This window comes from Acetobacter sp. P1H12_c (assembly GCF_018811975.1).
GTDB classification, from domain to species: Bacteria; Pseudomonadota; Alphaproteobacteria; order Acetobacterales; family Acetobacteraceae; genus Acetobacter; species Acetobacter persici.
In genome coordinates this window covers 1-57142 of the sequence record NZ_JACRVR010000006.1, presented here as the reverse complement: position 1 = coordinate 57142, position 57142 = coordinate 1, and the positions used below count along the sequence as shown (strand labels likewise).

Sequence of the window (57142 nt, the reverse complement as noted above, 5' to 3'; positions counted from 1 at the left end):
CAGGGTCTTAAGCGTGTTCTTGGTCCGGGTAGTCTTGTTGCTCTTGGTGTCGGGGCGACCATCGGCGCTGGTCTTTTTTCTCTGACAGGCATCGCCGCGTCTGAAAATGCCGGACCAGCCGTTATTCTCTCCTTCCTGATCGCCGCGATCGCCTGCGGATTCGCAGGGCTGTGCTATAGTGAACTCGCCAGCATGATCCCCATTGCCGGCAGTGCCTACACCTATGCGTATGTTACGCTGGGGGAACTGATGGCGTGGATTATCGGCTGGGATCTGGTGCTGGAATATGCCGTAGGGGCCGCCACGGTGGCGGTCAGCTGGTCACGCTATGTGGTCTCTCTGCTGGATTCGTGGGGGCTTGTTCTTCCACCACGCCTCACAGCCTCACCGTTTGAAACCGTGCAGATGCCTGATGGTAGCGTAACAGCCGGGCTGATGAACCTGCCCGCCGTCTTCATTATCGGGCTGGTGTCCTTCATTCTCATCCGGGGTATTTCCCAGTCTGCCAAAGTCAACGCCATCATCGTTGTGATCAAACTGCTGGTGATTGCAGCCTTCATCGGCTTCGGGCTTTCCTATATCAACCCGTCTAACTACCACCCGTTCATTCCGCCCAATGATGGCACGTTCGGCCATTATGGCTGGTCGGGCATCATGCGGGCCGCGGGCACCATCTTCTTCGCCTATGTCGGGTTTGACGCCGTTTCCACCACGGCGCAGGAAACCAAAAATCCGGCGCGTGATATGCCCATCGGTATTCTCGGCAGCCTGCTGGTCTGCTCTCTGGCGTATATCGCCTTCTCCTTCGTCATGACCGGTCTGGTCAATTACAAGGATATGCTGGGCGATGCCGCACCCGTGGCCACCGCCATTAACCGCACGCCCTACCACTGGCTCCAGCTTGCCGTAAAAATCGGGATTATCTGCGGCTTTACCTCGGTGCTGATGGGCATGCTGCTTGGGCAGAGCCGGGTGTTCTTCGCCATGTCGCGCGATGGTCTGCTGCCGCCCATGTTCAGCCGCACGCATCCCAAATTTCAGACGCCCTGGCTGTCCAACATCTTCTTTATGGTGATCACCTGCCTGCTCAGCGCCTTCCTGCCTATTTCTGACCTTGGGCACATGACGTCCATCGGCACGCTTCTGGCGTTTGTGCTGGTCTGTGCGGGGGTGATGGTCCTGCGCCGCAAATCCCCCGATGCGCCGCGCGCCTTCCGCGTGCCGGGCGGGGATATTATCCCGGTGCTGGGGATCATCTCCTGCTCCGCCGTCATGGTCTCACTCGACAAGCTGACATGGATCCGGCTGATCGTCTGGCTGGCCATCGGCATGGCCATTTATCTTGGCTATGGCCGCTACCGGAGCGTTCTGGCGCGGTCCTGACCCCCGCGCGCATGGGGTTGCATAACGCGGGGAGCGGCGCATACTCCCTCCCCGCTGTTCACCCCCGTCGGGTTTCTGCCTGATCCGGCCGCGCATGCTCCTGTGCCCGGCCAGTTGATCCGACCCGCCCGACACGCAATGGAGATCCCGCCCATGCTGGCTGGTCGCTTCCCTCAGGCCCGCCCTCGCCGTAACCGGTTTGATGATTTCACGCGCAGACTGGTCGCTGAATCCTCTCTGGGCATCAACAATCTGATCTGGCCAATCTTCTTTATGGAAGGCACCAACTCCGTCACGGATGTTGCCTCCATGCCCGGCGTGCAGCGCGTCACGCTGGACCGGCTGGCCGCCCATGTGGAGCCTGCCGCCAAACTGGGCATTCCGGCTCTGGCCCTGTTCCCCATCACGCCGTCAGAAGCGCGGAATGAAACCGGGTCCGAAGCTCTGAACCCGGATAACCTGATGTGCCGGGCCGCCCGCCTGCTGAAAAAAGAATTCCCCAATGTCGGGCTGATCGGGGATGTAGCGCTCGACCCCTACACCAGCCACGGCCATGACGGCATTATCCGTGATGGGTATGTGGTGAATGATGAGTCCGTCACCATTCTCTCCCAGCAGGCTGTCAATCAGGCCGCCGCCGGGGTGGATATCCTCGCCCCGTCCGACATGATGGATGGCCGTATTGGCAGCTTCCGCACGGATCTGGATAAAAACGGGTTTGTTGATACCCGCATCATGTCCTATGCCGCCAAATACGCCAGCGCCTTCTACGGCCCGTTCCGGGACGCTCTGGGCTCCGGCAACCTGCTGAAAGGCGATAAAAAGACCTATCAGATGGACCCCGCCAACAGCGATGAAGCTCTGCGTGAAGTGGAGATGGATATTGCTGAAGGGGCCGACATGGTCATGGTCAAACCGGGCATGCCGTATCTGGATATTATCCGTCGGGTGCGGGACACGTTTGCCGTGCCGACCTTCGCGTATCAGGTGTCCGGAGAATATGCGATGCTGATGGCCGCCATCCAGAATGGCTGGCTGGACCATGAACGCGCCGTGATGGAAAGCCTGCTGGCCTTCCGCCGCGCCGGAGCACATGGCATGCTGACCTATTTTGCGGTTGAAGCCGCAGAACGCATCAAACAGACCTACGGCGTCTGAACAGAGCCGCCGGGGCTTTATGCTCCGGCTTCCGCCTGCATCGCCGTTCTGTGAAACATCCGTTTTGCTGAAAGGGCGTGCGATGCAGGCGGTGCTGCTGTTACAGTCAGGCAGGCCGTGTTTCCGCACCCGGCCCGCCACCCTTATCCCGGACAGGACGTATGGTTTCCACACTGCGACAGCCGCAGTTTTTCTACACAACACCGCCCCAGCCCTGCCCGTATCTGCCGGGCCAGATGGAGCGCAAGGTGATTGCGGATCTGGCTGTCCCCAACGCGGATGCCCTGCATAACCGCCTCTCCCGCGCGGGTTTCCGGCGCAGCCATACGCTGGCTTATACGCCGGTGTGCGAGACCTGTTCCGCCTGCACGCCTATCCGTGTACCTGTGCAGCGTTTTGAACCAGACCGTACGCAACGGCGTATCCTGCGCCATAATGCGGACCTGCATGCCTACGGCCTGCCGCCCGTGACCACGCCAGAACAATATGCCCTCTTCCGCCGCTATCAGGCGGCCCGCCATACAGAGGGTGACATGGCCACCATGACCGCGGACGACTACCGCAACATGGTGGAAGATACCCCCGTAGAAACAATGCTGTTTGAATTCCGCACGGATGATGGCGAGCTGATGATTGTCAGCCTGATTGACCGGCTGGAAGACGGACTTTCCGCAGTTTACAGCTTTTATAATCCGGACCTGCCCCGGCGCTCGCTCGGCAGTCTGGCAATCCTGTTCCTGATTGAGGAAACCGCCCGGCTGGGGCTGCCGCACCTGTATCTAGGCTACTGGATTCAGGAAAGCCGGAAGATGTCCTACAAATCCCGCTTTCGCCCTGCCGAAATCCTGAGGCATGGTGTCTGGCAAATATTGAAGACGCCGCCGCTGCCATGAGTATCAACCGCCTTTTTTGAAAGGCTGATCCTTTGCCTTATTGCCTGTCAGGCAGCGCAACGGCAAAGAAAATTCAGATTACAGCGCTGCTTTCTCAACTTCCCTATCATGAAGATTTTTTAAATATTCATAAATTTTACGAAAAGCATGATCAATGCTCCCATCATCAAAGACTAAACCAGAAATCTTGTGATCCTCTGATTTACAATAAACAATTTTTGTTTTCCCGTTATAGGAAACGGCAAAAATCTTAGTGCCCAGCATAGATTGTACATTTATGGATATTGAAAAATCGCCAGCAAAAACATTTTCGTCAATATATTGAAATAACTCCTCATTATCTCCATAAATCGCATCATCAATCAGCGCAAAAATACGCTCGTATGCCATATCATAAAGTGTTTTATTTATTCTCTTTTCTTTAGACTCAACAATATACTCAGATATATACAGTGCATCTCTTAAAGAAACACCGCCATACCGGCTCCCAAAATCCTGCCCATCAATTCTATAAAACAACTCTCCATTGAGCCATACGCCGCAATAGTGCTCATCAAGTTGCGTGACGATGCAAAATCTATCCCAGTCTCCAAATAGTCTTACCTCCCCTGCGCCCTCTAACATGTCTTACCCACTTTCAGAGCATGTCATCTGACGAGAGAAGAAAGCAAAGCGCGAACACAATCTCCCTGCCGCGGACGGAGCGCAGAGCGTCGCACGCATTCGCCGCGGTACGTCTGCCCTCACCATCGAACCCTTCAGGCCTTCTTCAACGCCCAGGACGGGGCTTCCTTCCCTACGGCCGCCCGTTTTCCAACCCATGTCTGCAAATCCGCAAAGGAACGCGTCCGGGCATTACCGGGCCAGAGCAGACCATCCTCCGCCTTGAAGACAACCGCATTTTTCAGAGATTCACTGGCTTTGCCGTATTTCTGCAGGCCAACGCCCAGACCACGACCCATAACCGGCAACTGCTCCAGCGGGAAAATCAGGAACCGGCGGTTACTGCCCAGCACAGCAACCTGATCCCCCTCCGCAGGCACGCAGAGCTGTGCGCTCTCATCGCCTTTCAGGTTCAGTACCTGACGCCCGGAGCGTTTTTCCGCCACCATGCTCTCTTCATCCACCAGCATGCCACGCCCGGCGCTGGACGCCACAAGGCGGCGCGCACCGGCCTGCACCGGGAAGACCGCAATTACATCTTCATCGTTCGAGAGGTCAAACAGCAGACGCACCGGCTGCCCATCGCCGCGCCCGCGCGGCAGATCCGCGCCTTTTACGGTAAAGGCCCGCCCGTCTGTACCAAAGAAGCAGAGCTTATCCGTGCTCTGGCAGGGAATTGCCAGACGCAGGCCATCCCCTTCCTTGAACTTCTGGTTTTCCAGATCAACCGCATGACCTTTTACAGCACGCACCCAGCCTTTTTCAGACAGGATCAGCGTCAGCGGCTCACGTTCCACCGTTTCCACAACGGAAATATCAACCGGAGCAGGCGCGGACTGGAGCGTGCTGCGCCGCTTGCCCAGATACCCGTCACCAAATTTTTTGACCATGCCATCCAGTTCCCGCCCGATGCGGGACCAGCGTTTTTTCTCATCCCCCAGAAGCGTTTCCAACTCGGCTTTCTCGGCTGAAAGTCCGTCATGCTCCTTCCGGATTTCCAGCTCTTCAAGGCGACGCAGGCTCCGCAGACGCATGTTTAGAACAGATTCGGCCTGCAAATCCGTCAGGGAGAACGTCGCAATCAGGCTGGCCTTGGCGTCGTCCTCTTCACGGATAATGCGGATCACTTCATCCAGATTGAGATAAACCGCGAGGAAACCATCCAGAACTTCCAGACGCCGCAGAACAGCCGCCAGACGGTGGCGACTGCGGCGCTCAAGCACCTGATGCCGGTGGTCCAGCCAGGCACGCAGCACCTCTTTCAGGCCCATAACACCCGGCGCGCGGTCCGCGCTCAGCACATTCATGTTCAGCGGGAAGCGGCTTTCCAGTGTGGTCGCCCGGAACAGGGTTTCCATCAGCACTTCCGGCTCAATGCCGCGCGTTTTGGGTTCCAGCACCAGCCGGATCTGGTCCGTGCTTTCATCCCGCACATCGCCCAGCAAGGGCAGCTTTTTCTGCTCCAGCAGATCAGCAATCTGCTCAATCAGGCGGGATTTCTGCACCTGATACGGAATTTCCGTCACAACAATCTGCCATGTGCCAAAACGCCCCTGCTCAACGTCCCAGCGCGCCCGCATACGGAAGCCGCCACGCCCAGTCTCATAGGCTTTCAGAATGGCATCAGAATCTTCAACTATAATTCCGCCCGTCGGGAAATCCGGCCCCGGCATAAGCGCCAGCAGGTCCGCCGTGGTGCTTTCCGGCTTACGAACGAGCAGAGCCGCAGCCGCACAGACTTCTGCCGCGTTATGGGGCGGAATGCTGGTCGCCATCCCCACGGCAATGCCGGCGGCGCCATTAGCCAGCAGATTCGGGAAGGCGGCGGGCATCACAACCGGTTCCTGCTCCTCACCATCATAGGTGGGGCGGAAATCCACGGCATCGTCTTCAATGCCATCCAGCAGGGCTTTGGCAACTTCTGTCAGGCGCGCTTCGGTATACCGCATGGCGGCAGCATTATCGCCGTCAATAGAGCCGAAATTGCCCTGCCCTTCCACCAGCGGATAACGCGCGGCAAATTCCTGCGCCAGACGCACCAGCGCCTCATAGACCGAGGCATCGCCATGCGGATGGAATTTACCAATAACGTCACCCACCACACGGGCGCATTTTTTAAACCCGGCAGAGGGGTCCAGCTTAAGCTGGTGCATGGCATAAACCAGCCTGCGATGCACCGGCTTGAGGCCGTCCCGCACATCCGGCAGGGAGCGTGACATGATGGTGGACAGCGCATAGGCCAGATACCGTTCACTGAGCGCATCCGCCAGCTTGGTATCCTCAACATGGCCTTCAAATGTCTCGCTCATTTCCTGCTCCCCAGACCTGATGCCGGTTCTTATACAGGCAGAGACATAACGCTGTGACGCGTTTTGTTCTAGCCTTCTTCTGTTTCTCCGGAGTCATTCGGCACTCCGGCAAGGCGCGCCACGCGGTCCATCAGCCGTTCCCGCGCGGCGGGCAGAGGGCGATGCCGCTGGCCGAACGCGTCCCGCGCCAGAAAATGGCCGGTCAGCCGCAAGCCCGCCAGCCAGTCTTCCGGCGTGCCCGTTTCCTCCTCAGACAGCAGGAAAGACGGCAGCGGCAAAAGCCGGTCTTTCCATTCCCCCGCACCGTCTTCAGACACGGCTTTGCCTGTTTTAGGAGACACATAGGCAAGGCCGGTTGTTGCTCCCGTTACCGCACAGGCTGACAGGTCAAGCCCGAAGCCGAGTTCTGTCAGCAACGCACATTCCCAGCGCACCACATCCGGCACCCCTTCCCGCTCTGACACAGCCGGATCAAACCCCAGAAAGCTGAGGAGCTTTACTGTGCGGGCAAACAGAACCGGACACGCCTCCCCCTCAGGCAAAGCCGCATCCGCCAGCACGCAGACGGACTGAACCATGCTCAGTGTGAGCGGGGCATCCAGCAACCGGAAGCCGCATCCATAAAGTAATTCACCTGAAAGCCGGACAATGCCTCCGGCGGAGCGCGTCTGAAAACGGGTTTTCACCAGATTTCCCGGCTGCCATAACGCGCTGCCCGCGCGGGATCTGGCCCCGTAGACCACACCGCGCACCAGCCCGTTTTCTTCTGTCAGCACATGCACACGGGCATTATTTTCGCCCAGCAAGGCCGCAGAAAGCACAAGGGCGGGAGCCTCCCTGTCGAGGGAAGTCCCGCCCTGCTGCATCATCGTGCAAAAACGCCTGACTTAGACGCCAGAGACCTTCGCCACTTCCGCAGCAAAGTCATCGACTTCTTTTTCAATGCCTTCGCCGAGCTGGAAGCGGTCAAAGCCAGCCAGCTTCACACCAGCCTGCTCCAGCACCTTCTTCACGCGGCTTTCACCGTCATGCACCCACACCTGCTCAAGAAGAACAACTTCTTCATAGAACTTGCGGATACGGCCTTCGATCATCTTTTCGATGATGGCTTCCGGCTTGCCGGAGTCTTTCGCCTGATCAATCAGCACAGCGCGTTCACGCTCGACTTCAGCCGGGTCAAGGCTGGTCACGTCCAGAGCGGACGGGCGGGTTGCTGCAACATGCATCCCGATCTGGCGGCCAAGCTGATTGATGGCGTCAGAAGCGGACGGTGCTTCCACCGCAGCCAGAACACCAATCTTGCCAACGCCCGGACGCAGGGCACCATGCACATACGTGGCCACAACGCCAGACGGCACCGTCAGCACGCGTGCGCGACGCAGGGACATGTTCTCACCAATGGTGGCAATCAGGTGCGTCAGTTCATCAGCAACCGTGCGGCCACTGGCCAGCGTTGCTGCCTTGATGGCTTCCAGATCTTCGCCAACTTTCAGGGCAACCTGAGCAACAGATTCCACAAAGCTCTGGAACGCTTCGTTACGGGCTACAAAGTCCGTCTCGGCGTTCACTTCAACCATGGCTGCTTTTTTGTCTTCGGATGCAACAGCAACCAGACCTTCAGCAGCGGTACGGCCGGACTTTTTGGCAGCAGCCGCAAGACCTTTGGTGCGCAGCCAGTCAATGGCACCTTCAATTTCGCCGTTAGACTCACTCAGAGCCTTTTTGCAATCCATCATGCCTGCGCCAGTTGTTTCGCGCAGTTCTTTAACCAGTGCAGCGGTAATGGCCGCCATAGTTCATCTCCTTAAAAACCGGAACGCGCCCATCGGGGCGCGCACAGGGCTGTCATGCCTGTGGGCAGACACCTACTCTATCTGAAAAACCGGCCTGGCAGGTCATGCCAGAGCCGGTCAGCAAAACTTTAATTTGCAGCAGGAGCAGCGGCAGCTTCAGGCGCTGCGGCCGGGACTTCTGCTTCCAGAGCCGGGTCAACCGGCAGTTCTTCAGCCGCACCGAAATCCTGACCAGATGCACCCAGTTCTGCGGAAATCCCGTCCAGAACGGAGGAGGAGACCAGATCGCAATACAGGGAGATAGCGCGGATGGCGTCATCGTTCCCCGGAACCGGGAAGGTCACGCCCTTCGGGTCGGAATTGCTGTCCAGAATCGCCACAACCGGGATGCCCAGCTTGTTGGCTTCTTCAACAGCAAGCTTTTCCTTGTTGGTGTCGATGATGAACAGGATATCGGGCAGACCGCCCATTTCCTTGATCCCGCCGAGAGAGCGTTCGAGTTTGTCGCGATCGCGGGTCAGCTCAAGAATTTCTTTCTTGGTCAGACCGGACGTGCCGCCGTCGAGCGTTTCTTCAATCTGGCGCAGACGCTTGATGGAACCCGTAATGGTCTTCCAGTTCGTCAGCATGCCGCCCAGCCAGCGGTGGTTGACGTAATACTGGCCGCAACGCTTTGCAGCTTCAGCAATCGGGTCTGCCGCAGCGCGCTTGGTGCCAACAAACAGAACACGGCCACCACCGGCTACCGTGTTACGGATGGCCTGAAGAGCGCGGTCAAGCAGGCCAACAGTCTGCTGAAGGTCGATGATGTGAACCTGGTTACGCACACCGAAGAGGTATGGCTCCATCCGCGGGTTCCAGCGGCGGGTGTGGTGACCGAAGTGAACACCAGCTTCAAGCAGCTGGCGGAGTGTGAAATCTGGCATCGCCATGGGGCGTATCCTACCTTATCTGGTTAATCCTCCGCGAAGCACGGCCCCTTTTGACTCAGGGCACCAGACGGTGTGTGGCTTCGCGTGCGTAGTCCCGGCCTGGGCCAAGCGATGCCGATATGGCGGTTTTCGCTGGCCCTTGCAAGGCAAAAATGCGGGTTATCAGCCCTTTTTCAGCGGTCGGGCGTTTGCGTTGGGCACACCGCTGCGGGCCAGCAGGGCGCGGAGCGCCTTCACAATGGGGAAGACCTCAATGTTATGGTCACCACCCAGCTCCCGCCAGGCTTTCTGTTCCAGCTCAACCACTTCTTTGTCTTCTTCAAAGATTCTGTTGGTGAAAATCCCCAGAACAGGCCACGCCAGATCCAGCAGAAAGCCCCATTTGGGTTTTTTGACGGAAAGCAGCCCGAAGGTCTGTGTGCCCTGCTGGTCAGCCCCGAGCGGCACGTAAGCCACCCATAGGTCCATCACCAGATCGCCGTCTTTGTCATGAATTTGCAGAGTCTGGTACGGGTAGGTCGTGCGGATGGAGACAATCTCCTCCACCGGCTGTTCCTGCCCTTCAATGTCACGATGCTTGCCAAAAATCAGGGCCTCAGCCAGCGGCTGATTCCCGCCTTTACGGGCAAAGCTGTAGCGGGCTTCCTGAAAATTCTCGCCTTTATCCTGCCCCATGAAGCGGGCCGTGATAGACCCCATCTGCCGCCGGTGCAGGAACTGATGGTTCATGTCCATCAGGTTCTCATGCATGAAGGTGTAATGGCACTTCAGACGCGGATAAAAGCGGCGTGTCTTGAATTCCGGATTTTCCACCTGCGCAATCTCAGGAAGAGGCACCGTCTCGGCCAGAGCAGGATCTCCGGGGAAGACGAAAATCAGACCGCTTTTTTCCCGGCACGGGTACGATTTGACGGGCCTGCCGACTCCTTCCTTATTCAGGTAAGGCACCGTGACGCACTTGCCCGCACGGTCAAACGCCCAGCCGTGATAGCAGCATTTGATACAGTCCCCCTCGACCATCCCTTTGCTCAGGGGCACCTGCCGATGCGCACAGCGGTCTTCCAGTGCATAGACAGGGCCATTTTCCGGGCGGATCAGCGCAATGGGGTGCCCTGCATATCGGGCTGCGAACGCCTTGCCGGCGCGCACTTTATGCGACCATGCAACCGGGTACCAGAAATTCGGATCACAATCGATCTGCCGCAGATCATACTCCGGGGCAGAGTCCTGTTCAGCCGGTCTTTCCTGAATGGCATGGTCCTGCATGGGGTCACCTCCTGATAGAGCCAGAGGCGTATGCATAAAAAACGGCATCACCTCACGGGGTCATGCCGTCTAGCATTGGTCTTTCCTAAAACATCAGACAAGCCCTGCCTCTGCATGCCAGATTAGCAAGGCAGAGCGGCGCACCGCAACAGCGCACTGCCTGTCTTCCATCCCCCGCTTCAGCAGAGCAGACTTTCAGGAGTGTTTCGGCGTATGCGGCGCGGCGTGATGCTTACCGCCTTTGGCGTGCTGGCTGGGCTTTTCCGTCTGGCTGCCAGAAAGCGTGCGGCTATCGGACCCGTTACCGCCATTTGAAGGGGGCTGTGTGCCCGGCTGTTCAGCCTCAGTGCGCGGGTTGTTCCACAGCTTCTGTGAGGGTTCCACCCGCTTGCCGTTTTCATCCTGCGCGGCAGGCGGGACCTTGCCAACCTGAGACGCCGCCGAATTTGCCGTCGGCGTGCCCTGCGTCGGTACGGTTTCTGTGGCCTGTGCCATTGCAATAGCCGGTGCAACCAGCAGAGAAACAGCCAGAGTCATGGAATGAAGTTTTGAAGGCATGGAGCCCTCCTTTTTAACTGATCTAACAACAATCTCAGTTTTCTAACGATACTCCATCGGGAAGGTTGCGCGCCGTTTTATATCGGGCTGCCTGTGCCGTCCGCTTATTCAGGCCCCCGTAATCTCGGGAAGCGGAACATCCAGCGCCGCACATAGCCGCCGTAAGCCCGCAAAAGACAGGCTGACAGACTGTCCATCAAAAACCTGAACACGCCGCACACTCAGGCTGTTAATCAGATAAATGGCGTCCGCAGTCCTCAGGCGTTCCTGAACAAGACGCTCCTCCTGCAAAAGCCCTGCCCGCAGCAAAACCGCGCGTGCTATTCCCGGCAAAGCACCTTCTGAAACAGGGGGCGTTGCAAACCTGTTCTGCTCCTGAATCACCACGGTGCTGATCGTTGTTTCAGCAACCCGACCCTGTATATTCAGAAATAACGCCTCATCCCACCCGGCCTGCGCCGCCTCCCGCCGCGCCAGAATATTGGGCAGGTAGTTCAGGCTTTTCACTCTGTTTAACGGAGAAAGCTCATCCCGCCGCACAGTCTGCGCCGTCATGAGAGAAACGTCTGAAACCCTCGCCGCACCTTCCGCGACCGTCATGAAAACAGTGGGCGTGCAGTGTTGAGGGGGGAGCACGCCGCGCAGTGCCACACCGCGCGTGACTGTCAGACGCGCAGAGCCGTTTTGCAGGCCAGTTGCGTCCAGAAGGCTTTGCGCCGCCTGCGCCACATAGTCCATATCCGGAACAGGCAGACCCAGCACAGCCCCACCATTTTGCAGGCGCTCCATATGCAAATCCAGATGCAGAACGCGGCCATTTTTAACACGGAAGGTTTCAAACAAGCCGTCCCCGAGCGTCAGGCCCCGGTCCGCCAGACTGACATGCGCCTCTGTCGCGTTGCAGATCTGCCCGTTCAGCCACACAAACGTCATGCAGTGCCACCAAAAAGGGCAAAAAATGGTGCCAGTTTCAAACGCATTTCCGCATACTCCTTGCTTGCATCGGACAGAATAGTAATCCCGCCACCCGCCGCCAGTGTCACAGAGTTATTTTTTCGGATAAGTGTCCGGATAATCACAGAGCTTTCCAGACGCCCATCAACACCAAGGCACAGAACACTTCCGCAATAGGCCCCTCTGGGAGAAGCCTCAAGTTCTTCAATAATGTCCATCGCGCGATGCTTTGGCGCCCCCGTGACGGACCCCGGTGGCAGGGTTGCCTGCAACAGGTCAAACACATCACGCCCGGCATCCAGCGCGCCCCGCACCTCAGACACCAGATGATGCACATGCTCAAAGCGTTCCACTTTGAGAAACTCCGGCACCCCCATGCTGCCCAACCGCGCCACACGGCCAATATCATGCCGCATGAGATCAACAATCATGAGGTTTTCCGCACGTTCCTTCTCATCCTGGCTCAGAGAGGCCGCAAACCCCTCATCCTCTTCCGGCGTCTGCCCGCGCGGAGCCGTGCCTTTGATAGGGCGGGACGTTACAACGCCCTGTGTATCACACTGCAAAAACCGTTCCGGCGAAGACGAATGGAGGGCATATCCCTCACCACAGGACAGATACGCCCCAAACGGAGCCGGCGCCTGCTTCCGCAGGGCGAGATATAGTGCAACATCAGGAAACTCTCTGGGAAATTCAGCAGAATACCGGCCTGTGACATTCACCTGAAATATATCTCCGGCGGCAATATACGCTCTGGCGCGCTCTACAGCCTGACAATAAGCGGCGCGGGACTGATCAGCCTCAAACTGCATATCCGGCACATCAGGCATGATGGGAACCGCATGCGGTAGCGCTGCCCATGCCGCACTATACGGGGCACAAAGGCTCCTGATGTTCAGAGCGCCTTCCTCAAACACCAGACCCGCAACAAAAGACCGTTTTGAAAAACGATCCCAGATAAAAGCATGATCATAAAAACCGGCGGCGAAGTCTGGCTCGCCCTGCACGGGGCGGCACCCTGCAATCTTCTCAAGCTGCTGGCCCAGCCCGTATCCGGCAAACCCGACCCAGCCCCCGAAAAATGGTAACCGGATATCGTCAGGCCCATCCGCCTCTATCCCTCCGTCTCCCACAGCCTCGGGCATACCATGCCGTAACTGCGCAAAAAGCGCGTCAACCGTAAAAGGGATGCTATGTTGAGCATTGGTCAGAATCTGCCCGTCCTGCACCACCAGCGTCTTGCGGGGATTACGGCAGAAAATCTGCCAGCGGCCACGCTCTTCCACCGGGCCGCCACTATCCAGAAACGCACACCAGGGCGTATCACCCCACGCAGCAAAGACAGTCTCCGGCTCCCGCCAGACCAGTTCATGCGCCCAGAGGCGTGCGGTTGCCATAACTGTCGCGCCCCTAAACCTGCTCGACGCGGGAAATTCCTTCCAGCATTTTCAACTTCTGCCCCAGCAGAGGCGTCACCCGATACCCGCCGCGCAAACGGATTTCCACGTCACAGGTTTCCGCAACACCCGGCAGCAGCACAATGCGGCTGGAACCGCCTTTCTGCTCTGTCAGAATTTCATTCAGGCGTGGCAGAGCATCCTCCTGCTCCACCCAGATCCGCAACTCGCTTTTTGCCTGCGCTGCGGCCTGTTCAAGCTCTACAACATCCGTTGCGGTCAGGCGCATTGCCTCACCTTCCAGCTTCATGTCGGCTGTAACAAGAACTGCTGTTCCGGCTGTCAGACTGTCCCGCACACGGGTCAGCACTTCGGAAAAAAGTGTAACTTCACACCCACCGGAAGAATCAGAAAGCCGGACCCATGCCATTTTATTGCCGGTGCGGGTCGGGCGTTCCTTACGGTCCACCACGCAGCCTGCAATCCGCACACGCCCAACCCCTGCTTCCGCGGCGGAAAGCAGGCCGGAGCAGCGGGTTACGTCCAGCCGCCGCAGCACGGTGCCATAGGAATCAAGCGGATGCGCCGTCATATGGAAGCCAATCGCCTCGGCTTCCATCGCCAGACGTTCAAACTCCGGCCAGTCCTGACATTTGGCAAGACGCAGCGGCTCCACGTGGCCGCCACCACCAAACAGACCAATCTGCCCGGACGCAGCTTCCTGCGCCTGACTCTGCGCCCGCCGCAAAATCGTATCGGCTGAATTAAAGGCCAGTGCCCGGTTTTTATCCAGACATTCAAACGCACCAGCCTTGGCCAGATTTTCCATTTGCATCCGGTTGATCTGCTTCGGGTCAATCCGCATGGCAAAATCTGCCAGATCTTTAAACGGTTTGTTCCCACGCGTTGCCACAAGAGCTTCCATGGCGCTGAAGCCGACCTTTTTAACCGCCGCCAATGCGTAGCGAATACCATGTGTGCCATCCGGCAGCGTCTCGACCGAAAAATCAGCTTCGGATTTGTTCACATCTGGCGGCAGAACCTTAATCCCCATGCGCTCGGCTTCCTGCCGGAGTGCCGCCAGCTTTTCCGTGCGCTCCCGCGCCAGAGACATACAGCCCGCCAGAAACGCTACTGGATAATTGGCCTTCATCCATGCGGTCTGATAGGAGACAAGCGCATAGGCTGCGGCATGAGATTTATTGAAGCCGTAGTCAGCAAATTTCGCCATGAGGTCAAACACCTCAACAGCTTTATCACGGTCAATCCCGCGCTTTGTCGCCCCTTCCGTGAAAATCTCGCGCTGGGTGTCCATTTCCGCACGAATTTTCTTACCCATGGCACGCCGCAGCAGGTCAGCGCCGCCAAGGCTGTAGCCCGCCATTTTCTGGGCAATCTGCATCACCTGTTCCTGATAGACCATGATGCCATAGGTCTCTTCAAGAATATCGCGGATTTCCTCGTGCGGCGGCTCCCACGCCTCTCCGTGTTTTCTGCGGCAATAATCAGGAATATTCGCCATCGGGCCGGGGCGGTACAGTGCCACAGCCGCAATCAGATCTTCCAGCCGGGTGGGACGCATCTGTTTAAGAACATCCCGCATCCCCGCGCCTTCAAACTGGAACACGCCTGCGGTATCGCCCTTGCTGAGCATTTCATACGTCGCGGCATCGTTCAGCGGAATACGGCTGAGATCAACCTCAATGCCCATTTTTTTTAGGAAACCAACGCCCCTTTGCAAAATGGTCAGTGTTGTCAGACCCAGAAAGTCGAACTTGACCAGACCGGCCTGCTCAACAAACTTCATGTTATACTGGGTGACCAGCATATCACTTTTCGGGTCTCGATAGAGAGGCACAAGCTCCACTAAAGGCCGGTCCCCAATCACCACGCCTGCGGCGTGCGTACTGGCATGGCGGAACAGCCCTTCTATCTGCTGCCCGATTTCCAGCAGACGGCGCAACGCTTCATCATTGTCGCGCATTTCCTGAAGTTTGGGTTCCCCGGCAATCGCTTCCTTCAGCGTAGTCGGCTTGGCAGGGTTGTTGGGGATCAGTTCCGCAACGCGGTTCACCATACCGTAAGGCAGGCCCAGCACACGCCCCACGTCACGCACCGCTGCGCGCGCCTGCAACTTTCCGAAAGTGATAATCTGCGCCACACGGTCCGGCCCGTATTCCCGGCGCACATAGGCAATCACCTCGTCACGCCGGTCCTGACAGAAATCAATATCAAAGTCAGGCATAGACACACGTTCGGGGTTCAGAAACCGTTCGAACAGCAGGTTGAAAGGAATAGGGTCAATATCCGTAATGGTCAGCGCCCATGCTGCCAGAGAGCCTGCGCCCGACCCACGGCCCGGCCCCACCGGGATATCATGCGCCTTCCCCCACTGGATAAAGTCCGCCACGATCATGAAGTAACCGGGGAAGCCCATGCTGGAAATAATATCCAGCTCAAACGCCAGTCGGTCTTTATATTTCTGGCGGGTTTCCTCATCCATACTCATGCCGGACAGGCGTTTTTCCAGCCCTTCCCACGCCATGGCGCGCAGGGTTTCATCCTCAGTGGCCCCTTCACGCACTTTTGGACAAACTGGCAGAAGAGGCTTGCGTGTTTCCACTTTTACGGCACAGCGCCGGGCTATTTCCAGCGTGTTATCACAGGCGTCCGGCAGGTCAGCAAACAGCGCACGCATCATTTCCGGCGGTTTAAACCAGTGTTCCGGCGTCACGCGCCAGCGGTCGCGCTCCGCCATGGTGCGGCCCTGCGCAATACAGATCAGCGCATCATGCGCTTCATACATTTCCGGGCGAGGGAAAAAACATTCATTGGTCGCCACCAGCGGCAGACCGAACTGGTCGGCCAGTGCCAGCACACCCGGTTCCACCGCTTTTTCCACCGGCAGGTTATGCCGGTGCAACTCCACAATCAGGCGGTCTCCAAAGGCTTCCTTAGCCTGTGCGAGCCAGCGTTCGGCTTCATCCCTCTGCCCGTCCGCCAGCATCTGAAAAACCGGCCCGCGTGTGCCGCCGGTCAGCAGCAGCAGCCCCTCAGAATGGCCACACAGAACATCCATGCTGATAACCGGGTCCGCCGGGTCCGACTCTCTGAAGCCTGTGGAGGACAGATATTGCAGGTTTGCCAGCCCCACCTCGTCCTGCGCCAGCATAACAATCGGCTCGGACGGAGATCCCGGCTTGTCATTGCGCGAGGGCAGGCCAAGCTGGCAGCCAATAATCGGCTGAATACCGCTCTTGCTGGTATATTGCGAGAACTCCAGCGCCCCGAACAGATTGCCCGAATCCGTAATGGCCACGGCAGGCATCCGCATCTCTTTGGTCAGAGAAACCATCTCTGGCACGCGGATGGCCCCCTGGCTCAGGGAGTAGGCGGAATGAACACGGAGATGGACGAAATCGGCATAAGACATGCCCCTTTCTATCACACCCTGCCGCCCGTACGTCACCTTACAAATGCTTATCTGGATACCGCACAGCAGCCGGATGCTTTACAACCGCCTTATGGAGCAGACAGGAACAGAGTTACGCCGGGGCTGGACCACCGGAAGCTGCGCGACAGCTGCCGCAAAAGCGGCGTGGCTGATCCTCTCAGGGCACGAAGCCCCGGCCTGTGTCACCATCACTCTCCCCGGCGGCCAGCGCCCTGCCTTTGCCATTTGCCGCACCGGCCTGCATAACGGCCACCCCTTTGCGGAGGTTGTGAAGGATGCCGGGGATGATCCGGATATCACGCACGGGGCCATTATCCGCGCCACAGTCCGCCGCCTGCCGGAAGGCTCTGGTGTGCAGTTTTGTGCCGGGCCCGGTGTTGGCACAGTCACGCGCCCCGGCCTGCCTCTCGCGCGGGGTGAGCCTGCCATTAACCCCACCCCGCGCGCCATGATCCGCACAGCCCTGACCGAAGCCAGCGGCGGACTACTGCCCGATGCGGAAATTACGCTCTCCATAGCAGACGGCGCGCGACTGGCGGAGCGCACGCTTAACAGCCGTCTGGGTATTATGGGTGGCCTTTCCGTGCTGGGCACAACCGGCATTGTTGTCCCCTTTTCCTGCGCAGCGTGGATCGACAGTATTCATCGGGGCGTGGACGTGGCCCGGGCCGAAGGACTGACGCATCTGGCGGCCTCCACCGGCAATGTTTCAGAAAAAGCAGTGCAGAAATTCTATAACCTGCCGGATACCGCCCTGATTGAAATGGGCGATTTTGCAGGCGGTTTCCTGAAATATCTCCGCCGCCACCCCGTGCCACGCCTGACCATTGCAGGTGGCATTGCCAAAATGACCAAGCTTGGTCAGGGCAGGCTGGACCTGCATTCCAAACGTGGACAGGCTGATATGGCCGCACTGGCGCAACTTGCCGCGACAGGAGGCGCATCCGCATCGCTCACAGTCTCCCTTGCCACCTGCCCCACAGTGGCCGAAGCCTTTCTGCTCGCCTCCGCAGCGGAAATCCCGCTGGGGTCATTCATCGCGCAGTCTGCTCTGCGCACTGTTCTGGAAACGCTTATGCCAGCCCCCTGCGCCGTGGATGTCATGGTGTTTGACCGGGCAGGACGCTGCGTGGGGCAGGCCGGGCCTACACAGCCCTGCAGGTGCAGCTAACTGCGGAAACGCCGCCGATAATCCGGGTCATATAAGGCACTTTCCCGAAAGTCCTGTTCCGCAAGTGCTGGCCCCACCAGAACGAGAGCTGTGCGTTCTACCGGGTTCTGGGCAAGCTCTGCCTCAATCGTGCCGAGCGTGCCCCGCAGCACAAGCTGATCCGGCCATGTGGCGCGCGCCACAATCGCTACCGGACATTCAGCCCCATAAAAAGGCGTCAGCGCCTGAACGATTTTCTCCAGCGCGTGAATGGCCAGATGGATGGCCAGTGTGGCTCCGGTAGCGGCAAACGCTTCCAGCTTTTCACGCTCCGGCATGGCGGAAGCCCGGCCTGTCATGCGGGTCAGCACCACGCTCTGGGCCACGCCGGGCATTGTCAGCTCCCGCCCCAGCACGGATGCCGCAGCAGCAAAAGCGGGCACACCCGGCACCATGCTCCACGCAATCCCAAGCCGGTCCAGCCTGCGCGTCTGTTCCGCAACCGCGCTGTAGATGGACAAATCCCCGGAATGCAGGCGGGCAACATCCTGCCCCTGCACGTGCGCTTTAGCATATTCCGCCTCAATTTCATCCAGAGAAAGCGGCGCGGTATCCATCAGACGGGCGTCCCCGGGGCAGAATTTCAGCATATCCGGCGGCACAATGGAGCCTGCATACAGGCAGACCGGGCACCGGGCGAGCAGATCTCGCCCGCGCAGTGTCAGCAAATCAGCCGCACCCGGCCCTGCTCCAATAAAATAAACGGTCATTCTACCCCTTCTCCTTCCGCCACCGCGCAGGTTATCCCTGCATAAGTCTGCCGAGGTGCTCGCAGCCACGCGCCCGACCCTGCTCCGGCCAGTGCACAGCCCTCCGCCACCGCAGCAACCCCATTACTCTGCAAAGATTTTTTTGAAACAGTCGGACAAAACGCCTGCACAGCCTGCAAGGCGTTCTCCGGCACCCAGAACACGGGAACCTCCAGCGCAGCAGCAACCAGTTCCGGAAACCTGTCTCCCTGCCGGAAGCCGGGCACGGCCAGACGGGTCAGGGTGGTGGCCCCACTTTCACGCACGGCCTGCCGGATAAACCCGGCTGCATCAGACGCGCAGGCTATGCTGCACCACCCCATACCCGCAACGCTCATAACGATATGTCCGGTTTCCATGCCACCCATTGCGTGACACTCATGGCCGGACGAAAACCATGCAGGCGGCCAACATCTTCCATACGGGACACGGCAAGGCGCGTCAGACTGCCGCCCCATTCCTGCACTGCCTGCATCAGCCGCACTTCCGTTTCCATCACCACGGCATTGACGACCATGCGGCCACCGGGTTTGAGAGCCGCCCACGCCGCCTCCAGAACCCCGGCACGGCTTGCACCCCCTCCCACAAAAACAGCATCCGGGCACGGAAGATTTTTTAAACCATCAGGGGCGCGAGTCTGCACAATCTGTAAATCGGGCACGCCCAGATGCAGCGCATTCCGGGCAATCCGCGCGGCGCGCTCTGGTACAGGTTCCAGCGTAATGGTGCGGCAGGTCTGGTCCGCCAGCATCCATTCAATACCAACGGAACCCGAACCACCGCCTATATCCCACAGCATTTCCCCGGCCCGTGGGGCCAGAGAGGACAGGGTCACGACGCGGATTTCCCGTTTTGTCATCTGCCCGTCATGCTCAAAGCAGGAATCTGGCAGGCCAGACACCAGAGGCAGACTAAACGTGCGTTTGTCCGGCACACTCTCCAGCGCAAGCAGGGACAGCCGCCCCGGCGTGCCGGGCACCCCCTCTCGCGCCACAAAGTCATAACGCCGCTCGGCCGGGCCTCCCAGTGCTTCCAGACCATGGCACAGCGTCCGCCCAAAACCTTCTTCCGTGAGCCATGCCGCGACCTGTGCCGGAGACTGTTCATCCGCGCACAGCACCAGCAGGCGTGCGCCGGGTTGCAAAAATGGCCGCATCCGGTGCTGGGAGCGCCCGCAGAGGGAAATCACCCGGCAATCCTGCAAGGCCCATCCCAGCCGCGCGCAGGCCAGAGAAACGCAGGATGGAGCAGGCAGACAGAGCATTTCTTCCGGCGGCACATACCGGGCAAGCGTTGCGCCAACGCCGTAAAAAAACGGATCGCCCGAGGCCAGCACCACAACCGGTGAGCCACGGCGCGCCAGAACAGCATCTATGCCGTTTTGAAAAGGAGACGGCCAGACCAGCGTTTCTCCCTGAATCAGCTCAGCCGCGAGGGCAAGGTGCCGCGCGCCCCCTACAACATAGGGAGCCTGCGAGACCAGAGCGCGGGCGGCAGCACTCAGCCCCGCCACGCCCTCCTCCCCAATGCCAATCAGCGTCAGCCAGACCTCAGACATCCACACCTCCAGCCTGTGCCAGTTTGTCTGTATGGCCGGTGCCATTTGCCCGAAAACCCGGCTGAAACATCAGACCCGCCTCCGGCAGACAGTTTGCGGCCTGTCCCCTCTCTTCGCTATGGAGAGACAAATAGCGCCCTTCAGGATACGATGTTGCATGTGCCCCTCCGCCCCAACCCCTTTGCCCGTGCTGATTCTGGGCGGCACAACGGAAGCCTCTGGCCTGTGCCGTCTGCTGGAGCATAATGCCGCCTTTGCGCCCACCCTCTCTCTGGCGGGCGTGACCAGTAATCCGCATCTGCCAGAAATAGCTGTCCGGCTCGGTGGTTTTGGAGGCCCGGACGGCCTGCAACACTGGCTGACGCAGAATGCCATTCAGGCCGTGATTGACGCCACACATCCGTTTGCCGCCACCATGAGCCAGCACGTGGCGACGGCCTGCGCGGCCCTTGGCCTGCCCCTGCTGCGTCTGGAGCGCCCGGCATGGAAACCTGTGCCGGGAGACACGTGGCATTCTGTAGCCAACCTGACTGCCGCAGCCAGCCTGCTGGCGGACCCGGCTGGTTTCGGGCAGCGCCCCCTGCAGGTTTTTCTGACAACCGGACGCAAGGAGGTCGCGCCCTTCTGCATGGCCCCGCAGCATACTTATCTGCTGCGCTCGATTGAGCCCCCGGACCCAGCCACACTGCCCCCCAGCACGACTGTCCTTTCTGCTCGCGGACCGTTTGATTATGCTACGGAACGAGCGCTCATGAAGGCGCATCAGATTGCATGTCTTGTCACTAAAAATTCTGGCGGCTCCGCAACCTTTCCAAAACTTGAAGCGGCGCGTACTCTGGGATGCCCGGTGATTATGATAGAGCGTCCGCCCCGCCCGCCCTGCCCGCATGTTCAAACACCTGCGGAGGCTCTGCTCTGGCTCCAGACACATCAGACTGCCTCAACCTTGCGCGACGTGTAAAACCACGCTCCACCGTCCGGGCGCGGGATCAGATGGCTGGCGGCACAGCCGATCAGCACCAATGTGCTCATATCCGCCCATGCAACATCAGCCTCTGCCAGTGTTGTCAGCCGCACGGCTTCATCCGCACGCCCAATGGCCCGCGCAAACGCGACAGGGACTGATCCGGGCAGGCAGGCAAGTAAATGCTCAAGCGCTTCCCCCAACTGGGCCGGGCGCGCCTTGGAGCGCGGATTATAGAGCGCAATAACAAAACCCGCTTCCGCCGCCAGCGCCAGCCTGCGCAAAACAACTGGCCATGGCTTGAGATTATCGGAAAGGGACATCACACAGAAATCACCGCCCAGCGGTGCCCCAAGCCGGGCGGCAGCCGCAAGAACCGCGCTCACACCCGGCACAACCGTAATATCCAGCGCACGCCATGCCTGCGGGCCATGGTCCACAGCTTCAAACACTGCGCTGGCCATGCCGAACACCCCGGCATCTCCGCCGGAGACAACCGCGACATGCCGCCCCTGCAGGGCCAGTTCCAGCGCGTGCCGCGCCCGGTCCAGTTCCTCCCGGTTATCCGAACAGTGCCGCACCACGGAAGCCGACGCCTCCACCCGCTGCACATAGGGGCCGTATCCCACCAGATCCGTCGCACGGCTAAGCGCCTGATCCGCCTGCGGTGTGCGCTGGAGCGCATTCCCCGGACCAAGCCCGATAATGCTGACAGACCCCGTCATCGCACGCCCTTTCTGCCCGGCACCAACGCCAGTGAAAAATAGGGCGCAGGCCCATCCTGTTCCGCAAATGGCAGGCAGCGTGCCTCCGGTTGCGTGCCACGCTCTACATAGACAGCATCCGGCAAACGGCCTGTCTGCTCCAGTGCTTTCCGCAATTTTGGCATATTCCGGCCAATCTTCATCACCACCGCCGCATCGGCCTTGTCCAGCCAGTGCACCAGAACCTCTTCCGGCATGGTGGCAGGCAGAACACACAGAACATCATCCCCGTGCGTCATAGGGCGCGCCGCCTGAGACCAGCAACCGCTCATGGCGGAAATACCGGGCACAACCTGAGTTTCAAACCGAGTATGCAGACGGTCAAACAGATACATCGCGGACCCATACAGAAAAGGGTCCCCTTCACACAGCAGAGCGACGTCCCGCCCCTCTTCCAGAACCGCAGCAAGATCCTCCGCACAGCGATCATAAAACGCATGCATGTCGATATGGTAGCTTGGGTCTTTGACGGAAATTTCGGTGGTAAACGGATAAGCCAGCCGTATTTCCTGCGTTGTGGCAGCAATATGCGCCTGCGCGATGCGGCGCGCGTGCCCCTGTGTGTCATGCCGACAGAAATAGGCCACAACCGGCACCCCTTGCAGGGTTTTAACAGCCCGCAGCGTCATCAGGTCTGGGTCCCCCGGCCCCACGCCCACCACATGCAGCGTTCCGCGCACCATTACTCCACCTCACTCGCCAGAGCATTGACAGCCGCCGCGGCCATGGCACTTCCCCCCAGCCGCCCGTGCACAACCAGCCATGGAATATCATGCCTTTTTGCAAGGGCCTCCTTGGATTCCGCCGCCCCGACAAAGCCGACCGGCAAACCAATTACAGCCGCAGGTTTTGGCGCACCGGCATCCAGCAGTTCCAGAAGATGGAACAAAGCCGTAGGCGCATTCCCGATTGCCACAACGGCCCCGGCCAGCTTTTCCCCCCACAAATCCAGCGCTGCGGCAGACCGGGTGTTGCCAATCTGCCGCGCAAGATCTGGCGTGCGCGCATCCCGCAGGGTGCACACCACGGCATTATCCGCAGGCAGACGTGCACGGGTAATGCCATGCGCCACCATCTCGGAATCACATAGAACAGCACAGGATTTTTTAAGGGATTTTCTTGCGGAAGATACAAAATCCTCCGTCATCCTCACGGATTGCGCTACATCGACCATGCCACAGGCATGAATAATGCGGACAACAATCTGGGCCTGCTCGGCGGAAAAACCGCTTAAGTCAGCTTCTGCACGAATGGTCGCAAAGGAGCGTTCATAAATGGCAGCGCCATCGCGGATATAATCATAAGGCTGCATTTTTAACATCTCCTTCAGACAGAACCTGTCTTACCACCTTTGCACCATCACATTCCGGCACAACGCAGAGTGGTTGATCCCCCGCGCGTCCGTTCCGGATCACGCCATATCCCTCAGTCCCGGCAACCAGCGTGACTGTCGCACGCCCCGGATGCGCACAGCCTTTGGCACACCCGGAGACGTGCATCTCCATCCCCTCCGGCAAATGCGGAGCCAGTTGCAGCGCCAGTTGCCCTGTGTCCGCAGAAGCCTGCCCACATCCTGACGCACCAATACAGGCATAGACCCGCAGGCGCGGGTCATTCGGGTACATAACAAGTCCTGAAATTTCTGGCATTTTCCTTAATCCGCCAAAAATCAGGCTCCCCCATGGTGTCATCCGCAAAATGCCGTCACCGGTCTGCGCAACATCTGCACAGGCCCGCAGCGTTGCTGCCGTCAGACGCCCCAGCGGCGCAGCCACCGCATAAAGATGGCCTGTCAGAGGCCCGGCCCGCTGGACCAGCGCGCGACCGTGCTGCCTCTCTGTTCTGACAAGGGGCGCCCATGCAACCCCGATTTCTGCAAACAGTCTCTGGCCAACAGCAGGCATCCGCAAAGGCCGCATGGCCTCACGGCATTTTATAAAAGCACCCGCCAATGCAAGAGCCATCTGCACAGCCTCAGACAAACCCTGCGGCTCTGAGCGGGCCTCACCACAGACAACGCACCAGCCGCCCCGCTCAGAAGCCGGGTTTTGTACAGCCTGAAGCATGATATCAGCCTGCAAAGACCCAACGGGGAAAAAACCACCGCCATCGACGCAAAACCCGAATTTATCAGGCAAAGCTGAAAGAGCGGGAGAGCCGATCAACCCGGCCCTCAACGCCTCCGCACAGAGCATGGTCTCCCCGGCACAGGCCGGGTCCGCGCCCGCCAGAGGGGTGACCTGAAGTGCGAGCCGCCGTTCAGCATCCGGGTCTGCCTGCCCGAGGCCCGCCTCCACCATACGCTGCGGGAAAGCACGGGCCGCTTCCGGCGCGAACCCCCGCAACTGCACATTTCCCCGGTTGGTCAGGCTGATCTGCCCGTTGCCGTCCTGCTCCGCAACATTGGCCAGCAGGTGGGCCTGCGCTGCGGTTATCCGGCCCAGCGGCGGACGCACGCGTACCAGCCAGCCATCCGCCGCCTGCATGGGGGCAAACAGACTGGGGCACCATCCCTTCACCACTGGGGCAGAAAACGCGGCAGACATGAACACCCTTCAGTCAACACACAGCACAAGGCCGCATGGGGGTGTTCATCACAAGGCCATCAGGACAAACCAGACAGTAGCGCGTTGACCCAACGCACCATCACGCTCCGGACACCCCGCCAGACATGACACTCAGCACAAAGATGGCAGGTCTCCTGGCTCATGACACAAAACCCCCGGCGCTCCGGCAGTTTTCGCCTGTTTCCGCCCTTCCCGGAGCACGCTCCAGTGGGTCAACACTCCCAAAAACAAGAGTGCGGAAAACACGCCTGATGTCACATACAGTTGCGGGGGCAGCGACGGCCAAGAAACAGAAGGGTTCTCACCGTACTTCCCTTTTCATCCCCTGACGGGAACCATCTGCCCTTTGTTAAGCAGGCTCTCCGGTGGTTGTCAAAACAGAGTGAACGCGCTGACACCCTTGAAAACGTCCCTCTATACTGCCAGTTCAAAACGGTCATCCGCGTTCACTCTTCACCCACACGGAGAACAGCTTCATGCAGTATCGTCAACTTGGCCGGTCTGGCCTGCGTCTTTCTGCCCTTACCCTTGGCACCATGACATTTGGAGGCAAAGGGGACTTTGCAAAGACGGGGAATACCGACACAGCCGGGGCGCGCCGCCTGATTGACCTGTGCCTGGATGCGGGCATCACCATGTTTGATACGGCGGATATCTATTCCTCCGGGGAATCCGAAACTATTCTGGGGGAAGCCCTGAAAGGGCGCACACAGGAAATTCTGGTCACGACCAAAGCCCGCTTCCGTACGCAGGACGGACCAAACGGGGCTGGTTCCTCCCGCCTGCATCTCATTACCGCGTGTGAGGCCAGCCTGAAGCGCCTCGGCCGTGACCATATTGATCTCTATTATCTGCATGAATGGGATGGTCAGACCCCACTGGATGAAACACTGGAAGCCCTTGATACGCTGACCCGTGCTGGAAAGATCCGCTATAGTGGCGTTTCCAATTTCTCCGCGTGGCATATGATGAAAGCGCTGTCCGTTGCTGAGCGCAACAGGCTGATCGCCCCGGTATCCCAGCAGATTTACTATTCACTTCAGGCACGCGATGCAGAGTATGAACTGCTGCCCGCGGCTGTGGATCAGGGCATTGGCGTGCAGGTCTGGAGCCCGCTGGCAGGTGGCCTGCTCTCCGGCAAATATCGCCGTAACCAGCCAACACCCGCCGGCCGTCAGCTTGAAAATTTTGGCGAACCCCCGGTGCATGACAAGGAAAAGCTTTTTGATATTGTGGAAGTGCTGCTTACCATTGGGGAAGAGCATGGCGTTTCCGCAGCGCAGGTCGCTCTGGCATGGACCATGCATCGCCCGGCCATTACATCCGTCATCGTGGGCGCCCGCACGGAAGAGCAGTTAAAAGACAATCTGAAAGCCGCAGAACTCACCCTGTCGGAAGACCAGCTCAACCGCCTCAATCAGGCCAGCCAGCCTCCCCTGCTCTATCCCTACTGGCATCAGGCGAGCACCGCGGCAGACCGGCTCAGCCCGGCAGACCGTGTGCTGCTGGAACCATTCCTGAAAACACAGTAAGACGGCCCAGGACGGACAGTGGATTTCCCGGCAATCGTGCACAAGCCGGGTGGTCCTCTGTCCTGCGCTTTTACTGCAAACCGGGATGCGTCATGAAGCTTGTAAGAACCAGACAGGAACTGACCGAGATTGTCACTCAGTGGCATAAGGACGGGGAGACAATCGGACTGGTGCCCACCATGGGGTCTTTGCACGAAGGCCATCTGACACTGGTGCGGGCGCTGGACGGCAAAGCCACCCGGCGGATTGTGACAATTTTTGTCAACCCGATCCAGTTTAACAACCCGGATGATTTCCAGCTCTATCCACGCGGTCTGGACGCGGATGAAGCCCTTCTGGCACAAACCGGCGTGGTGGATGTTCTGTACGCCCCGGATGAAACCCAGATTTACCCGCCCGGCTTCTGCACGCGCATTACTGTTTCCGGCCCGGACAAGATGCTGTGTGGCGGTGACCGCCCCGGCCATTTTGATGGCGTGGCAACAATCGTCACCAAGCTGTTCATGCAAACCCGTGCTGATATTGCCGCGTTTGGGGAAAAAGACTTCCAGCAGCTTTGCATTATCCGCCGGATGGTGACGGATCTGGACCTGCCCGTGACCATTCTGCCCGTGCCCACCGTGCGGGAAGCTGACCATCTGGCGCTGTCCTCCCGCAACAGGCGGCTCACCGCCACCCAGCGCCAGCAGGCTGCCCATCTGCCACAGGCTTTACAGGATTGCCTTGCCGCGCTGAAAGCCGGAAAACCCGTGGCCGCCACGCTGGAGCGCTGCACACAAACCCTGAAAGACGCTGGGTTTACAGTGCATTATCTGGACCTGCGATCTGAAAAAACTCTGGCGCCGTCAGAAAAAGCTGACCCCGGCACCCGCCTGTTTGTTGCGGCCAGCCTTGGAGACATCCGGCTGATTGATAACATGCCGCTTGCCTGACACCACCGGATAGAAAACAGGAAACACATCCATGACCATTACACGCCTTGACCCCGAAGAACGCCTGACCGGCGCTGTCATTTACAACGGGCTTGTGCATCTGGCCGGGCAGATTGCTGATGATGCCACTCTGGATGCGGAAGGCCAGATGGCCGATATCCTGCGGCAGGTGGATGCCCTTCTGGCCAAAGCGGGCACAGATAAAAGCCGCCTGCTTTCCGTGCAGATTTTTCTGGCGGATATGAACGATATGGCAGGCATGAACCGCGCATGGGACGCCTGGCTGGACCGGGACAACAAACCCGCCCGCGCGACGGTCGAAGCAAAACTCGCCAGACCGGAGTGGCGTGTGGAACTGACCGGCATTGCCGCGCTCCGATAACACTACACTCTTCAAAAAATGCAGGATCTGCCAGAAAAAGCAGACCCTGCATCCCATTTTAGACCTTCAGACTATCAGGCCGTTTTGACCTGCGTTTCCGCTGTCTCCTCAGCGCGGATAATATAGGGCCCCGCTGCAAGAATCTGGAGTGAGAGGATGCCCATTTTTCCCTCTGTCAGGTAATCACCCAACGGAAGCTCCGCGTCCCCATTGGTCCACACACACTGCGCACCTTCCGACGGGTACCAGCCAGCCGGTTTTACCGCCTGACGATGCGCACTGATGTCATGCTGACTTTTGGCGCAAAACAGATGGATATCCGCAACGGCCACGCCCATAGCCCGGCGATCATCCACAAATGGCCCGGTCACATCAGCCGGACGGCTGGTGCGGGAGACAATCCGGACAGACTGTGTGCCCGGCGGCAGCATGAAGCTGTAATGATGCGCGACTTTGCGCATGGGCCTGACCAAAGCATCAGTTTCCGTAACCAGATGCAGATCAGGGTCCTGCGTCAGAGCCGGAGCGTTTGCTGAAGTCTGGCAGCCAGCCACGCTGTCTTCCCGCCATTCCAGCATGCGGAACAGAGGCTCCACAAAAGCACGGTCTACACAAAGCGGTGCCCCTGCATCCTTTTCCCATGTGCGGGCTGTGCCATGCAGGGCCACAACCCGGCCTTCCTGACGGAAAGAGGAGCGATTGCCCGTATCCAGATAGCTTTCGGTCAGCATGCCATCGGCGGTAATAACGGAATGCTGCTCTGTTTCCACATGGTAGTAGTCATAAGACGTTATGGATTTATCATAAAAAATGGACGCGCCATTCACGAGCATACGAACGGGAACAAACTTGCCTTTAAAAAACAGACAATGCTCTGCTGTAATCAGCATGTCTTTGTAAGGCACACCGTCGGAAACAGCATCTTTCAGAACGCGGACAGGATACCCGGCTTCATCATCATGCAGACCCGGCTGCACCGTCGCACGCGCTTTGCCAACCCAGACAACCGGACGAAGAACGTCCTTTTTATTCTTCCAGTCAAACGCAACAATCTGATCACCAATACGGAGATCTTCAACTGCTACATCACCATTACAGGTACGGATCATACTGCCCGAAAGGAAGCATGTAACAGTAACGACATCACCATTAAACTGATAGTCATCTTTGTCATAACCCTCGGCAAAAGTAACATTTGCCAAGACGGTACCGTTCTGATCAACAATAGTCTTTCCATCGTCTCCCCATTGGAGAGTTGTACTTTGACCATTATCAAAAATAATTTTATCCCGTGGAGACAAATTATTTAATGTAAGTGTTCCACTTGCAGCATAATTTTTTACCGTAAGCGTATTATATTCTGTTGCCCCTGACGGAGAAGCACCAAATGTAATGGGAGCAGTCAAGGTGCCTACAGTTAAGGCCCCGCCGTTAGCAATCGTAACAGTTTTACCGGTTAGCGTGCCGTCAATAGTAAAATTTGTTGCCTCAATAGTTAAAGAACTATTGTTTGTAACGGTATTGTTTACAGTAAGATAACCATCACCCTTTAATGTTACATTACCATCAACCGTCATATTATTAGAATGAAAATTAGTATTAGATGAATCGCCTTCCGTCCAACCATCGTAATGAACAGCTTTGACCGTTACTGTAATCGGAGAAGAAGTGCCATCAAGAGTCACATCCTGACTATTGTATTGGTCACCCCAGTCACTAGTAGTATTTATGGTAGACATTTTCCGAATCCTTGATTTGCGCAAAGAATTTGGAGTGTGTCTTTTTTGATATTCTATGTTTTGCTTGCACTAACAATATTGGGAGTGTAAGCGTTTTTACGGTTCATTAACACTTTGCAAGACGGGGCTTTCCGGCTTGCGCAAATTAAGACTTTATCAAGCAACTCTTAAGCATTTTCAGCTCTTTATGGGTGAATGAATACCTGCATCACACGCCGCAAAGTCGGGTATGCCCGCGTCAGTACCACGGGGCAGACTCTGGAACTTCAACTCAACACACTCAAGGAATTCGGATGTCGCCGTATCTACCGCGAGAAGGCCAGCGGCGCGGACGCTGAGCGCCCTGAACTCCGCAAGCTCCTTGCCAGCCTTAAACCCGGCCAGAGCGTGGTGGTGACCCGGCTTGATCGTCTGGCGCGCAGTACATTTGACCTGTTCTCTATCGTTAAAACGATTACGGACAAAAAGGCCCAGTTTTATTCTCTGGCCGAGCCCTGGACTGACACCAGCACAAGTACAGGCAGGCTGATGCTTGCAGTCCTTGGTGGTCTTGCTGATGTGGAGCGCGACCTTATCCGCACGCGCACAGCGGAAGGACGCGCTCGTGCGATGGAGCAGGGCAAGCGCATGGGGCGGCCGAGGCAAATAACGGACGTGCAGAGGCAGGAGATCACAAGCCGGAGGCAGAAAGGAGAAACTCTGAAATCTGTTGCTACGGACTTCGGGATTAGCGAAAGCACAGTCTCACGCATTGCCCGTGGACGGGACAGCCACGTCCATTATGCAAAAAGGCCGGGGAAACGACGCAGGACTAAAGCGTAGTCCTACAGGCACCCCCTATCGGTCCGCCCCAGATGGCCTGACCCCGGCTGCTCAAACCAGCAGTTTCGTCAAAACTGAAGTGCCATCAAAGGATAGTTGGGATTTTCTGTCTGTCCCTAGCTAGATTTCTATACCCAGAAAAATATGCCTAAATCGCAGAATACATAATGGCTTTTGACTAATTTCTTGAAAAAAATTCCAGCAGAGGGTCACCCAAAAGAGCCTGCCTGTAATGTTCTGTCCATTAGGCCGCACATAGGCCGCCGGAACGCATCTGGCCGCAAAAACAGACAATAATTTTTGCTATCTGTCTGGATTATTTTACTGTGTGAGAAAGGCTGGCTCCCGAAGTAGGACTCGAACCTACGACCCAGCGATTAACAGTCGCTTGCTCTACCAACTGAGCTATTCGGGATCAGCGAGGCATCGTATAACCGTGATCCGGGGGAGCCGTAAACCCCCTTTTTTCATTTTTTTTGTGTTTCCTGTTTTTATGAGCAGACGACGCGCAAAGCCCCTCGTGGTAAGAAAGACGCATGAGCGCACAAGGACCTTCCTCCGCCCCGGCTTTCCGCCGCAGAATTGTTCTGACAGGCCTTGCCGGACTGGCTGTGGCCGGAACGGTGGGCGCGTTTGAACACCACAGGCACAAACGCTCCCCCCGCAGACAGCCGGATGGTCAGTATCGTAAACTCAGGCTGATCTGGCCGCATGCGGATACCGCGCCGGTTCTGGCCGTAGCCTACCAGAAAGGTTTTTTTGCCCGCTATAGTCTGGATGTGGAAGGCGTCTTTGCACCGCAGAACGGCAATGATGCACTGGATGCGCTGGTTGCGGGCAAAGCCGATTACGCTGTTGCTCCGGCCCTCACCTGGCTGCCGCGCCTGTATAGTGGCCTGCCCGCCAGCCTTGTTCTGGGCATCCAGCCCGGCACGTTCCGCCTGCTGGTGCGGCGCGGGGCAAACATCACCCGGCTTGATCAGCTTGTCGGCCGGACCGTGGCCGTGCCTGATAAAAATGCCGCGGATAAATTCTTCTTTGCCATCATGATGCGCCGTAAGGGCATTAACGCCATGGACGGCATCACATGGACGGATATGCCAGCCGAGCAGATGGTAGACGCCGCCAGTGCCCGCACTCTGGATGCGCTCGTGGCGCATGACCCGCTGGCGTGGCAGTTACTCAACAGCCACCCGGACCTGTTTGCAGAACTGGTCAGCAGCAATACTGGCCATTACGCGGACCGCACCAGCCTGATCCTCGGTGCCTCTCACACCGCGCTGGAGACAGATCCGGACGCCGCAACCGCCCTCACCCTTGCATTGCGGGACGCAGCAAAATGGGCCAACCAGCACAGGGATGAAGCTGCAACACTGGTTGCTGATGAATCACCAGAGTTCAGCACTGAAACCATGCGCGCCATGATGCGCCATCAGCCTGCCATCAGCCCTGTAACGGGCCACGCGCTACGCGACCAGATTGCGCAGTACTGTGATGAATTGCAGCTTATCGGCCTGCTGCCCGATACAGAAGCCGCCGCCGATATTGCCCGGCGCACAACACGTAATGTGCTGAACGGCTAACAGACTTTTCCCCTCCGCGTCCTTTGTTTCTGACACCCGCAGGGCAGCGCAGGTTCAGGACAGTTCTGGCGCTTTCTTTTTACGCGGCAGGCGAATTTCACTCGCCAGAACCCCCAGCACAATCAGCCCGGCCCCGGCTATAGCCAGCGGTGGCAGGCGTTCCCCCGCAATGCGCCCCACAAGCCCGGCCCACACAGGTTCACCTGCGTAAATGACCGTCGCCCGCGTGGCGGAAATCGTTTTCTGCGCCCAGTTCATGGCAAACTGGATAACCGCGCTCATCACCCCCAGCCCTACGCCAGATGCCACCCAGACCCATGAAAACGCCGGAACATGCTCACCAGCCACCGGCATAAAGACCAGTGCCAGCAGGCCTGCTACCAGCAACTGCACGATGGTCACCCTGCGGCTGTCCACCCGCAGCGCATAGCGGCTGATCAGAATAATTTCCGCAGCTATGGAGACAGCACCGAGAAGAGTCGCAACTTCACCGGGGCTGAAGCTGAGGCCACTGGCTGCATCCGGTCCGGTCAGGCAGATCAGGCCAACAAATGCGATAAACACCCCAACCCAGCTCATCATATGCGGTCGGCGCTTCAGCACCGCCCACTGGAGAAAAGGCACCATCGGGACATAGAGCGCTGTGATAAACGCTGACTGGCTGCTGGAAATAGTCTTCAGTCCCAGAGTCTGAAAGGTATAGCCCAGAAAAACACCCACCCCGATCATGCAACCGGCCTTCAGCTCATACCGCGTCATACCCGCGAGGGATTTGCGGAACAGCAGAAGGGACATCAGACCAGCCGTAATAAACCGCACGCCCACAAAAAACAGCGGGCCGGTATGTTCCATGGTATGATGGATGATCAGGAATGTTGCCCCCCACAGCATGGTGATCAGGACAAGTATGATCTCCTGCTGGGACAGGAACTTGACGCGAGAGCCTGAGGGGGGTGGAGTCTTGATCATAGTTAGCAGCGTATATGGGCACTATAATGCACAATCAACCCCCACGATCCGATGTTTTAAAGTATGTGGGGACAAACCTGCGTCGCCTGCGCAAGGAAGCAGGCCTGAGTCAGGAGGCTCTGGCCAATGCCTCGGGTATCAGCCGCCGCATGATTGTCAGTCTTGAAGCAGGCAACGCCAATATTAGTCTGGGGAGTCTGGACCGGCTGGCAGAAGCACTGGACACAACCTTTCTCAAACTGGTGAGCAACCCGGAGCGGGAATTACGCCGCATTGAGGAAGTGATGTGGCGCGGCAAGACAGATGCCAGCAAGGCGACTCTTTTGGGCGCGGCCCCTGCGCGGCATGATACGCAGCTCTGGCTATGGTCCCTCGCACCGGGGGAACGCTATGTGGCGGAACCTGACCCGGAAGGCTGGCACGAGATGATTTTTGTGCTGGAAGGGACGCTGACCCTTGAGTTCGATACGGAAACTCAGCTTGTACAGGCCAATGATTTTACAATTTATAACAGCGCACAGAACTATGCCTATCTGAACGCTGGCAAGAAAATCCTGCGCTTTGTGCGTACGGTTTCTTCCTGAACGCACGACCTCTCACACACTCATCCAATCATGTGAAAGAACCCGCCTGATGCTTTCAATCAGCGGGAACAGCCTGTCCGACAAGACCACCTGATCAGGAGTGTTCCCTGCGGCACTCCCGCCTTCTCAGAAAAACAGGCAGACCCAAGCCTACTGTTCCAATTTCAGCGGAGCGTGCTGACAAACCGCTCCAGACGCGCACAGGCCTCCATCAGATCTGCATCGCCCGTGGCGCAGGAGAGACGCAGATATGGAGACTGCCCGAACGCGCTGCCCGGCACCGTAGCCACATAGCCTTCATCCAGAAAAGCCAATGCGAAATCATGATCGGTTTCCAGCCGTGTGCCGCCTGCCGTGGTGCGGCCAAGGCAGCCCGCTACACCGGGGTAAGCATAAAAGGCACCTTCAGGCATGGCGCAGGTCAGTCCGGGGATTCGCCGGAGCGCATCGACCACCATCTGCCTGCGGCGGCCATAGGTTGCCGCCATTTCCTGCACCAGATCCGCCGGGCCATCCAGCGCCGCCGCAGCCGCCGCCTGCGCAATGGTGCAGATGCCGGATGTCGCGTTGCCCTGAACGCCACGCATGGCGGCAATCAGATCTTTCGGTCCTCCGGCAAAGCCGACACGCCAGCCTGTCATGGCATAGGCTTTGGAAACGCCATTGAGCGTGATGATGCGGTCTTTCAGGTCCGGCGCAACAGCGGCGAGTGAGGCAGAACGCACGCCATCAAACACCAGATGTTCGTAAATCTCGTCTGACAGAACCCAGAGATCAGGATAGCGCCGCACGATTTCCGCAATCGGCTCAAGCTCCTCCGCCGTCATGACGGCCCCGGTCGGGTTATTGGGAAAGTTCAGGACAAGCCAGCGGGATTTTGGAGTCAGCGCTGCCGCAAGGGCTGCGGGGTCAAGCTTGAAGCCCTCTTCCTCCCGGCAGGGCACCACCACCGGCACACCGCCAAACATGCGGGCAATCAGCGGATAACTCACCCAGTATGGCGCTGGCACCACCACTTCATCACCGGGGTTGAGTGTCGCCATAAAGGCGTTGAAAATAACCTGCTTGCCACCGTTGGACGCCATAATTTCATCTGGCGCGTAGTCCAGTCCATTTTCCCGCGTGAATTTGCGGGCAATGGCAGCTTTCAGCGCAGGGGTGCCATCCACAGGCGGGTATTTGGTCTGCCCGGCCAGAGCGGCCGCATGGGCCGCCTCCACCACAGCGGGTGGCGTGGGGAAGTCCGGCTCCCCCAGCGCCAGAGAAATAACCGGCTTGCCTTCCGCCCGCAGCGCACGGGCACGGCGTGCCATCTCAATGGTTGCCGGAGCCGGAAGCCCGTCCAGCCGACGCGCGAAAGACCGTGCCATACTCTTAAATCAGCCCTTTGCAGAAACGCTGGATGCGGGCGCAGGCTTCCCGCAGGCTTTCCGTATCCGTGGCGTAGGAAATGCGCATGTAATCCGGATACATAAAGGCCGAGCCATGCACGGCGGCAACGCCTTCCTCTTCCAGCAGGGCTGTCACAAAATCCTCATCCGTTTCCAGCTTGCGCCCACCGGGAGAGGTTTTACCAAGGCACGCCTTGACGGACGGGAAGACGTAAAACGCACCTTCCGGCTTGTCACACTGCAAACCTTCGGCCTCATTCAGCATGTCCACCACCAGATCCCGCCGGGCCTGATAGGTTTTAACCATCTCGCCAATAAAGTCCTGCGGGCCAGTCAGAGCTTCAACTGCCGCCGCCTGCGCAATGGAGCAGGTGTTGGACGTGGACTGCCCCTGGAGCTTGTTCATGGCTTTGGTCAGTTCCACCGGCGCGCCGGAGAAGCCAATACGCCAGCCTGTCATGGCATAGGCTTTAGAGACACCATTCATCGTCACAGTGCGGGACCGCAGCAGAGGCTCGACTTCCACAAACGTAGCGGGGCGGAAGCCGTCATAAGTCAGCTTGGCGTAAATATCGTCTGTAAACACCCAGACATGCGGGTGCCGCAGCAGCACATCACACAGCGGCCGCAGGTCCTCGGCGGAATAGGCCGCGCCTGTCGGGTTACAGGGGGAATTCAGGAAAAGCCATTTTGTGCGCGGCGTAATCGCGGCTTCCAACTCTTCAGCCGTCAGCTTGAAGTCGTTTTCCCGGCGGCAGGGCACAATAACCGGCACACCCTCAGCCAGCGTCACGATATCCGGGTAAGACACCCAGCACGGTGCGGGAATAATGGCTTCATCACCCGGATTGAGCGTTGCCATCATGGCGTTGTAAATCACCTGCTTGCCGCCGGTGGACACAATGATTTCTTCTGGCGTGTAATCCAGACCGCTATCCAGACGGAAGCGTTCCGCCACGGCTTTGCGCAGAGCGGGAGTGCCTGCCACGTCCGTATAACGGGTCTGGCCATCTTCAATCGCCTTCATGGCGGCGCGGGCAATGTTGTCAGGTGTGCGGAAATCCGGCTCACCAGCGGAAAGACTGATGATATTCCGTCCCTGCGCCTTCAGCTCACGCGCTTTGGTCGAAATAACAATCGTCTGGCTCGGGCTGATCCTGTTCAGACGGTCAGCAACAATGCTCATAATTCCAACACTTCCTGACACATTATGCCATCGGCCCCGCCTCTGGCTGCCGGAACAGGGCCTGATGGAGATAAAAAACCGGCAAGGGCCGACACCCTAATGCGCTTCTGCGTCCGGCGGAACCGGGGAAACCACGCATGGCAGCAAATTTTATGAAAAATCTTTTATACAGAACCACAAGACTGCCGGATCGCTCACTTCAGCGCGTCGGGATATCCGGCGGCAGCACGCACGTCTTCCGGCGTCATACCGGCCTCCCGCATGGCACGGACGGCTTTCGCGCCGTCCCGCTTGGAAAGACGCCGACCCTCCGCATCACATAATAACGGGTGAAACAGATACGCTGGCGCGGGCCAGCCCACCAGCGCCTGTATCAGCCGGTGCAGGTCGGTTGCAGGACGCAGATCGTCTCCGCGCGTCACCAGTGTGACACCCTGCGCGGCATCATCATGCGTGACACACAGATGGTATGACGCCGGAACATCCCGTCGGGCCAGCACAACATCGCCAAACAATTCAGGCTGGCACTGCACTGTCCCGCGCGCGAGATCCTGATAGGTCAGAGGCCAGAGGGCAGGAACCTCCGTCCTGAGAGAATTGAGTGCCTTTGCCATATCCAGCCGCAAGACATGCGGCTTTCCCGCTGCCAGAGCCGCCGCCCGCGCCGGGGCGGACAGAGAACGGCACGTGCCGGGATAAAGTAGGCTCCCATCCGGCGCAGCATGTGGGGCGGACATCATGCCCGCAGATTCCCGCGCAATATCAGAGCGGGTGCAGAAGCAGGGATACAGCACCCCCATCTGCTCCAGCCCGTCCAGCGTTGCGCGATAGGCAGGCATATTTGCGGATTGCCGCAGCACAGGACGGGCAGAGCGCAACCCCAGCCAGTCGAGATCCTCCAGTAAAGCCGTGGCGTAATCGTCCCGGCAGCGTTGGGGGTCAATATCTTCCATCCGCACCAGCCAGAGGCCATGCGGCCCCTTTTGCGTCCAGCCTGCCAGAGCCGACGCCACATGCCCCAGATGCAACAATCCGGTCGGGCTGGGCGCAAAACGCGTCACCCATGAAGACTCCGTCATTGGGCACAACCGGGCAGAACAGGACTCATAACACTCTCATACAATGACAATAATACTGTTTTGTTAAATACTTAGGTCATTTCTTGCGATAAACAACTCTATCTGCAATACTCTTGCCAACACTGATCTCGACGACGCACTTCTGACGGCGTTCTGTTACGAGTTTTAACGCCTGCACCGGAAGTTGCGCCCTCACTCCCCCAAGGAGGCGCGTCTTGGCTGACGGCAGTACGATAAACTTCCCTGCTCTGGTGTTAAACGCGGATTTCCGCCCGCTCTCCTATTTTCCGCTCTCCCTCTGGTCCTGGCAGGATACCATCAAAGCTGTGTGCCTCGACCGTGTTTCGGTGCTGAGCGAATATGATGCTGAAGTCCATTCCCCTCACCAGACTTTCCGCCTGCCCAGCGTTATTGCGCTGAAGGACTATGTGCCCTCCGCCCGCAAACCCGCCTTTACGCGCTTTAATGTTTTCCTGCGGGACAATTTTTCCTGCCAGTATTGCGGAGACCAGCTCCCCACGCAGGATCTGACGTTTGACCACGTTATTCCCCGCTGCAAGGGCGGACGCACCACATGGGAAAATGTCGTCACCGCCTGCGGGATCTGTAATCTGCGCAAAGGCCCGCATCTGCCGCACAGCATCAACATGCTGCCCCGCCAGAGGCCTGCGCGCCCCACATCATGGCAGTTGCAGGATAATGGGCGAGCCTTTCCGCCCAATTACCTGCATGAAAGCTGGCGGGATTATTTGTACTGGGACACAGAACTGGAAAGCTAAAGGCCCCGGACAGAGCCGGGCCGCCCGGTTTTATCGAGTGTAGCTGTAACCGTATTCATCCGCCTGCTTTTGCAGATCGGGCGCATCTTTCAAATTCAGCGGCAATGGATGCGCGCCTTTTTCACCCAGAATGAAGTTATGATTGCTCATGCGCTGGCAGGTATTGGCCGCCAGAGGAAAGCTGAGGAACATCGGGCCTTTCATCTGATTTCTCAGGCAGGATACATCCGTATCCAGAAAAGGCTTCCGGCCAATTTCAGAGGAACAGCCACCCAGCAGCATAAGCCCGGTGAGCATCATTCCAAAGCCGAGTGTCTTCTTGTTCCGTCTCACAACCACGCTGACCTTTTTTCTCGCCACACCGCACCGGCATCCAGACGCCGGACAGGGCTTATCACCCTGCCATGCCTTGCCGCCTGCGCCTAGTATAAGGCTTGGCAAATCCCCCCCGTGCGGACCGCATGACACAGAGGGTTTCTGCCTTATCCGACGTCAAACCCCGCCCCGAGAATAGCATTCTGCAGGGAGGACTTGCCCGCCTGTGCCGGGTCATACTCCACTTTTACCTCGCCGGTGGCCAGATTAACATCCGTGCTTTTTACACCGTCCACCGCGGCCAGAGCGCGCCTGATGGAGGACACACAGCCATCACAGGTCATACCTTCAACCATAAAGCTTATTTCTGTGGTTGCCATGATTGCGTCACCTCGCATTGAAATCTCACCCTCTGGCGGCATTACGCCAGAACTGGCGCCCAGTGTACCCCATCCGCCCCTCCCGCCCCAACCCCTATCCGCCGGGGCAGGATAGTCCTCCACCCGCAGGGGCCTGACGGCAGCAGTCACGTCTTTTCACACTCCCCCTCTCGGCAGAGAGCCTGCTGGCGCGTAAGATACGCTTATGCCGGACACGCCTCACTTTTCTGCAACGCTCCCGCCTCAGCCGGAAACATACTGGCGGGCCACAACTCTGCATCGCCTGATGCTGATAGCCCTGCTGAACGAGCTGGATGCGGCCCTCCTCAGCACATCCAGCGCCACCCGGACGCTGGAAGACTGGAGCAGACGGCACCGCTTAGCCCCAGTCCCCACAGTACGGGCTGTCTGCCAGCAAACATCGCCACGCCTATGCCCGCCAGCCTTACGGCAGGCTCTTGGATTATCTGACGATATCCCGGCCGATGCGCTGCGTTATCGACATGTCCGGCTGATCTGTGGCGAACGTACTCTGTCAGACGCTGAAAACTGGTATCTGCCGGACCGCCTGACGGCGGAAATGAACACGGCGCTGGACACGACAGAAACCCCGTTCGGGCGTGTCACGGCGTCCCTCGCCTTCACGCGCCGCCTTGTGCTGGCTGAGCGCCTCTGGTCTCCGTTGCCTACGGGGTGGGAACTCCAGCCCCTTCCCGCCGGGTCCGATGCCCCTCTGGTTTTTCCACCTGTCCTGTTCCGGCATCATGCGGTGCTGGCCCGGCAGGACGGCACACCGCTCAGCGCGGTGATTGAAAGCTACACCGCCGGGGCTTTCAGCTTCCCACCGCCCGCCTTCTCAACCGCCTTGTAATTCTCAACCGCTTTGTAAACAGTCTTTACGCCGGACCCTGAACCCTGCCCCCCTTACAGAAGGTTCAGGCTCCAGATCCTTGCCTCAGCTCTCAGCTCTCAGCTCTCAGCTCTCAGCTCTCAGCTCTCAGCTCTCAGCTCTCAGCTCTCAGCTCTCAGCTCTCAGCTCTCAGCTCTCAGCTCTCAGCTCTCAGCTCTCAGCTCTCAGCTCTCAGCTCTCAGCTCAGGCGTTCTCGCTCATGCGGGTCTTGTCAACAAACTGTTCCGTCGCATCATCCAGCGCGCGGGTTTTGCGGCCACCCGGACCATGCACATACAGGTCTTTGCGGTCCACAGAGTCCACAACATCCGGCTGGATGGGCATCAGGTAACGCGCTTTGCGCATATGGTCGGCCAACTGGAGTTTGGGGTTAAAGACGGAGTTGAACTTCCACAGCATTTTTACGAAGTTTGTCTGCCCCTTCAGTAACAGACGACCCGCAATGCCTGCGGTATCTTTCAGCGCTTCCCAGCCCATATGTTTGGTGTTGAGCACCTGCTGGGTTTTCACCAGTTCTTCATAAAATTCCGGCAGGGGCAGCTTAGTGGGCAGCACGGCATGCTGGATATCAAACAGGCGATAGTCCCGCGTAGTCAGGCGGCGCGCTTCCTTGTGCCAGATTTCCGTGCCCGGATACGGGGTGGTGACGGAAATATTGACGATTTCCGGAATTTCCAGACACCACTGCCGCACCGCCTCAAACCGGGCGCGGTCCCAGTCAGGATCAGCAATAATGTTGATTGCGACAATCAGCCCCAGAGACCGCGCATATTCCAGAGCCTCAAAGTTCTTATCCAGTGAGACCCGTTTACGGAACTGCTTCAGCCCTTCCTCATCCACCGCTTCCATGCCGATGAAGATGTAGGACAGGCCGATCTCACTCCAGACCTTGAACACTTCCTTGTTCCGCAGCAGCACATCCGCCCGAGTTTCCAGGTAGTATTCTTTTTTAATACCGCGTTTTTTAATTTCATTGGCAATGGCCATACCGTGCTCTTCATGCACAAAGGCCACATCATCCACAATAAAAATGCCCGGTTCTTTGATCTCTTCCAGTTCATCCGCAATAACGGTCGGGCTGGCGGTGCGGTAAGAGCGGCCATAGAACGTCCATGCCGAACAGAATGTGCAGTCCCACGGGCAGCCCCGCGCAAATTCGATGGAGGCCGCAGGGTCCAGCGTGCCGATAAAGTATTTATTGCGGTGCCGCAGCAGGTCACGCGCCGGGCGGATGGCATCCAGCGATTCCACAAAAACCGGCGGCGGGCCTTCCCCGTCCATCGTCACCACACCGGGAACGCTCAGCAGATCTTTGCCATCTTCCAGTGCGCGCAGCAGCAGGCCGATGGAGGCATCTCCCTCCCCTTTCAGGATGCAGTTGACCGCCCCTTCGGACAGAGCCAGCACATCCCGAGCAATAAAGGAGACTGAGTGACCGCCAATAAACTGGAAAATATCGGGGTAGCGCACCCGTGTGGCGCGGCAGAGGTCGATAATTTCCGGTACATTGGCGAGGTAGTTTCCGGAAAAACACACCACATCCGGCTGAAAACTTTCCAGCAGCGCCCAGTAATCCTTATGGGTTTCAGCCTGCAGATCAATAAGCTGCACGTCATGCCCGGCGTCCCGCGCCGCACCTGCCACCAGTTCCAGTCCGAGTGGCTCCAGCCGGAGAAAAACCTTGGTATACATCAGGGCGCTGGGGTGAACCGCCAGGACTTTCATGACATTCCTTTCCTATACGGGCGACCACAGACAGGCATGGCCTCGACCGGTTTGTCAGAATTTCTTGAGCCCCGGATCATAAAGGATCAGCCCCGCGTAACCTTGGTGCTGACAACCCACCACCCATGCAGGAAACAAATGTCTTCACAGGGGGGTGCGGACGCAAAATCGCACCTTAACCCTTTGTTAAACCATTATTTTTCTATTATTGCAGTTTCATGACAAGCATCCGGAACGGTCTCTTCGGTCTGCTCATAACTTTTATGTGCATTCTGCAGGAGGCGCTGTGGGAAACACCATCAGCCCTCATACACATCTGGCCCGTCCAGCCCCCGGAACGCCGTGAGGCGCGCCGGGGGCTAGTACGGGCCAGAGTGTCTCATACCAGAGCAGTCATGCCGTCAGGCAAAGACCGCGCTGAAATGAACGTCCTTCTCAGGGAAGGATTTCGGTTTCCGCAAAGAAGAAGCGGATTTCATTGGCAGCGTTCTCTGCACTGTCGGAACCGTGCACGGAGTTGGCTTCAATGCTTTCAGCAAACTGAGCGCGGATGGTGTGTGCTTCAGCTTTCTTCGGATCCGTGGCACCCATGACGTCGCGGTTCTTGGCAACGGCGTTTTCGCCTTCCAGAACCTGCAGAACCACCGGGCCGGAGATCATGAAGGACACCAGATCGTTGTAGAACGGGCGTTCTTTATGCACAGCGTAGAACGCACCGGCCTGAGCCGGGGTGAGCTGCACGCGCTTCTGCGCCACAATCTTCAGGCCTGCGTCTTCAAACACGGCATTGATTTTGCCGGTCAGGTTACGACGGGTGGCGTCGGGCTTAATGATGGAAAGAGTACGTTCTGTCGCCATGTGCGGTCTCCTCATTCATAATCGGGCCGCACAATAAAGCGGCCTTTCCGCCTGCTCCTCTAGAGCATATTCGCGCAGGCTGGTAGGTACTTCACCAGATCATAATAAGATTCCAGCCAGAACGAGACCCTCCTTGAGCCTTCTTGTCATTTCCGACCTGACCCTCCGCATTGCTGGCCGCACCCTTCTGGACCACGCGGACCTCTCCATAGAACCTGGCCGCAAGGTCGGGCTGGTGGGGCGGAACGGGGCTGGAAAATCCACCCTGCTGGCCGCCATTGCGGGGGACCTTGCGCCGGATGGCGGAGAAATCCGCCTCTCCTCCCGCGCCCGCATGGCCCGCGTCAAACAGGAAGCCCCGGCTGACGGAGCCTCCCTGATGGAAACGGTTCTGGCGGGCGATACGGAGCGCACAGCCCTGCTGAACGAGGCCGAAACCGCGACAGACCCGGTCCGTATCGCAGAAATTCATGAACGCCTGCGCGCTATTCAGGCCGACAGCGCCCCGGCCCGCGCCGGGTCTGTGCTGGCTGGTCTGGGCTTTAGTGCGGAAGCCCAGCGCCGCCCTGTGTCGGACTTTTCCGGTGGCTGGCGGATGCGTGTCTCCCTCGCGACCGCCCTGTTTTTAGAGCCCGACCTTCTGCTGCTGGATGAACCGACCAACCATCTCGATCTGGAAGCAACTCTCTGGCTGGAAGGCTGGCTGACGCGCTTTGCCGGAGCCGCGCTGATTGTCAGCCATGATCGCGGGCTGCTGGATGCGTGCGTGGACGCCATTGCGCATCTGGACAAAGGCAAGCTCAGCCTCACCCCCGGCGGCTATGAGAATTTTGTACGAATCCGCACAGAACAGGCGTTGCAGCAGGCGCGCGCGGCTGAACGAATCGCAGCACAACGCGCCCATATGCAGTCCTTTGTGGATCGCTTCCGCGCCAAGGCCACCAAAGCCCGGCAGGCACAGGCCCGCCTGAAGGCGCTGGAAAAACTGCCGGTGATTGAAAGTGTGGTGGAGGAAACCCCCACCCGCTTCGCCTTCCCGGAGCCGGAGCAGCTGGCTCCGCCGATGTTCACGGCCAATCGCGTAAGTGTGGGCTATGGCACCACGCCCATTCTCACCAATCTGTCTTTCCGGCTAGATATGGAAGACCGGATTGCCCTTCTGGGGGCGAACGGAAACGGAAAATCTACCCTCGCCAAGCTGATTGCGGGGCGGCTGGAGCCGATGTCCGGCTCTGTCGAGCGCAATTCCCGCCTGAAAATCGGCTACTTCGCCCAGCATCAGGCGGAAGAGCTGGTGCTGCATCAGACCCCGATTGACCATATGGAGCGCGCCCTGCCCAAGGCCCTCCCGCCCGTCGTGCGGGCGCAACTGGCGCGGTTTGGGCTGGATGCGGACCGGGCGGAAACGCCGGTCAAGGATCTTTCAGGCGGTGAGAAGGCCCGGCTGCTCCTAGCGCTTGCCACGCGTGACGCCCCGCAACTGCTGATTCTGGACGAACCGACCAACCATCTGGATCTGGATGCGCGAGATGCGCTGGTCCGCGCCCTGTCCGAGTTTGAAGGGGCCGTATTACTGATCAGCCATGACCCGCATCTGGTGGAAATGGTGGCGGACCGGCTGTGGCTGGTCGCGGATGGGAAAGTCACGCCGTTTGAAGGCGACATGGCCGAATACCGCCGCTGGCTGATTGAGCAGAACCGCGCCGCCAACCGCAGCACAAAACCGGATACCTCCGCACAGGCCAGCCGTAAGGACGACCGGCGGGAACGCGCCGAGGCCCGCAAGGCTCAGGCTCCACTGCGCAAAATCATCAAAGATGCGGAAGCGAAGCTCGCCAGACTGGCGACGGAACGCACCAGAATTGAAACAACCCTCGCCGATCCGGCTCTCTACGCCGACGGCAAGGCCGATGAAGTCACCCGCCTGAACACCCGCCTTGCCGCCATTGGCAAGGAACAGGCGGAACTGGAAGAACGCTGGCTGGAAGCCGAAGCGGAAATAGAAAACGCGGCCCTAGAGGACTGACTCTCCGGGCGTCAGTCCGCCAGACGGGCTTCTTTCCTGCCGTCCCGCGCCTCACTCCACAAAGAGAGCAGGAACAGGAGAAGCCCGATGCAGGACAGGGCCATGCCCGCCCAGCCGGTTGCGGCGTCCCCATACCCGGCCACCAGCACAAGGCCACCCAGCCAGGCTCCCAGCGCGTTCGCCATATTAAACGCCGCATGGTTCATTGAGGCCGCAAGCGTCTGCGCATCAGCCGCTACATCCATCAGGCGCATCTGCATGGCGGGAGAAAGCGCAATACCACCCCCCAGCATGAACACCGCCAGAGCGGTCAGGGGGATATTGGTGGCAACCAGCGCAAACAGCCCCAGGGCGACGGCATTCCAGATAAACGCCCCGATGGTTGCCCATTTCAGGTTTCTGTCCATCACAATGCCGCCGACCCACGCGCCGACAAACATGCCGACACCCCACAGCGACTGGAACAGAGGAACCGCCCAGACCGGCACGTGGGTCACGCTCTGCAACGTCAGGGAGAAGTAGGTGTAGACGCAGAACATCCCCCCACACCCGACAGCCACAGTACCAATGACAAACCAGACCTGCTTGCGGGAAAACGCGGCCAGTTCCCCCAGAGCGGAGCGTGCACGGTTGGGCGCGTCATAGGGCACAAACATCTGCACCATCACACAGCACACCGCGCTGATCAGCCCGATCAGCAGATAAGACAGCCGCCAGCCAAAATACGTTCCGGCATAACTGGCAAAGGGTGCGCCCAGAATATTGGCGATGGTCATGCCCGCAAACACGCGCCCGACGGCGCGCCCCCGATACCCCCGCTCCACCAGACCCGCCGCAACCAGCGCGGCCACCCCCATAAAGGAGCCATGCGGCAGACCCGTAATAAACCGGGCAATTTCCAGCATGTGCAGGGAGGTCGCACAGGTGCTCAGGCAGTTTGTCACCGCAAACCACGCCATGAGCACCACCATCAGGGAACGGCGAGAAAAACTCGCCCCGATCACAGAAACCAGAGGAGCGCCCACCACAACACCCAGCGCGTAAGCGGAAATCGCACCCCCGGCTTCTGGCGCTGTCACATGCAGGCTGTCCGCAATCTGGGGCAAAAGCCCCATCGCCGCGAACTCCCCTGTTCCAATTGCAAATGTTCCCACAGCAAAAGCGAGAATGGCCTTTGAGGCTGCCTGAAGCCCCCCGTCGTTCCCGCCTGACATCGTTACCCGCACTCCCCAGTTCTCATTTTTGTCTGAATCATTTCATTCAGAACATTTTATTACAGAACGTACAAAAATATGTACTGTTCCCGGTCACTAAAATCCCCATCAGTCGTTACATAGCCATTCCGTCCTTTGAAAGAACTGCTTTCCATGACTTCCGCCTCCGCTTCTCCGCCTGATTGCGCCGCATCATCTGAGCAAACTGACAAAAAACAGACGGATACTGCCGCTCCGTCCTGCCCCGTCCCTGAAACTAACTCAGAGGACAGCGCCGGGTGGCTCGGCAGCATAACCCACATCCTGCGGCTAACGCTGGGGCTGGCCGTGATCGGGCTGATGGTGTGGCTGCTGGGGGATGTGCTGACCATCCTGTTCGCCGCGACGCTGTTTGCCGTGGTGCTGCATGGCCTGTCCAGAATTCTCGTCAAACATCTGCGCCTGCCCTACGGCTGGTCTCTGACGGCCGTGGTGGCTGCGCTGATCGCGGCGGTGGCGTTACTGGTGTGGGGCAGCGGTCCGGCCATTGTCAGCGAGGCCTCCAAACTACAGGACGCCCTGCGCCAGCAGGAAGCCTCTCTGCGCACCACCCTGCAACATAACCCCACCGGCCAGATGATCCTGAACTATCTGCCTGCCTCCCTTGGCGGCAATCAGGGCGGCAGTGGCGGCAGCCTCGCCTCGCTCGGCTCACGGATTGCAGGCTCCATGACCGGCATCCTTGGCTCCGCCTTTGGCGCTGCGGGCACGATTGTCGTGATTCTGATCGCCGGACTGTATTTCGCTATGGACCCGGCCCTGTATGCCAACGGCGCTCTGCGGCTGGTGCCCGTAGCGCAGCGCCCCCGCGCCCGGATGCTGATGCTGCGTGCAAGCCAGACGCTGTGGGCCTGGGTTGCCGGGCAGTCTCTGGACATGCTGGTGGTGGGTGTTCTCTCCGGCGTGGGCCTCTGGTTTATCGGCGTACCGCTTGCTCTGGCGCTGGGTGTGCTGGCGGGGCTGTGTAACTTCATCCCCTATATCGGCGCGATTATGGGGGCTGTGCCCGCCCTGCTGCTGGCGCTTTCTCTGGGCACGCGGGAAACCATCATGGTGGCGGTGCTCTACAGCGTGATCCAGTTTTTTGAAGGGAATGTTCTGGCACCCGTTATCCAGCGTCATGCCGTGCAGATGCCCCCGGCCATCACGGTCCTTTCCCAGACCCTGTTTGGCGCCATTCTGGGGTTCCCCGGTCTGATTTTTGCCTCCCCCTTAACCGCAGCACTCCTGTCCATTTTTGATGGATTAACGCCCCCCCTCTCAGATGACGAACGCGTATAAAAACTCCGTCGTGACAAACCGGTAGGAACACCGTAAGATTTTGGTAATTACTTCCGGAGTCTTGGTCCAGAAATGCGCATTCTTCTTGTTGAAGACGATCAAACAGTCAGAATCTTCATCGCTAAAGGCCTGTCCGAATCAGGGCATCTCGTCGAGCAGGCTGAAAACGGCAAAGATGGGTTGTCCCTCGCCACCAACGAGAATTTTGACATCATCATTCTGGACCGGATGCTGCCGGGCGGCGTGGACGGCATCCATATTCTCGAAACATTACGGCGGCAGGGGAACGTGACCCCTGTCCTGCTGCTCTCCGCTCTGGCGGATGTGGATGAAAAAGTTGCCGGGCTGAAAGCTGGCGCGGATGACTACGTCACCAAGCCCTTCTCCTTCAGTGAGCTTCAGGCGCGTCTGGAAGCACTTGTCCGGCGCAACCGGAACGAGGCCCAGCCGCAGACCCGCCTTGTGGTCGGGGATCTTGAAATTGACCTGCTCTCCCGTGGCGTCAAACGGGCCGGGCAGAAGATTGACCTGCAACCGCGTGAATTCCGGCTGCTTGAGTTTCTGATGCGCCATGCCGGACAGGTTGTAACCCGCACCATGCTGCTGGAAGGCGTGTGGGATTACCATTTTGACCCGCAGACCAACGTGATTGACGTCCATGTCTCCCGCCTGCGCCAGAAAATTGACAAGCCCTTTGGCCGTCCGCTTGTCCACACCATCCGCAATGCGGGGTATATGTTGCAGGAATGACCGCGCCGGTCTCCTCTGCGCCCGCAAGCCCGCAGCCCGGCTTTTTACGCCTCCGCTCGGTCAGCTTACGGTTCGCACTGGTTTACGGGACGCTTTTTGTCTGCTCCGCCGCCCTGTTTTTCTCCTTTATCTGGTGGGGAACCGCCGGGCTGCTGGAGCATCAGGTTGAACAGGCGATCACCCTAGATTCCCGCTCCCTGTTCAATATCTGGGAAGAAAGCGGCCCCACCGGCCTGACGATGGTGATTGATGACAGGCTGGAGCAGGACGTGGATGACAACGCCCTGTATCTGCTGATCAACAAAGACAGGAAATGGGTCGCGGGCAATCTCTCAGAATGGCCGCACCAGATTACCAGCGACCAGCGCTGGTTTAACCTCCCCGTTCAGCGCGCCTTTGCGCAGGATACAGCCAAGGTCCGGGCCTATGCTCTGCCGGAGGGGTACCGCCTGCTGATTGGGCGGGATATCAGCGGCCGCACTCTGCTGCGCAAGATGCTCACGGATACGCTGCTCTGGGCGTGCCTCATGCTCATTCTGCTGGCTGTTGGCGGTGGGTGGCTCATCCGGCGGCTGTTCCGGCACGTTATCCAGTCCATCAGCCGCACCACGCAGGCGATTACCCACGGAGATATGTCCCGCCGCATGCCGGTGCAGGGCACGGATGATGAGCTGGATGAAATTGCCATCACCATCAATGAAATGCTGGACCGGATCAGCCGCCTGATGGAGGGCGTCCGGCAGGTTTCAAACGCCATTGCGCATGACCTGCGCACCCCCATCGCCCGGGCGCGTGCCCAACTGGAAGATGCCGCGCTGCACGCAAAAAGTGAGGCGGAACTCCGCGCGGCCATGGAGCAGGCGGCCAGTAATCTGGACAACGTCACCGCTATTTTTGAAGCACTCCTGCGGATCGCCCAGATTGAATCCGGGGCGCGCCGCTCCGCCTTTGTGCAGTTTGATCTGGTTCCGGCGTTGCAGGATGTGGCGGACCTGTATCAGGCCGTGGCGGAAGAGCACGAGCTGAAATGTGTGCGGCATCTGCCCGACCATCTGCCCTTTTTTGGAGACCGCGCCATGTTCCAGCAGGCCGTGGCCAATCTGCTGGATAACGCCATAAAGTTCTCGCCCCCCAACGGCACAGTCACGCTGTCTGCTGAAATCCTGACCACCGGACGGCGCTCAGATGGCAGCAGCGACCGACAGCTCAGCCTGAGTGTGACGGATGAAGGGATAGGCATGAATGATGCCGATATGGCCCGTGCTTCCGAGCGGTTTTTCCGGGCGGAACAAGCCAGACATACCCCCGGTTCCGGCCTTGGTCTGTCTCTTGTGGAGGCCATTGTGCACCTGCATGACGGACAGTTACAACTCGCCTCAAACACCCCGGGGTTGCTCGCCCGCATCACCGTCCCGCTGCCGGATGAGGCCACAACCTCTTCTGAACGCGTTGCCGAACCTCCTCACCCCTTCTGATGCGCGCACATTAACGAATACTTATGCCCTCATTTCGGCCTTAAAAAAGACACTGCGCCCCTAAAACTATCGGGGCATGAGACGACCCCTGCCTCTCACCCTTGTGCTGATTTTAGGGAGTCTTGTGGTGACACCCCTCGCCACACGACTTTCAGCACAGGCCGTTATGCCCCCTGCCCCGCCTGCTGAGGAGCGACGGATTATGCGTGCGCTGCCCCCGAGCGAGCCGGTGGTCATTACCTCAGACAGTGTTGAGTTCTGCCTCCGGCTCTCGCATGTCATTGATAATTACAAGACGCAGGGCGTCTTGCCGCATACTGTCAGCCAGCTCCGGGACGAAGGCACAGACCTGTGCCGGCAGGGGCTGGTTCGCTCCGGACTGATCCGCCTGCGGCGCGCCATTGTCAGCCTGAAAAGGACAACACCGTAATGCGCCTCTCACCCCGCATCCCCTCCTTCCGTGTGCCAGCTTTTGCACTGGCCGTTGCCCTGATTGCTCCCGGCCTTGCCTTTGCGGAAACAAAACCGGAGGAGACCTACACCCGTCTGGATATCAGCGGCTCAGGCTCCGTTCAGGCAGCACCGGACCAGCTTACTGCGCATTTCCGGGCGGAAGGGCGGGCAAAAACAGCCGCCGCCGCTCAGCAGGCTGTCAACACGCTTGTCCATAAAGCGGTGGAACAGTCCGGCAAGACCTCCGGAATCAAAGCCGCCGTGCTGCAATATTCCGTTTCAGAAGAGCGACCGGACAAGGCTCCTGCCTCATGGACAGCCTCACAGTCCCTCACCTTTACCTCGCCCGATGGGTCAGGCCTGCTGCCGCTGACCGGAGACCTTCAGGGGGAAGGGCTGATACTGGAAGATCTTTCATGGTCTCTCTCGCCTGAAAACCAGAAAACGCTGAAGCTGGACGCCGAGAAAAAGGCCGTTGAAGACCTGAAAAAGCAGGCCGACACCCTTGCCGCATCCCTTGGCCTGCATGTTGTGCGGTTTGCCAAGGTGTCCATCTCCGATGGTGGCTACCCAAGACCTGTCATGCTGATGGCAATGCCCGCACGGGCCGGTCTGGCCGACGGTGCCCCTGCGCCTTCCAGCACAGCGGAAGTCCAGACGGTGCATGCCAGCGCCAACGCTACAGTTCTGCTGACGCCGTAAACCGAACGATAAACTGGCCGCCTGTGCATCTACTGCGGGCGGCAACTCGCCATAAAAAAAGCGCCTGTGCGGGGTTTCCCCTCGCACAGGCGCTTTTTGGTTCTGCCGGGCGGATCAGACTGCTTAGATCAGCCTGCACCCAGAGGCAGAGCTTAACGGGGTGCCAGCACCATGATCATCTGCCGGTTTTCAAGACGCGGCATCTGTTCAACTTTAGCCTGCTCTTCCATCTCGGTCCGGATACGCTCCAGCACCTTGATGCCCAGTTCCTGATGCGCCATTTCACGGCCACGGAAACGCAGGGTGACTTTCACCTTGTCGCCATCCCCCAGGAAGCTTTTTACGGAACGCATTTTAACCTGGTAGTCATTTTCGTCGATATTCGGACGAACCTTGACTTCCTTGATTTCAATGACCTTCTGCTTCTTGCGGGCTTCGTTACGCTTTTTCTGCTGCTCGTATTTGAACTTGCCGTAGTCAAGGATCTTGGCAACGGGCGGTTCTGCGTTCGGGCTGATCTCAAGAAGATCGAGTCCGACGCCATAAGCGCGAGCCAGCGCATCGCGGGTCGACATGACACCCGCCATCTCGCCTTCTTCGTCAATCAGACGAACCTGCGGAACGCGGATCTCTTCGTTAACACGTGGTCCCTCGCGGGTGGGCGGCGCGGGAATAGGGGGTCTGGCTATGGTCAGCTCCTGTCATGGATACAAAACAAACAGAAGCACCTCCCGGTGCTTCCGCTTACGGTGTTATTATGTGCGCAATTCTCAGCCGTTTATCAAGCATATCCGGCCAGAAAACAGACTCATTCCAGCCCTGCCAAAAACAACCGGCCGAGTCTCACGCCTTTTTGCGCAGGTCCGGCGGCGTTGCTTCCTCAGTCATCAGGGCTACAACCTCATCAAACCCGAGGGTTTCCTGATCTTTCCCGCCCAGACGGCGCATGGCCACGGTCCGCTCCTCCGCCTCCCGGCGGCCAACCACCAGAATAACCGGCACGCGCGCCACACTATGCTCACGAATCTTGGCGTTGATCTTGTCGTTCCGCACATCAGCCTCCGCGGCCAGACCAGCCGCGCGCAGGGCCGCGGCCACCTCTTCCGCGTAGGCTCCGGCATCACTCACGATAGACGCGACAACCACCTGCACAGGGGCCAGCCAGAGCGGGAAGCGGCCAGCATGCTGCTCAATCAGAATACCAAGGAACCGCTCGAATGATCCAAGAATCGCGCGGTGCAGCATTACCGGCCGGTGGCGTGCTGAGTCCTCGCCAATATAGCTCGCATCGAGTCGTTCCGGCAGCACCAGATCGACCTGAAGCGTGCCGCACTGCCAGTCACGCCCGATGGCGTCACGCAGCACAAATTCCAGCTTGGGGCCGTAGAACGCGCCCTCACCGGGGTTATATTCATACGTCACACCGGCCACTTCACACGCTTCCTTCAGCGCGCTTTCAGCTTTGTCCCATGTTTCGTCACTTCCGGCCCGCTGTTCCGGGCGGTCCGCAAACTTCACGCGGACATGCTCAAAGCCCAGATCCTTGTAGACCTCATGCAGCATCCGTACGAACTGCACGGTTTCATCCGCAATCTGATCTTCCGTGCAGAAGATATGCGCATCATCCTGCGTAAAGCCGCGCACACGCATCAGCCCATGCAGCGCGCCAGAGGGTTCATACCGGTGGCAGGCCCCGAATTCCGCCATCCGCATCGGCAGTTCACGGTAGGAGCGCAGGCCGTGGCGGAAAATCTGCACATGGCACGGGCAGTTCATGGGTTTGAGAGCGAGGGTCTTATCCTCATCCTCCACCGTCGCCACAAACATGTGGTGGCGGTATTTGTCCCAGTGGCCGGAGGCTTCCCACAGGCCACGATCCACCAGTTGCGGGGTCCGCACTTCCTGATAGCCGCCACGGGTCTGGGCGCGGCGCATGTAGTCCTGAAGGGCGCAATACAGACGCCAGCCTTTATGGTGCCAGAAGATCTGCCCCACCGCTTCTTCCTGAAAATGGAACAGGTCCATTTCCCGGCCAATGCGGCGGTGGTCACGGCGTTCCGCCTCTTCAAGCTGGTGCAGGTGCGCGTCCAGTTCTTTCTGGTCCCGCCATGCGGTGCCGTAAACACGGGTCAGCATGGGATTGCGGTGGTCACCGCGCCAGTAAGCCCCGGCCACCTTCATGAGTTTGAAGGCCGTGCCAACATCCTTTGTGTTGCGCAGATGCGGGCCTCGGCAGAGGTCCAGCCACTCGCCCTGACGGTAGATGGAAATATCCTCATCTTCCGGCAGATCACGGATCAGCTCGGCCTTGAAGCGCTCCCCCTTCTCTTCAAAGAAGGCAATCGCCTTATCCCGCGGCCAGACTTCCCGCACGAAGGGCTCGGCATTGGCAACGATGTCCTTCATCCGCGCTTCAATCGCGGCGAAGTCTTCCGGGGTAAACGGCTCGTTGCGATAGAAGTCGTAATAAAAGCCGTTTTCAATGGACGGCCCGATGGTCACCTGCGTGCCGGGGTAGAGAGACTGCACAGCTTCGGCCAGCACGTGGGCGGCGTCATGCCGGATCATCTCCAGAGACTCCGGGTCTTTCCGGGTAATAAAACGGACGGCGGCATCTTCGCTTATGGCACGGCCAATATCCTGCAATGCACCATTGACCTCCATGGCCAGTGCCGCTTTGGCCAGCCCCGGCCCGATGGCTTCGGCAATGGCCGTGCCCGTAACCGGCCCGTCAAAACTACGAACGGATCCGTCAGGCAAGGTGATGGCAGGCATGGAAGAACTCCGGAGATCAGATGGTTGGAAAGGTTTCTAATGGCGGCAGGAGAGCGCGGCTGCAACCCTGTTGACGGAAAGTGTCGCCAGATCCTGCACAGAAAGCACACAAACCTGCCCCGGCACGCGCCCGAGCGGCGCAGTGAGGGACGGATTGCTGTCCGCGGAAAACAGCACAACGGAGGGGCAGCCCATCAGCGCGGCCAGATGCATTGGCCCGGTATCATTCCCCACCGCCACCTGCGCCCGTGCGGCCAGCCCTGCCAGTTCCGGTAAGGTTGTCTGGCCCGTCAGGTCCAGCGCCTGCGGGCAGGCCTGCCGGATAATGTCCGCAAGCGGTGCCTCCCCCCGGCCACCCACAACTACAGGCAGCAGCCCCCGGCTTTCCAGACGGGCCGCAAGCTCGGCATACCGGCGCACCGGCCAGCGTTTAGCCGGGCGATGCGGAGAGGCTCCGGGCACAATCAGCGCATAGGGTCTGTCCAGATGCGGCCCGCGTTCCGCCAGCCATGACACATCCGGCACCGGCACATCCGCAATACCTGCCCGCCGCAGCTGGTCGCGCTGGCGGGGGCCTGTATGCATGTCATTCCGCCAGCGGTTATCATGCCGCAGAGGGCCGTGCCCCACATGCCCGCACCAGCTTGCCGGGCGTCCGGCCAGCACAAAATAACGTGCTGTGCGGCTGGAGGTCTGAAGGTCGTAAATCCTGTCATAGCTGCGCAGGGACTGCCGGAGCTTCCGCAGGGCCGGAAGATTGCTCCATGCAGGCCGCTGGTCGGTTTCAACTGCGTCAAACCAGGGAGAAAGGCGGGCCAGCTCTACAAAAGGCTGCGTGGTCAGGAGCGTGATAAACGCCTGATGATGCGCCGCCCGGATAGCCTGAAATGGCCCGAAGCTCTGCACAAAATCCCCCAGCGCCCCCAGCCGGATGACCAGAACACGCTGCACAGCCTGCGGTTGCGTCACGGCGAATCCGGGTCAGCCGCCAGAACAGCCAGATCCTGCCGTGCGCGGTCAGCCTCGTGGCTGTCAGGTGCAACATCCAGCACATGTTGCCAGTCCGCCTGCGCGCCCGTGGCATCCCCAACCTGCTCCCGGATAATCCCGCGTTCCAGAAGGGCGGCGGCATTTTCCGGCATCCGCTGCAAGGCCAGCGTAATATGCTGGGTCGCTTTATCCAGTTGCCCCAGACGCCGCTCTGCTGAGGCCAGCAGTACAAAGGCTTCCGGCGGGGCTTCCGCCCCACGCGCCACCAGAGAGGTCAGATCCGCCACCACAGCACCGGCATTGCCTTGCTCAAGCAGCGCCCGTGCTTTGGCCAGACGCAGAGAAACATCACCGGGGCGCACAGAGAGGCCGAAATCCACAATATTTAAGGCACCCGGAATATTCCCGGCTGAAAGCCAGGCTTCAGCCGCTTCTTCCGCCATGACGGCCCGCAGGCTGGCGGAGCTTTCCGGGCCGGAGGCCGGGGCTTTGCGGACCAGATCATCCAGTTCCTGCGCCGCGTCCAGTTCATCCCCCAGCTCCAGCAGGGCCAGAGCATGGCAATGCCGGGCCTCACGGTCTCCGCCGTGCTTCAGCCAGTCCTGCGCATAATCCCGCGCGCCGAAGGGGTCTTCCTCCACCATGCTCATGCACTCAGCAAGCGCCCATGTCTGCCGGGCATCCTTTGCGCCATGCGCCGCAGGCGTAGCCGCGCGGGCCGGACCGCCAGCCAGCAGAAGGCCCAGCCCCACCGTTGCAACAAAAGGCGTGCAACGCACCGGAGCAGGCCGCAGAGAGAGAGACAAATGCGTCATTCCTTCTTCCATAACGCGGATACGGGCCGGGTGGTCAAGTCAGACCACAGGGCCGCAGGTGCGTGGAAGAGTGTCTGTTGCCGGAAAACCATGCTAACAGCCCAGATATGACGATTACGCCATCCTCCCCCGTCATCCTGCAAATTCTTCCGGCACTCGAACAGGGCGGGGTTGAACGGGGCACTCTGGAAATGGCCGATGCCATCACTCAGGCCGGTGGCAGCGCACTGGTCATGAGCGCAGGCGGCAGACTGGTCCCCGCGCTGGAGCGGCTGGGCGCGCAGCACCATATGCTCACCCGCTGCGGCAGCAAAAACCCCGTCTCCATCCTGCGGAACGCAGGCACACTGGCGCGCTTTATCCGGCAGAACAACGTGGCCCTTGTCCATGCCCGCTCCCGCGCCCCGGCATGGGTGGCGCGGCTGGCCTGCACCCGCACAGGCACCCCGTTTGTCACCACATGGCATGGCGTCCATGCCAATAATTTTCCCGGAAAAAAACGCTATAACGCCGTGCTGGCTGCGGGAGACCGCGTGATTGCCATCAGCCGGCATATCGGCGAGCGGCTGGCGCAGGAGTATCATGTCGGGCCGGACCGCCTGCGCGTGATCCCGCGCGGGGCGGATAGTGCCCAGTTCAGCCCGGAAGCCGTCAGCGGGCAGCGGGTGCACCGGCTGAGCGAAAGCTGGAGCATCCCCGCCGGGGTGCCGGTGCTTCTGATGCCCGGCCGCCTGACGGAATGGAAAGGCCAGCGTTTTCTGCTGGAAGCCCTCGCGCGGGTTAAGCAGACCACCCCGCAGACACCGTGGATATGTGTTTTTGTGGGCTCCTGCCCCCCCGGCAATCGCTATGCGGAAGACCTTGTGACATACGCCCGCACACTGGGGCTGACAGAGCAGGTGCGGTTTGCCGGGCATTGTCAGGATATGCCTGCGGCCATGGCGCTGGCGACGCTGGTTGTGATCCCCTCGCTCCGGCCAGAACCGTTTGGCCGTGTGGTGGTGGAAGCACAGGCCATGTGCCGCCCCGTGATTGTAACCGCTCACGGCGCCGCGCTGGAAACTGTTCAGCACGGTATGACGGGCCTGAGCGTCCCGCCGGGGGATGTGCAGGCTCTGGCCGAAACACTTGCCGCTGTCCTGCATGCGCCGCAGGAAGGCCTGCATGCTATGGGGGAGGCGGCCCGCGCCACGGTGCTGGCTCGCTACACCACCCACGCCATGCAGCAGGCCACCCTGAGCGTGTATGATGAACTGCTTGGCACCCATCTGCATGAAGCCGGCCTCCATAAAAATGAGGCCGCCCCCTTTCAGGATCAGACCATTGCAGGATAAGGAATGCGGCCTGCCCACCCGCTTTTTCCGCCATCAGCCCGCCATGGGATGCCTGCCATGACCAGCTTTCCGCCTCCCTCAGCAGCCGCTGCGCCCGTGCTGTCAGACGTGCCGGAACGCATTGCCTTTCTGGCTGCGCCGACCGATGTCGCCCGGCATGAGTTTGACCGCCTGACCCGCCAGTACGGCAACTGCCATCCGGGAGACGCGGACGTCGTTGTCTGCCTTGGGGGCGACGGCTTTATGCTGGAAACGCTGCGCGTGGTGCTGGAGCAAAATCTGACCGTGCCGGTTTATGGCATGAACTGCGGCTCCGTCGGGTTTCTGATGAACCCGATGCTGGAAGACAGCCTTCCGCAGCGCCTGACCACCACACAAGCCGCCACCCTGCACCCCCTGCGTATGAAAGCCCGCACCATGCAGGGTGACACGCATGAGGCACTGGCCCTGAATGATGTCTTCCTGTTCCGCCAGACCCGTCAGGCCGCGAAAATCCGGGTCGATGTGGATGATCTGGTGCGTATGCCCGAACTGATCTGTGATGGCGCGCTGCTCTCCACCCCCGCCGGGTCCACCGCCTATAATCTGTCCGCCCACGGCCCTATTGTCCCGCTTTCGGGCAATCTTCTACCGCTGACCCCCATCTGCCCGTTCCGGCCCCGGCGCTGGCGCGGGGCGCTGCTGCCGTCCACCGCCCGGGTTGGCTTTACCATTCTGGAGCCGGAAAAACGCCCGGTGGCCGCAGTGGCAGATTCGATAGAGATCCGGGATGTGGTGTCCGTGCAGATCCATGAGGACCGCACTCTGGCCGTCACGGTGCTGTTTGACCCCGGCCAGACACTGTCCGAGCGCATTACCGCAGAGCAGTTTTCTGCCTGATGCCGCATATTCGCCCCTTCCGGCGTATAAAAGATCATCGTGAAAGGCGTTCTGCCATTCCACCCCGTCCCTCTTCTGGTTTAGTCTTGCCCGCAATGCACAACGCTCATCTCCGACCGCGCCGTCTGACAGGATTGTGCGCCCTCCTGCTGCTGCCGACCACGCTGGCGCACGCGCAGGTTGTCACCAACACACAGGCGCTGGACAAGCTGGCCAGCAAGCCCGCGGCCCCGGCAACGCCCGCCCACAGCGCGCCGCATCCGGCTGCGCACAAGGCAAAACCTGCACCAAAACGGACGGTAAAACAGCCCGCGGCGGAACCTGCGCTGACCCATCTGGCCACGCCAGCGGCAGCAGGCGCCGGGACGGGTGCACCCTCTGCACAGGGCGCGTCTTCCACCCCTCCCAATGCTCCTGCCACGCTCGCTGGCACTGGCACTGGCACTGGCACTGGCACTGGCACTGGCACTGGCACTGGCACTGGCACTGCTGCAACTCCAGCCGCTGGCCCTGTCAAACCCGCGCACCCGGCGCCTGCTGCCGCTGGCGTGGCCAGATGGGTCAGCGCAGGTTCCGCCGCGGGCTGTTTTACCGTCCGTTTTGGTGCAGGTTTTGCCTTGTGCGCAGCCGGATGCGGCGCGCTGTGGGCGGGCGTTGCCGGGGCCGCGGGC

Annotated in this window: 52 protein-coding genes, 1 tRNA gene, 1 pseudogene and 1 riboswitch (1 of these 55 cut by a window edge); of the genes and pseudogenes, 22 read left to right on the top strand and 32 right to left on the bottom strand. The window is 59.2% G+C overall.

What is annotated here, in order from left to right; all coding sequences use genetic code 11:
• From KP699_RS06030 to KP699_RS06020, 3 genes are all read left to right on the top strand, one after another.
• Positions 1-1383 carry the 3' portion of an amino acid permease gene (locus KP699_RS06030; protein WP_025827134.1) on the top strand. It extends 75 nt beyond the left edge of the window, so the window shows 1383 of its 1458 coding nt (coding positions 76-1458); its start codon lies off the left edge, out of view; its stop codon occupies positions 1381-1383.
• A 153-nt stretch (positions 1384-1536) separates the two neighbouring features.
• Complete coding sequence (gene hemB / locus KP699_RS06025) at positions 1537-2541, top strand: porphobilinogen synthase (protein ID WP_215761967.1); 1005 nt, start codon at positions 1537-1539, stop codon at positions 2539-2541.
• Positions 2542-2702: 161 nt separating this feature from the next.
• A complete protein-coding gene (locus tag KP699_RS06020) occupies positions 2703-3434 on the top strand; it encodes an arginyltransferase (RefSeq protein WP_215761966.1) in 732 nt (243 codons plus the stop codon).
• 78 nt (positions 3435-3512) lie between these two features.
• Here KP699_RS06020 and KP699_RS06015 read toward each other — a convergent pair whose 3' ends face one another.
• From KP699_RS06015 to dnaE, 10 genes are all read right to left on the bottom strand, one after another.
• Positions 3513-4058, bottom strand: coding sequence for an Imm42 family immunity protein (locus KP699_RS06015; protein ID WP_215761965.1), 546 nt, complete (start codon positions 4056-4058; stop codon positions 3513-3515).
• A gap of 134 nt (positions 4059-4192) precedes the next feature.
• Positions 4193-6406 (bottom strand): DNA topoisomerase IV subunit A, encoded by a 2214-nt coding sequence (gene parC / locus KP699_RS06010; protein ID WP_215761964.1) that lies wholly within the window; start codon positions 6404-6406, stop codon positions 4193-4195.
• A 68-nt stretch (positions 6407-6474) separates the two neighbouring features.
• Positions 6475-7275, bottom strand: coding sequence for a DNA repair protein RecO (recO, locus tag KP699_RS06005; protein ID WP_215761963.1), 801 nt, complete (start codon positions 7273-7275; stop codon positions 6475-6477).
• A gap of 18 nt (positions 7276-7293) precedes the next feature.
• A complete protein-coding gene (gene tsf / locus KP699_RS06000) occupies positions 7294-8199 on the bottom strand; it encodes a translation elongation factor Ts (protein ID WP_215761962.1) in 906 nt (301 codons plus the stop codon).
• Positions 8200-8327: 128 nt separating this feature from the next.
• Positions 8328-9131 (bottom strand): 30S ribosomal protein S2, encoded by an 804-nt coding sequence (rpsB, locus tag KP699_RS05995; protein ID WP_077931281.1) that lies wholly within the window; start codon positions 9129-9131, stop codon positions 8328-8330.
• A gap of 162 nt (positions 9132-9293) precedes the next feature.
• Positions 9294-10397 carry an aromatic ring-hydroxylating dioxygenase subunit alpha gene (locus KP699_RS05990; RefSeq protein ID WP_215761961.1) on the bottom strand — a complete coding sequence of 368 codons (1104 nt, stop codon included), beginning with the start codon at positions 10395-10397 and terminating at the stop codon, positions 9294-9296.
• Between the two features lie 195 nt (positions 10398-10592).
• Complete coding sequence (locus tag KP699_RS16380) at positions 10593-10955, bottom strand: hypothetical protein (protein ID WP_252346829.1); 363 nt, start codon at positions 10953-10955, stop codon at positions 10593-10595.
• Positions 10956-11063: 108 nt separating this feature from the next.
• Complete coding sequence (locus KP699_RS05980; RefSeq protein WP_215761960.1) at positions 11064-11888, bottom strand: aminotransferase class IV; 825 nt, start codon at positions 11886-11888, stop codon at positions 11064-11066.
• Positions 11885-13306, bottom strand: a complete 1422-nt coding sequence (locus KP699_RS05975; protein WP_215761959.1) for an anthranilate synthase component I family protein — start codon at positions 13304-13306, stop codon at positions 11885-11887. The genes KP699_RS05980 and KP699_RS05975 overlap by 4 nt, the downstream gene beginning before the upstream one ends.
• Positions 13307-13319: 13 nt before the next feature.
• Entirely contained in the window at positions 13320-16739 is a 3420-nt protein-coding gene (dnaE, locus tag KP699_RS05970) for a DNA polymerase III subunit alpha (protein ID WP_025827151.1), read from the bottom strand.
• A 91-nt stretch (positions 16740-16830) separates the two neighbouring features.
• Here dnaE and KP699_RS05965 point away from each other — a divergent pair, with 91 nt between their 5' ends.
• Positions 16831-17931: a cobalt-precorrin-5B (C(1))-methyltransferase gene (locus KP699_RS05965; protein ID WP_215761993.1), complete on the top strand. Its 1101-nt coding sequence runs from the start codon at positions 16831-16833 to the stop codon at positions 17929-17931.
• Here the strand turns inward: KP699_RS05965 and cobM are convergent.
• The 3 genes from cobM to cbiE are packed head-to-tail and all read right to left on the bottom strand — an operon-like array spanning position 17928 to position 20277.
• Positions 17928-18680 (bottom strand): precorrin-4 C(11)-methyltransferase, encoded by a 753-nt coding sequence (cobM, locus tag KP699_RS05960; protein WP_215761958.1) that lies wholly within the window; start codon positions 18678-18680, stop codon positions 17928-17930. The two genes, KP699_RS05965 and cobM, sit on opposite strands and share 4 nt — an antisense overlap.
• Positions 18677-19057, bottom strand: coding sequence for a cobalamin biosynthesis protein (locus tag KP699_RS05955; RefSeq protein WP_215761957.1), 381 nt, complete (start codon positions 19055-19057; stop codon positions 18677-18679). The genes cobM and KP699_RS05955 overlap by 4 nt, the downstream gene beginning before the upstream one ends.
• Complete coding sequence (gene cbiE / locus KP699_RS05950) at positions 19054-20277, bottom strand: precorrin-6y C5,15-methyltransferase (decarboxylating) subunit CbiE (protein WP_215761992.1); 1224 nt, start codon at positions 20275-20277, stop codon at positions 19054-19056. The genes KP699_RS05955 and cbiE overlap by 4 nt, the downstream gene beginning before the upstream one ends.
• Positions 20278-20434: 157 nt before the next feature.
• On the opposite strand from cbiE, the gene KP699_RS05945 reads away from it, so the two are divergent.
• Positions 20435-21238, top strand: coding sequence for a cobalt-precorrin-6A reductase (locus KP699_RS05945; protein ID WP_215761956.1), 804 nt, complete (start codon positions 20435-20437; stop codon positions 21236-21238).
• Here the strand turns inward: KP699_RS05945 and cobJ are convergent.
• From cobJ to cobG, 4 genes are read right to left on the bottom strand one after another with little or no spacing between them, the layout of a single operon-like run.
• Positions 21208-21966 (bottom strand): precorrin-3B C(17)-methyltransferase, encoded by a 759-nt coding sequence (gene cobJ / locus KP699_RS05940; protein ID WP_215761955.1) that lies wholly within the window; start codon positions 21964-21966, stop codon positions 21208-21210. The two genes, KP699_RS05945 and cobJ, sit on opposite strands and share 31 nt — an antisense overlap.
• A complete protein-coding gene (locus KP699_RS05935; RefSeq protein ID WP_215761954.1) occupies positions 21963-22688 on the bottom strand; it encodes a precorrin-2 C(20)-methyltransferase in 726 nt (241 codons plus the stop codon). Before KP699_RS05935 ends, cobJ begins: the two co-directional genes overlap by 4 nt.
• A complete protein-coding gene (locus tag KP699_RS05930) occupies positions 22688-23317 on the bottom strand; it encodes a precorrin-8X methylmutase (RefSeq protein WP_215761953.1) in 630 nt (209 codons plus the stop codon). The genes KP699_RS05935 and KP699_RS05930 overlap by 1 nt, the downstream gene beginning before the upstream one ends.
• Positions 23304-24551 carry a precorrin-3B synthase gene (gene cobG / locus KP699_RS05925; protein WP_215761952.1) on the bottom strand — a complete coding sequence of 416 codons (1248 nt, stop codon included), beginning with the start codon at positions 24549-24551 and terminating at the stop codon, positions 23304-23306. The genes KP699_RS05930 and cobG overlap by 14 nt, the downstream gene beginning before the upstream one ends.
• A gap of 127 nt (positions 24552-24678) precedes the next feature.
• A riboswitch (cobalamin riboswitch) is annotated at positions 24679-24927 on the bottom strand.
• Positions 24928-25048: 121 nt separating this feature from the next.
• On the opposite strand from cobG, the gene KP699_RS05920 reads away from it, so the two are divergent.
• The 3 genes from KP699_RS05920 (at position 25049) to KP699_RS05910 (ending at position 27418) form a co-directional block, all read left to right on the top strand.
• Positions 25049-26104 (top strand): aldo/keto reductase, encoded by a 1056-nt coding sequence (locus KP699_RS05920; protein ID WP_215761951.1) that lies wholly within the window; start codon positions 25049-25051, stop codon positions 26102-26104.
• A gap of 92 nt (positions 26105-26196) precedes the next feature.
• On the top strand, positions 26197-27036 hold the full coding sequence (panC, locus tag KP699_RS05915) for a pantoate--beta-alanine ligase (protein WP_215761950.1): 840 nt from the start codon (positions 26197-26199) through the stop codon (positions 27034-27036).
• Between the two features lie 31 nt (positions 27037-27067).
• Entirely contained in the window at positions 27068-27418 is a 351-nt protein-coding gene (locus KP699_RS05910) for a RidA family protein (RefSeq protein ID WP_077931267.1), read from the top strand.
• Positions 27419-27492: 74 nt separating this feature from the next.
• Here KP699_RS05910 and KP699_RS05905 read toward each other — a convergent pair whose 3' ends face one another.
• Positions 27493-29157 (bottom strand): Hint domain-containing protein, encoded by a 1665-nt coding sequence (locus tag KP699_RS05905; protein ID WP_215761949.1) that lies wholly within the window; start codon positions 29155-29157, stop codon positions 27493-27495.
• Positions 29158-29352: 195 nt separating this feature from the next.
• On the opposite strand from KP699_RS05905, the gene KP699_RS05900 reads away from it, so the two are divergent.
• Positions 29353-29979 (top strand): recombinase family protein, encoded by a 627-nt coding sequence (locus KP699_RS05900; RefSeq protein ID WP_215761948.1) that lies wholly within the window; start codon positions 29353-29355, stop codon positions 29977-29979.
• Positions 29980-30318: 339 nt separating this feature from the next.
• On the opposite strand, the gene KP699_RS05895 is transcribed toward KP699_RS05900, so the two are convergent.
• Positions 30319-30394, bottom strand: a tRNA-Asn gene (locus tag KP699_RS05895).
• A 121-nt stretch (positions 30395-30515) separates the two neighbouring features.
• Between KP699_RS05895 and KP699_RS05890 the strand changes: the two genes are divergently transcribed.
• Positions 30516-31562, top strand: a complete 1047-nt coding sequence (locus tag KP699_RS05890; RefSeq protein WP_077931264.1) for an ABC transporter substrate-binding protein — start codon at positions 30516-30518, stop codon at positions 31560-31562.
• Positions 31563-31616: 54 nt separating this feature from the next.
• Here the strand turns inward: KP699_RS05890 and KP699_RS05885 are convergent, their stop codons facing one another.
• A complete protein-coding gene (locus KP699_RS05885; RefSeq protein WP_215761947.1) occupies positions 31617-32531 on the bottom strand; it encodes a DMT family transporter in 915 nt (304 codons plus the stop codon).
• 26 nt (positions 32532-32557) lie between these two features.
• Here KP699_RS05885 and KP699_RS05880 point away from each other — a divergent pair, with 26 nt between their 5' ends.
• The gene (locus KP699_RS05880; protein ID WP_212373095.1) at positions 32558-33115 is read left to right on the top strand and encodes a helix-turn-helix domain-containing protein; all 558 of its coding nucleotides are present in this window, start codon (positions 32558-32560) and stop codon (positions 33113-33115) included.
• 164 nt (positions 33116-33279) lie between these two features.
• Here the strand turns inward: KP699_RS05880 and KP699_RS05875 are convergent, their stop codons facing one another.
• From KP699_RS05875 to gluQRS, 3 genes are all read right to left on the bottom strand, one after another.
• Complete coding sequence (locus KP699_RS05875; RefSeq protein ID WP_212373097.1) at positions 33280-34485, bottom strand: pyridoxal phosphate-dependent aminotransferase; 1206 nt, start codon at positions 34483-34485, stop codon at positions 33280-33282.
• Positions 34486-34489: 4 nt separating this feature from the next.
• Positions 34490-35692 (bottom strand): pyridoxal phosphate-dependent aminotransferase, encoded by a 1203-nt coding sequence (locus KP699_RS05870; RefSeq protein ID WP_215761946.1) that lies wholly within the window; start codon positions 35690-35692, stop codon positions 34490-34492.
• Positions 35693-35886: 194 nt separating this feature from the next.
• Positions 35887-36771, bottom strand: a complete 885-nt coding sequence (gluQRS, locus tag KP699_RS05865; protein ID WP_215761945.1) for a tRNA glutamyl-Q(34) synthetase GluQRS — start codon at positions 36769-36771, stop codon at positions 35887-35889.
• Positions 36772-36986: 215 nt separating this feature from the next.
• Between gluQRS and KP699_RS05860 the strand changes: the two genes are divergently transcribed.
• Positions 36987-37550 (top strand): HNH endonuclease, encoded by a 564-nt coding sequence (locus KP699_RS05860; RefSeq protein WP_212354192.1) that lies wholly within the window; start codon positions 36987-36989, stop codon positions 37548-37550.
• A 30-nt stretch (positions 37551-37580) separates the two neighbouring features.
• Here the strand turns inward: KP699_RS05860 and KP699_RS05855 are convergent, their stop codons facing one another.
• Together KP699_RS05855 and KP699_RS05850 are read right to left on the bottom strand one after the other, a co-directional pair.
• A complete protein-coding gene (locus KP699_RS05855; protein WP_077931817.1) occupies positions 37581-37850 on the bottom strand; it encodes a hypothetical protein in 270 nt (89 codons plus the stop codon).
• 182 nt (positions 37851-38032) lie between these two features.
• Entirely contained in the window at positions 38033-38245 is a 213-nt protein-coding gene (locus KP699_RS05850; protein WP_025827182.1) for a heavy-metal-associated domain-containing protein, read from the bottom strand.
• Positions 38246-38450: 205 nt separating this feature from the next.
• On the opposite strand from KP699_RS05850, the gene KP699_RS05845 reads away from it, so the two are divergent.
• Entirely contained in the window at positions 38451-39116 is a 666-nt protein-coding gene (locus KP699_RS05845) for a hypothetical protein (protein ID WP_215761944.1), read from the top strand.
• Between the two features lie 222 nt (positions 39117-39338).
• Here KP699_RS05845 and hpnR read toward each other — a convergent pair whose 3' ends face one another.
• Complete coding sequence (hpnR, locus tag KP699_RS05840) at positions 39339-40880, bottom strand: hopanoid C-3 methylase HpnR (RefSeq protein WP_215761943.1); 1542 nt, start codon at positions 40878-40880, stop codon at positions 39339-39341.
• A gap of 435 nt (positions 40881-41315) precedes the next feature.
• Entirely contained in the window at positions 41316-41738 is a 423-nt protein-coding gene (ndk, locus tag KP699_RS05835; protein WP_043553592.1) for a nucleoside-diphosphate kinase, read from the bottom strand.
• Between the two features lie 133 nt (positions 41739-41871).
• Here ndk and KP699_RS05830 point away from each other — a divergent pair, with 133 nt between their 5' ends.
• Positions 41872-43764: an ABC-F family ATP-binding cassette domain-containing protein gene (locus tag KP699_RS05830; RefSeq protein WP_215761942.1), complete on the top strand. Its 1893-nt coding sequence runs from the start codon at positions 41872-41874 to the stop codon at positions 43762-43764.
• 11 nt (positions 43765-43775) lie between these two features.
• Here the strand turns inward: KP699_RS05830 and KP699_RS05825 are convergent, their stop codons facing one another.
• Positions 43776-44978, bottom strand: coding sequence for an MFS transporter (locus KP699_RS05825; protein ID WP_215761941.1), 1203 nt, complete (start codon positions 44976-44978; stop codon positions 43776-43778).
• Positions 44979-45131: 153 nt separating this feature from the next.
• On the opposite strand from KP699_RS05825, the gene KP699_RS05820 reads away from it, so the two are divergent.
• From KP699_RS05820 to KP699_RS05800, 5 genes are all read left to right on the top strand, one after another.
• Positions 45132-46298 (top strand): AI-2E family transporter, encoded by a 1167-nt coding sequence (locus KP699_RS05820; RefSeq protein WP_025829010.1) that lies wholly within the window; start codon positions 45132-45134, stop codon positions 46296-46298.
• 72 nt (positions 46299-46370) lie between these two features.
• Positions 46371-47048: a response regulator transcription factor gene (locus KP699_RS05815; protein WP_025829011.1), complete on the top strand. Its 678-nt coding sequence runs from the start codon at positions 46371-46373 to the stop codon at positions 47046-47048.
• Positions 47045-48523: a HAMP domain-containing sensor histidine kinase gene (locus KP699_RS05810; protein WP_215761940.1), complete on the top strand. Its 1479-nt coding sequence runs from the start codon at positions 47045-47047 to the stop codon at positions 48521-48523. Before KP699_RS05815 ends, KP699_RS05810 begins: the two co-directional genes overlap by 4 nt.
• A gap of 76 nt (positions 48524-48599) precedes the next feature.
• Positions 48600-48953, top strand: coding sequence for a hypothetical protein (locus KP699_RS05805; protein ID WP_143217684.1), 354 nt, complete (start codon positions 48600-48602; stop codon positions 48951-48953).
• Positions 48953-49678 carry an SIMPL domain-containing protein gene (locus tag KP699_RS05800; RefSeq protein ID WP_215761939.1) on the top strand — a complete coding sequence of 242 codons (726 nt, stop codon included), beginning with the start codon at positions 48953-48955 and terminating at the stop codon, positions 49676-49678. The genes KP699_RS05805 and KP699_RS05800 overlap by 1 nt, the downstream gene beginning before the upstream one ends.
• Before the next feature lie 152 nt (positions 49679-49830).
• Here KP699_RS05800 and infC read toward each other — a convergent pair whose 3' ends face one another.
• The 4 genes from infC to KP699_RS05780 form a co-directional block, all read right to left on the bottom strand.
• Positions 49831-50352 (bottom strand): translation initiation factor IF-3, encoded by a 522-nt coding sequence (infC, locus tag KP699_RS05795; protein ID WP_025829015.1) that lies wholly within the window; start codon positions 50350-50352, stop codon positions 49831-49833.
• Positions 50353-50521: 169 nt separating this feature from the next.
• On the bottom strand, positions 50522-52453 hold the full coding sequence (gene thrS / locus KP699_RS05790; RefSeq protein WP_086656273.1) for a threonine--tRNA ligase: 1932 nt from the start codon (positions 52451-52453) through the stop codon (positions 50522-50524).
• Between the two features lie 36 nt (positions 52454-52489).
• Entirely contained in the window at positions 52490-53404 is a 915-nt protein-coding gene (locus KP699_RS05785; RefSeq protein WP_215761991.1) for a glycosyltransferase family 9 protein, read from the bottom strand.
• 14 nt (positions 53405-53418) lie between these two features.
• Positions 53419-54258 carry a hypothetical protein gene (locus tag KP699_RS05780; protein WP_237388752.1) on the bottom strand — a complete coding sequence of 280 codons (840 nt, stop codon included), beginning with the start codon at positions 54256-54258 and terminating at the stop codon, positions 53419-53421.
• Positions 54259-54365: 107 nt separating this feature from the next.
• On the opposite strand from KP699_RS05780, the gene KP699_RS05775 reads away from it, so the two are divergent.
• The 3 genes and pseudogenes from KP699_RS05775 to KP699_RS05765 all read left to right on the top strand — a co-directional run.
• Positions 54366-55592: a glycosyltransferase family 4 protein gene (locus tag KP699_RS05775; RefSeq protein ID WP_215761938.1), complete on the top strand. Its 1227-nt coding sequence runs from the start codon at positions 54366-54368 to the stop codon at positions 55590-55592.
• A gap of 48 nt (positions 55593-55640) precedes the next feature.
• Entirely contained in the window at positions 55641-56471 is an 831-nt protein-coding gene (locus KP699_RS05770; protein WP_077931815.1) for an NAD kinase, read from the top strand.
• A 95-nt stretch (positions 56472-56566) separates the two neighbouring features.
• A pseudogene (locus KP699_RS05765) lies at positions 56567-57142 on the top strand (hypothetical protein); the annotation flags it as partial.

Coding starts and splice junctions, on each gene's coding strand:
- recO (WP_215761963.1), bottom strand. CDS start 7,275: ATGATGCAGCAGGGCGGGACTTCCCTCGACAGGGAGGCTCCCGCCCTT.
- KP699_RS05815 (WP_025829011.1), top strand. CDS start 46,371: ATGCGCATTCTTCTTGTTGAAGACGATCAAACAGTCAGAATCTTCATC.
- rpsB (WP_077931281.1), bottom strand. CDS start 9,131: ATGGCGATGCCAGATTTCACACTCCGCCAGCTGCTTGAAGCTGGTGTT.
- KP699_RS05945 (WP_215761956.1), top strand. CDS start 20,435: ATGTGCCCCTCCGCCCCAACCCCTTTGCCCGTGCTGATTCTGGGCGGC.
- tsf (WP_215761962.1), bottom strand. CDS start 8,199: ATGGCGGCCATTACCGCTGCACTGGTTAAAGAACTGCGCGAAACAACT.
- KP699_RS05965 (WP_215761993.1), top strand. CDS start 16,831: ATGGAGCAGACAGGAACAGAGTTACGCCGGGGCTGGACCACCGGAAGC.
- KP699_RS05780 (WP_237388752.1), bottom strand. CDS start 54,258: ATGACGCATTTGTCTCTCTCTCTGCGGCCTGCTCCGGTGCGTTGCACG.
- thrS (WP_086656273.1), bottom strand. CDS start 52,453: ATGCCTGCCATCACCTTGCCTGACGGATCCGTTCGTAGTTTTGACGGG.
- KP699_RS05880 (WP_212373095.1), top strand. CDS start 32,558: ATGCACAATCAACCCCCACGATCCGATGTTTTAAAGTATGTGGGGACA.
- KP699_RS05955 (WP_215761957.1), bottom strand. CDS start 19,057: ATGAGCGTTGCGGGTATGGGGTGGTGCAGCATAGCCTGCGCGTCTGAT.
- KP699_RS05910 (WP_077931267.1), top strand. CDS start 27,068: ATGACCATTACACGCCTTGACCCCGAAGAACGCCTGACCGGCGCTGTC.
- KP699_RS05930 (WP_215761953.1), bottom strand. CDS start 23,317: ATGCAGCCTTATGATTATATCCGCGATGGCGCTGCCATTTATGAACGC.
- KP699_RS05875 (WP_212373097.1), bottom strand. CDS start 34,485: ATGGCACGGTCTTTCGCGCGTCGGCTGGACGGGCTTCCGGCTCCGGCA.
- KP699_RS05890 (WP_077931264.1), top strand. CDS start 30,516: ATGAGCGCACAAGGACCTTCCTCCGCCCCGGCTTTCCGCCGCAGAATT.
- KP699_RS05825 (WP_215761941.1), bottom strand. CDS start 44,978: ATGTCAGGCGGGAACGACGGGGGGCTTCAGGCAGCCTCAAAGGCCATT.
- gluQRS (WP_215761945.1), bottom strand. CDS start 36,771: ATGACGGAGTCTTCATGGGTGACGCGTTTTGCGCCCAGCCCGACCGGA.
- cobM (WP_215761958.1), bottom strand. CDS start 18,680: ATGACCGTTTATTTTATTGGAGCAGGGCCGGGTGCGGCTGATTTGCTG.
- KP699_RS05905 (WP_215761949.1), bottom strand. CDS start 29,157: ATGTCTACCATAAATACTACTAGTGACTGGGGTGACCAATACAATAGT.
- KP699_RS05770 (WP_077931815.1), top strand. CDS start 55,641: ATGCCTGCCATGACCAGCTTTCCGCCTCCCTCAGCAGCCGCTGCGCCC.
- KP699_RS05885 (WP_215761947.1), bottom strand. CDS start 32,531: ATGATCAAGACTCCACCCCCCTCAGGCTCTCGCGTCAAGTTCCTGTCC.
- KP699_RS05775 (WP_215761938.1), top strand. CDS start 54,366: ATGACGATTACGCCATCCTCCCCCGTCATCCTGCAAATTCTTCCGGCA.
- KP699_RS16380 (WP_252346829.1), bottom strand. CDS start 10,955: ATGCCTTCAAAACTTCATTCCATGACTCTGGCTGTTTCTCTGCTGGTT.
- cobG (WP_215761952.1), bottom strand. CDS start 24,551: ATGTCTGCCGCGTTTTCTGCCCCAGTGGTGAAGGGATGGTGCCCCAGT.
- dnaE (WP_025827151.1), bottom strand. CDS start 16,739: ATGTCTTATGCCGATTTCGTCCATCTCCGTGTTCATTCCGCCTACTCC.
- KP699_RS06015 (WP_215761965.1), bottom strand. CDS start 4,058: ATGTTAGAGGGCGCAGGGGAGGTAAGACTATTTGGAGACTGGGATAGA.
- hpnR (WP_215761943.1), bottom strand. CDS start 40,880: ATGAAAGTCCTGGCGGTTCACCCCAGCGCCCTGATGTATACCAAGGTT.
- KP699_RS05935 (WP_215761954.1), bottom strand. CDS start 22,688: ATGGTGCGCGGAACGCTGCATGTGGTGGGCGTGGGGCCGGGGGACCCA.
- KP699_RS05800 (WP_215761939.1), top strand. CDS start 48,953: ATGCGCCTCTCACCCCGCATCCCCTCCTTCCGTGTGCCAGCTTTTGCA.
- KP699_RS05855 (WP_077931817.1), bottom strand. CDS start 37,850: ATGATGCTCACCGGGCTTATGCTGCTGGGTGGCTGTTCCTCTGAAATT.
- KP699_RS05975 (WP_215761959.1), bottom strand. CDS start 13,306: ATGGCAACCGCACGCCTCTGGGCGCATGAACTGGTCTGGCGGGAGCCG.
- cbiE (WP_215761992.1), bottom strand. CDS start 20,277: ATGTCTGAGGTCTGGCTGACGCTGATTGGCATTGGGGAGGAGGGCGTG.
- KP699_RS05990 (WP_215761961.1), bottom strand. CDS start 10,397: ATGCAGGACCATGCCATTCAGGAAAGACCGGCTGAACAGGACTCTGCC.
- cobJ (WP_215761955.1), bottom strand. CDS start 21,966: ATGACGGGGTCTGTCAGCATTATCGGGCTTGGTCCGGGGAATGCGCTC.
- KP699_RS05805 (WP_143217684.1), top strand. CDS start 48,600: ATGAGACGACCCCTGCCTCTCACCCTTGTGCTGATTTTAGGGAGTCTT.
- KP699_RS05850 (WP_025827182.1), bottom strand. CDS start 38,245: ATGGCAACCACAGAAATAAGCTTTATGGTTGAAGGTATGACCTGTGAT.
- hemB (WP_215761967.1), top strand. CDS start 1,537: ATGCTGGCTGGTCGCTTCCCTCAGGCCCGCCCTCGCCGTAACCGGTTT.
- KP699_RS05820 (WP_025829010.1), top strand. CDS start 45,132: ATGACTTCCGCCTCCGCTTCTCCGCCTGATTGCGCCGCATCATCTGAG.
- KP699_RS05870 (WP_215761946.1), bottom strand. CDS start 35,692: ATGAGCATTGTTGCTGACCGTCTGAACAGGATCAGCCCGAGCCAGACG.
- panC (WP_215761950.1), top strand. CDS start 26,197: ATGAAGCTTGTAAGAACCAGACAGGAACTGACCGAGATTGTCACTCAG.
- KP699_RS05920 (WP_215761951.1), top strand. CDS start 25,049: ATGCAGTATCGTCAACTTGGCCGGTCTGGCCTGCGTCTTTCTGCCCTT.
- KP699_RS05845 (WP_215761944.1), top strand. CDS start 38,451: ATGCCGGACACGCCTCACTTTTCTGCAACGCTCCCGCCTCAGCCGGAA.
- KP699_RS05980 (WP_215761960.1), bottom strand. CDS start 11,888: ATGACGTTTGTGTGGCTGAACGGGCAGATCTGCAACGCGACAGAGGCG.
- ndk (WP_043553592.1), bottom strand. CDS start 41,738: ATGGCGACAGAACGTACTCTTTCCATCATTAAGCCCGACGCCACCCGT.
- KP699_RS06020 (WP_215761966.1), top strand. CDS start 2,703: ATGGTTTCCACACTGCGACAGCCGCAGTTTTTCTACACAACACCGCCC.
- KP699_RS05900 (WP_215761948.1), top strand. CDS start 29,353: ATGAATACCTGCATCACACGCCGCAAAGTCGGGTATGCCCGCGTCAGT.
- parC (WP_215761964.1), bottom strand. CDS start 6,406: ATGAGCGAGACATTTGAAGGCCATGTTGAGGATACCAAGCTGGCGGAT.
- KP699_RS05810 (WP_215761940.1), top strand. CDS start 47,045: ATGACCGCGCCGGTCTCCTCTGCGCCCGCAAGCCCGCAGCCCGGCTTT.